Here is a 57,671-nt window from a genome sequence, read left to right as displayed (position 1 = left end):
ATTTCTACAGCATCACACTCTTTTACTAAATGATTTTTCATATTTTCCTTAGATAAACTATCTATCATAAAAATTCTTTGAACACCTATAAATCCAAGCTTTTTAGCATTTCTTAACACCTGTGGCTTTATACTTATTATCCCCTGAAACTTAGTATTTTCTTTAAGAAACTTTAAAGCAAATTCATTGCTGGAAAGTCCTTCTACTAAATCTACATGTAAAATTCCTATCTTATTGCTTTTAGATATCTTTTCACTTAAGTCTTTAATATTAAGTATATTTCCAAACAATACAAATATGACCTTTGAATCGCTTTCTAGTGCTGCTTCTAAATGTTCCTCGTTCTTAACTGCTGCTACTATTGGATTCTCTTCTAAAACTTCTCTAAAACAAATCATTAAATTCCCTACTTTCAAAGTTGCTCTGTAATCATTTACAGAATAACCTTATTCTAACATCTTTAAAAGTTATCTGTCAATTGTATCCTATCTTCTTTTTTCTACATTATTCTACCTAATTTAAAGAATTTCTTCTTATACTTTTATATACAAAAAACTCAGCTAAAAGCTGAGTTTTTTCAATAATTCTACATTTTTAATTTTTCATCGAAAAGCATTATAGCACTTTAGATAAAAAGTCCTTTGTTCTTGGATTTTTAGGATTATCAAATATTTCTTCAGGAGTTCCTTGTTCTACTATATTTCCTCCATCCATAAATAAAATCCTATCCCCAACCTCTCTTGCAAATCCCATTTCATGAGTTACAACTACCATAGTCATACCTTCCTTTGCAAGATCCTTCATAACAGTTAAAACTTCACCTACCATTTCTGGATCTAAAGCCGATGTAGGCTCATCAAATAACATAACATCTGGCTCCATAGCTAATGCTCTAGCTATAGCTATTCTTTGCTTTTGACCACCTGAAAGTGAAGATGGATAAGCATTTGCTTTATCTAAAAGACCTACTCTTTTTAATAATTCTTTTGCTTTTTCTTCTGCTTCAGCTTTTGATTTTTTCTTTACATTTACAGGTGCTATGGTTATATTATCTATAACTGTTTTATGAGGGAACAAATTAAATTGTTGGAAAACCATCCCCATCTTTTCTCTAATTTTATTTATATCAATATTTTTGTCTGTTATATTTTGCTCTTCAAATATTATTTCCCCATGAGTTGGCTCTTCTAATAAATTTAAACATCTTAAAAAAGTACTTTTTCCAGATCCTGAAGGCCCTATTACAACAACAACTTCACCTTTTTTTATATGATCATTAACGCCCTTTAAAACTTCATTTTCCCCAAAATATTTGTGTAAATTATTAACGTGAATCACTAGCCTTCATTCTCCTTTCTATATAATTCATAATTCTTCCTAAGGTAAATGTAATAACAAAATAAAATACTGCTGCTACCATCAAAGGTTCAAATGCTCTAAAAGTTTTTCCTGTAATAACTTTTGCACTATACATAATTTCTCCAACACCTATTACAGATGCCATTGAAGATTCTTTTATTACTGTAACGAACTCATTTCCTATAGCTGGCAAAATATTTTTAGTTGCTTGAGGTATTATTATAAGCTTCATAGCCATAAATTGACTCATTCCTAGACTTCTTGCAGCCTCATATTGACCTTTATCTACAGCATCTATCCCTGCTCTTATAATTTCAGAAACATAGGCTGCTGAATTTAAGGAAACTGCTATTATACCAGCTGGTAAAGGATCCATATTTATATTTAATAATTGATCAAATCCATAGTAAACCAACATTATTTGTAATAACATTGGAGTTCCTCTGATTATTTCTATATAAGCTGTTGCTAAAGCATTTAAAGGATTTATCTTTCCAATTTTAAATTTTGATCTTTTCATAAGTGTTAATAAAGCTCCAAATATAACTCCAAATAAAACACTTAAAAAAGATATTAATATCGTCCACTTTATACCAGTATAAAAATACTGCATATTTCCAGCTAATACACTAAAATCTAATGACAAAGCTTACACTCTCCTTACTAATTTTGTTTTTCTGCTAATTCATTTGCTTCTATTATAAATTTATCTAATAACTTTTCTTCTTTAATTCTCTTAATTGTAGAATTAACTTGTTCTAATAAAGCTTGTTGTTCTTTTTGAATTCCAACTGCTGATCCACCTTCAGTATCAGTAACTTTTTCTTCTGCTATCTTAAGTTCTGGATTGTTTTTAACTATCATTTCAGCAACTGGTAATTCTACTACTAAAGCTTCAATTTTTTTACCTTTTAAAGCAAGAACTAAATCATTAACATTTGAAAGTAATTGAAGATCTCCTTCTGGTACTTTTTCTTCTGCTATTTGAGCTTGAATTGCACCCATTTGAGCTCCAACTTTTTGTCCTTTTAAATCTTCAAATGTCTTATACTTATCTTTATCTTCAGCTCTTACTAAAATTCCATGTTGAGCCGTATAATAAATATCTGAAAAATCTATAGATTTTTTTCTTTCTTCATCTGGTGTCATTCCTGAAATAGCTAAGTCAATTTTACCTGAAGAAACTCCAGCTACTAAATTTTCAAAATTCATGTCTTTTATTTCTAATTCAACACCCATATCCTTTGCTATTTCTTTTGCTATATCAACATCAAAACCAACTATTTGGTCTTGTCCATTTTCATCTAATATGTGAAATTCGTATGGTGCATAGTCAGCACTTAATCCTACTACTAATTTGCCTGAATCTTTTATTGTAGATAGCTTATCCTTTTTTGATCCACAACTTACTAATCCAAATCCCATAACCCCAACAATAGTTATAGCTAATATTTTCTTTAACATTCCTTTTTTCATTTATAAATCCCCCTCTTATCTATTCCAACATCTTTTATTTACGATAGCATAATTATACACCCATTTTTTATTTTTATGCAATACTTTTTTTCAACTTTTTTATAAAAATTTTATAATTATAATTTTTTTATAGAAATATTATATAAATAAGTAGTTTTTTCTTATAATTATGAAATTTAATGATATTTTATGAACTATACATAATGAAATCTTATGCATATTTAAAAGTTGCTAGATTAAATTTATACATTTTAATTTTAATAATTTAGGTTCAATTTATAAGATAGTACATATATTATTATTGGAACTTTATTACAGAACGTTAGGAGTGATGATTTTGACATATAACAAGGAAAGACATCTATTTCTTGGTGGTAATACTTACAAAGGCTTCCATTCTTTTTTTAACTATATAATAAGAAAAGAAGATGCTAATAGAGTCCTTTGTATAAAAGGAGGTCCTGGTACTGGTAAATCTTATTTAATGAAAAAGGTTGCTTCACATTTTTTAGATAAAGGCTATTCTGTAGAATATAATCATTGTTCCTCTGATGATAAGTCATTAGATGGAATTGTTATTCCTGAACTTAAAATAGCTATGTTAGATGGAACCTCTCCACATATGGTAGACCCAATTTTCCCAGGGGCAGTTGATGAAATCATAAATATGGGAATTGCTCTAAATAATGATGCTCTTTCTTTAAGAAAAAAGGAATTAATAAATGTTTATAAAGAAATAAGCACTAATTTTCAAAGAGCTTACAAATTTCTTGCAGCAGCAAAACCTATTCATGAAGATTGGAGTAGATTAAATGCTGAAGCTTTAGATTATAGTAAGATTGTAACTATAACTGAAAGCTTAAAGGAAGAAGTTTTTAATAAGCAAAAATCTGGATTTGGTGATGAAAGACATGTATTTGCAACGGCCTTTACACCTAATGGTATTATCACCTTTGCTGAAGATTTAGTTACTGATTATAAACAAAAATTTATTTTAAAAGGTGGACCTGGATTTAGCAAGAGTAAAATCCTAATTGAACTAGGAAAGCTTGCTCAAAAGAAAGGTTACTTCGTAGAGTATCTTCATGATCCTTTTGATTCTGAAAGAATAGAGCATGTTTTAATTCCAGAAATATCTACTGCTATAGTTACTGAAAATGAAATTAGTCAATGCTCTTTTATGGGAAAAACTTATACTATTGAGGACTTCTGTAATTCCTCAATTATTTCTAAAAACCAAAATGAAATTAATTATGATAAAGAAAAATTTTATGAGTTAACTGATAAGGCACTTTTCTTAATATCTGAAGCTCATAGAATTCATGATGACTTAGAAGCTTATTATATAAAATCTTTAGACTTTAGTATATTAGATAAAATTTATAATGAAGTAATTGCTAAATTTGAAAAGTACCTATAACAAAGAGCTATATATAAGTTTCTTACTCCATCCCTTAACTGCAAGTCATCATAAAATTAATAGTATCACTTCAAAAGTAAAGAAAAAGGGGCTGTCTGTAAGACAACCTCTTAATATTTTTTTATTTAACAAACTTTATTATAAAAAATAATGATATAACAGATATAGTTATGCATATTATAGAATAAATATATTTCTCTTTTCCAAACCTATTCATTGAAAATCTTATAGCCCATAAAACCATAGTTATACATATACCAACTTGTAATGGAAGATAAGAATTAAATATAGGCATACTATTAATGAAATGATATGTTGTTAAAAAAGTAAGGACAATAATTACACTGGTTACAATTGCAGCAACTGTGCATATAAGTGTAAATATATCTTTAACACCAAATTTCTTCATTTCCTTTACTCCTTTATTAAATCTTCAAACTCCTCTTCCTTTAATACCTTTATCCCAAGTTCAATAGCTTTGTTTAGCTTAGAACCAGCTTCTTCACCTGCTATTACAAAGTCTGTTTTCTTACTAACACTTCCTGACACCTTAGCCCCTAATATTTCTAACTTAGCTTTTATCTCTCCTCTTGAATAATTATTTAATGTTCCAGTAACTACTACTGTTTTACCTTCAAAAGGACTTTCTATTATTACTTTTTCTTCATACCTTGGATTAACACCAAGTTCTAACAATTCATTAATAGTTTTTATAGCCTTTTCTTCCTTAAAGAATTCCATAACTCCATTAGCTACTATATCTCCAACATCTTGAACAGAAACTAATTCTTCAAAGGTAGCATTCTTTAAACCTTCTATAGATTTAAACTTATTAACTAAATCTTTTGCAGTTTTAACACCTACATTTGGAATTCCCAGGGAATATATAAATCTATACAGTTCACAATCCTTACTTTTTTCAATTGCATCTAAAAGATTTTGTGCTTTCTTCGGTCCAAATTTATCTAATTGTAATAACTCCTCTTTTTGAAGCTTATATAAATCTGCCATTGATTTTATATCTAGCTTTTCAAATAGTTGCTCTGCAGTTTTTTCTGAAAAACCCTCAATGTTCATAGCATCTCTAGAAGCAAAATGAACTATACTTTTTACCATTTGTGGTTTACAGGATAAAGTATTTTCACAGAAATAATGAACACCATTTTGAACTAAATGTGCTCCACAAGCTGGACAATTATCTGGTACATTTATTTCTTCAGTTCCTTCTAAAGATTCTTGAACTACTCCCATAATCTCTGGAATAACATCATTAGATCTTCTTACAAATACCTCTGCACCAATTCTTACACCTTTTCTTCTTATATCATCAATATTATTTAAAGTTGCTCTCTTTACAGTTACACCTGCAAGTTCTATTGCCTCTAATATAGCTGTTGGCCCAACTCTTCCACTTCTTCCAACATTCCATTCAACATCTAAAAGTTTTGTGGTAGCTTCTTGAGCTTCAAATTTGTAAGCTATAGCCCATTTTGGAAACTTAACTGTATAGCCCATAAGTTCTCTAGTTCTTATATCATCAATAGCAATAACTACTCCATCAATATCATAATTTAAATCGAATCTTATGCTATTAATATACTCTATTTCTTTTTCTATTTCTTCAATAGTTGTACAGTATCTAACATAATCATCCATTGGAAAGCCCTTTTCTTTTATAAAGCTTAACATTTCCTCATAAGTTTTAAATGGCTCTCCTTCCTTATATCCTACGTCATAGAAAAAGGCTGATAAATTTCTCTTTGCAGTTTCTTTTAAATTTAAGTTTCTTAAAGCTCCTGCTGCTCCATTTCTTAAATTCTTAAGTGGTACTACAGCATTTTTATTATAATTATCAAAGGCTTCAGTAGTCATTATAGCCTCTCCATGTATTTCAAATAAATCATTATTATTTATTTTTAATGGAATAGACTTTATAGTCTTAACCTGAGCTGAAATTTCTTCACCGACTTCTCCATTACCTCTTGTAGCTGCTGCCACTAATATTCCATTTTCATCGTAAGTTAAATTTACTGTAAGTCCATCAAACTTCTTTGTCAAAACATATCTAGGCTTAGGTAAATTTTCCCCTCTAGCATTCATTTCATTAATAAATTTAAGATTTCTATTATGCCAATCTTTAAGTTCTTCAAGACTTTGAGCCTTATCTAAACTCCAAAGTCTAGCCTTATGAGTATATTTACTAAAGCCTTCTAATACTCTATCACCAACTCTTAATGTTGGAGAGTAAGGAAGAACATAATTAGTTTCTTCCTCTAAAGCCTTTAACTCATAATACTTTTCATCATATTCCTTATCTGTAACAGAAGGATTATCCAAAGAATAATACTCATAAGCATATCTATTTAATTCTTCTACCAACTCTTCTATTCTTTTCTTTTTATCCAAATAAAACACCTCTTTAAATGAAAAATTAAGAATTAAAAATGAAGAATTGCAGAAGTAATTTTTTCAAAATTACTAAAAAATAAATTTCTAAACTCCGTAGGAGTTTATTCCAAAATTCTACATTCTTCATTCTACATTCTACATTAATTCCAGGTTTGCTAATGATAGCATAAGTATCTTTATGCCTTGGTTATCAAAGGCTATAGTTAGCTTTTTATCGCTTCCTGTATCTGCTATTGAAACTACCGTTCCAACTCCAAATTTACTATGCTTAACCTTTCTTCCTATACTAATATCGGTTGATGATACTGTTGATGTTGGTTTTGGAGCTTGTGGTTTTGACATAGTCATGGAGCTTCCTCTTAGGCTATGAGGATTATTATACCTATTATCACTTGGAAACATTGACTTTCTAGACTCTTGTGCTCCTCCAGTAGCTGAAACATATTCTTTTAAATCTGCTTTAATTTCTGCTATAAAGTCTGATTGAGGATAAGCTACAGTTCTTCCAAACTGTCTTCTAACTTCTGCTGAAGTCATAAATAATTGTTCCTTTGCCCTTGTTATTCCAACGTAGCATAACCTTCTTGATTCTTCCATTTCAGATTCACTATCAAATGATGCAACTCCTGGGAAAATTCCATTTTCCATTCCAACCATAAATACTACAGGGAACTCTAACCCCTTAGCACTATGAACAGTCATTAAAACTATTGTATCATCTTCTTCCTCAAGCTTATCTGTATCTTGAACTAACGAAACTTTCTCAAGATATGCAGATAAACTTTTATCTTCACTACTCTTTTCAAAATCCACAGCATCTGATACTAATTCCTTTAAGTTTTCTATTCTACTCTTATCTTCTATTTCATTTGACTTTTCTAATTCTGATATATAACCTGTTTCCTTTAGTATAGTCTCAATTAAAACCGACACAGGTAAAACTTCACTCATGTCAATAAATCTATTCATCATTTCCATGAAGTTCTCTATTCCCCCACAGTTTCTTGCAGTAAGAGTTGGAATATTTCTAACTGTACTTAATGCATCCCATAAAGGTATTTCATAGTCATCAGCAAAATCTGCAACTTTATTAACAGTTGCATCACCTATTCCCCTCTTTGGAACATTTATTATTCTTTTTAAACTTATGCTATCAGTTGGATTTACTAACACCTTTAAATATGAAAGCATATCTTTAATTTCTTTTCTGTCATAGAATCTTGTTCCACCTAATATCTTATAAGGAATATCATTTCTTCTTAAACTTTCTTCGAATATACGTGATTGAGCATTAGTTCTATAAAGAATTGCAAAATCTTTATAACTTAAATTTTGTTCATTTTTTATTTTGTTTATTTGAGTTGCTACAAAGTTACCTTCATCAGAATCTGAATAAGCTCTATAAACCTTTATCTTATTTCCACTTTCTTGTTCAGTTCTTAAAACTTTGCTTTTTCTATTAGCATTATTAACTATAACTACATTAGCTGCATCTAATATATTTCCCTTTGAACGATAATTTTGTTCAAGCTTTATTACCTTTGCATTAGGATAATCTTTCTCAAAATCTAAAATATTTCTAATATCTGCGCCTCTCCATTGGTAAATACAATTGTGGACAACTACATCATTAGCTATATAATTTCTTGCATAATCTATATTTAAGTCATATATACTTCCCGTATAATCTTCAAATTCTATGAATACTATTTTATCTTCAATTATTTTATTGCCTTCTAAGATAGCTAAGGCCATACCTTCTTTTAAACTTCCCATAGGCATAAACTTAAAGATGTTATCCGAAGTCAATTTAGCCTTTTTAACTATTTCAAATTCATCATTAGTTTCTGAAAGTTTTCTTGAAAAATCTTCTGCATCATCATATAACGCTCTTTCTGTTTCTACTCTAAAGGTTTTTCTTTGCCCATCTCTTACATTAAAGCCTGCATTTATAAATTTATTTTTATCTTCTTCACCGGAAGAATTTAATCCTATTCTATGTGAATAAATTCCTCTTTCTTCAGATTTACGTCCACCAAAAAAGCTTAAATTAATTAGCTTTCTTACACTTTCTCCTCTAATAACTGCAGAACTTAAATGATGAGGATAATCTTTATATAAAAACTCTTCACCCATTAACCTATCTGCCGCATCAAAAGTATTTATTTCTTTAAATAAATTATTTATTTGCTCTTGGCTTAAGGTTATATTTCTTCCTCTAGAATTAAATACTACCTTAGGAATACCGTATTTAACAGAATAAAATTCTTCATAATAAGTTGCCTCACTCTTAGATGAACAAACCTTAATTACCCACATTTTATCTGCTTGCTCTCCATTTAATCTAACTGCAAGGCCACTAGCCTTTCTATTTTCTCTACTTCTAATTGAAGAAGTTTGACCTATTCTATATCCATATCCTTTTTTATACATAAGGTATACATAATATTTTCCTTCTTCTATTAATACCCTTGTAAAAGTTAAATGATTAGGCGTCGATTTAATTACTTTTCCACTTTCAGTAGTTACTTTTACTATTTTACCTTCATATTCTCTCTTAGAAATATTCTTAACTTCAAGTAAATTAGTTTCACCATTACCAACTGCAACTCTTACTTTGGAACCTTCTTTTAAATCCTCAATAGCTACTTTTCCTTTTTCAGATTCAACTAAAGTTCCTTCAACTAAACATTGGTCATCATCGCCTACTACGCATATATTCTTATGACTTTCCGCAAGTAATCTAATTAATTCATATTGAACCTTATTTGTATCTTGGTACTCATCTACCATAATATATTGAAATTTTCTTTGATAAAATTCTAATGTTTCCTTATTACTTTTAAATAATTCAACAGTTTTAAAAATTAAATCATCAAAGTCTAAGGCATTATTTTCCTTAAGCCTTTTTTGATACATTTCATAAACTTCTGCAATTTTCTTTTCTCTAAAATTACTTTCATTTTCTCTCATAAAGCTAGCTGGACTTTGCATATTGTCCTTTGCTTTACCAATTTTACTCATAATTTCTCTATCAGTTATATCTTTATCATTAATATTTAAAGCTTGCATACATTCCTTTACAAGGGTTTTTTGATCTGAGGTATCGTAAATTGTAAAGTTTTTCTTGTATCCAATCTTCTCTATTTCTCTTCTAAGTATTCTTACACAAGTAGAGTGGAATGTTGATATCCACATATCTTCTGCTCTTTCCCCTATTAAAGCCTTTACTCTATCCTTCATTTCCTTAGCTGCTTTATTAGTGAAAGTTATGGCCAAAATTTTATATGGTAAAATTCCTAAATCATCTATCATATGAGCCATTCTATATGTCAAAACTCTAGTTTTTCCTGAACCTGCTCCTGCTAGTATTAATACTTGACCTTCTACAGTAGTAGCTCCTTCATATTGTTCTTTGTTAAGTAATGACTTTAAATCCATCAATCCAGACTCCTTTCCTATTACTAACATATTATATCATACATATCTTTTATATTGTTGCCTAAAAGCTTTAATTAGATTATGAATTTATAAAAAAAGTGCGCTATATAAACTTGCTTATTCAGTGGAATTTACTCCAAATCATTGCATACTTATATAACACACTTTAAAACTCAAATAAGAAAAATATAAACATCTATACAAACTTCTTATTTAATTATATATCACCAGTATTTTGCTGCTTAAACAGAACTATTTATCATATTTAAATTTGTCTTTTTTTCTTTATTTAATTTATTAAACCACCAAATTGCATAAATTAACCCAAAGGCTAAATTAAAAGCTCCAATTATAGGTAAAATACTTTCATTTCTCCATGCTTCTGAACCCATTATAGGTCCAAATATATCTCCAAAGGTTGCTCTTATAAATATATGTATTGCTAAGGTATAAACTCTAGCATGCAACCATAAATCTGACCTTTTTCTAATTAAAGAGTATATTTCTGGGACAATTAATATACATATTGAACTTGCAAAATATCCAGTATTTTCAGCATAAACAAATCCTGCATTCCAAGTTGTATAGAATAAACACCACATTAATGGTATATCACATATTAATTCTGCCCATCCTTCCTTAGATCCAAACTTCCAATTCTTTGGTGGAAGTGGGATAGTTATTCCACATATCATTCCTGCTGCAAAATTCATATAATTTCCTAAAGTAAGATCCTTTAAAGATGCTTCTAGTATATTTAGAAAAAGAACTCCATATAATACCCAAAAAACCCAATTTTGTCTTAATACTTTAAAACCTTTTTCCTTATATTTATAGCTCATTCTACAAATATTTACGAAACAAGTTGGAATAACTACTGATAATACCTTAGCTAATCTAAACCAATTATCTCCGAAGGTTTTAAACCATATTGGAAAAGCAAATACGGCTAAAATGCCTATTACAGTAGTTGATTTTAAGTATTTTCTAGCCAATTCTACTAACAAATATAAAATGGCAATATAAGCTGACATTGAAAGCAAGTACTGCCACCATTCTATATTCCTCATAAATAATCCCCCTAACCTTTTGTTATGTTTTTCCTGTTTAATTTTACACTCTTATACTTTAATAGTCAATGCTTCTAATTATTAACTATTGATTGATTTTCATTCATTATTTTCTTCGCGAGATTTTTTTCTTGCATAACTTTTCTTATTTATCTTTGTATATGAAATATTGTAAAATTTTGAATTTATTTTTATATAATACTATATATATTGTCGTTATTGCACTAAAATTGTTAACCCTAAATGAAATTGTTTTCTTTTGCGATTTTATTAAATTTTCACTATAAGTAAAGGTTTAAATTTATTTTTATGCAACAAAAAACGCAACCCTTGGGGCTAGGTTGCGCTTTAGCAATAAGCAATAAATAAAAAGGGGGCTATTTATTCCTTTTATTTATCCTTGCAATGATATTATATTGTATATATTTTAAAAATGCAAGAGATTTTGAAAGATTGTTGTAAAATTTTTAGAATTATGAATTATTTTAATTCATTTTTATAAAACATTCGTTAAAAACCTTTTAAAATACTTACTTCCTCTTCAGTTAGCTCTCTATATTCGCCTTCCTCTAGCTCTTCATCTAGCTTTAAGGTTCCAAATTCAACTCTTTTTAGGTACACTACACTCTTATTTACAGCTTCAAACATTCTCTTAACTTGATGGAACTTTCCTTCTTGAATTGTTACCATTACCTCAGAGCCTTCCTCTGTAGCACTTAATATTTCAAGTTTAGCTTCCTTACATAGATATCCATCATCTAAAGTTATACCTTTTTTAAACTTCTTAACATCATCTTCTGTAACTTTCTTATCTATTTTTGCATAATAAATTTTATCAACCTTCCACTTAGGTGATATTAATCTATGGTTTAATTCACCATCATTAGTTAATAATAAAAGTCCAACTGTATCCTTATCTAATCTCCCAACTGGGAATGGATTAAATACTTGATGCTCAATTTCTAATAAATCCACCACAGTTTCATCTCTATTATCAAAAGTAGCTGATACTACCCCATCAGGTTTATTCATCATTAAATAAATATATTTTCTATAAAAAATTTCTTCACCATTAACAATTATCTTATCTCTTTCAGGATCTACTTGCATTCCATTATCTTTTACCAAATCTCCATTAACTTCAATAAGACCTTTTTTTATAGCTTGCTTTATTTCTTTTCTGCTCCCATACCCTAAATTAGATAAAACCTTATCTAGTCTTTCCATAAAGGCACCTTCTTTCTTATTTTATTTTGAACTACTATGAATTATTTTATTACTTTATATTGATTTTAGCAAATAAGTAATTAATAAAGCTTTATAACAATTTACTAAATAAAAAACTCAGACCACAGTCCGAGTTTTTTAGTTTATTGTTTATTATATTAATTTAATTTTATGCTAGTTGTGCCATAATTCTTGGTACATAATTTTGAGTTTCTTGTGGCATTTTATATAAATCACTTGGAGATTTAACTCCTCTTTTTTCAATAGTACCTGGCCCCGCATTATAAGCCATTAATGCCATCTCAACATTTCCACCATACATATTTAAATAGGATTTAATATGCTTAACACCAGCTTCAATATTTTCATCAATATCAAAAGGATTATTTACACCATAGGCATCTAAATTAAAGTCCATTATTTGCATAAGCCCCTTTGCTCCTGCTGATGAAACTGCATTAGGATTAAAATTTGACTCTTGCTTAATTATAGCTAATACTAAATTTTTATCTACCCCATATTTATTTGCATATTTATCAACAGCACTATAGATATCCTCCATATTAACAGAATCATCTTCTGAAGAATAATTTCTTAAGTTATTATTTGTATTACTGACAGCATTAGCAACTGTATTATTAGTTATACTTTCTAATAATAATTCTCCAGTTTGTATTGGCTCTTTTCTTATTTTTAATGGAATATCATCAAGTCTTTGTCCAGAACCTTTACTTATAAAAATACTACTCTCTTCATTATTTTCAATATCATTATTTGATTTCATATTTTCCATTTGATTATTTAACATGGTTTCATATACTAAGTCAAATTCTGGTCCATCACCTATTGCCTTTTTTAATACATCCTTACTTATTGTTAAGCCTAGAAAATCTTCTACCTTAGGAATATTCACAAGCTTTCCCTCACTCTCACTTATATAACTATTAGAAATTTCGAATGGGAAAGGTTTTTCTTAAGTCCCAACTTTAAATTCTAAATCTGCATAATCCTCATAATTAACTTTTTTATAGTAACTTTTACTTAAAACTAGAATTCTATAATTCCCACTTGTAAAGGGAAGGAATGTATAGTAGTTTTTTCTACTATAAGCTTGAACTCTAACCCAGTTTCCTTTTTCCATTATATAAAATTCATAACAAACTTCTTTTCCACCTTCACTTGTAGCTTCAAAAGTTACTTCTTTTCCTTCAATTATTTTATCAATATCCATCTTTATTTTAGTATTTGTTACCGGGGTTGCTTCATTTACATAAATAGAAACTTCCTTCTTTATATCATACTCTTCTTTACATAATATATTTTTCGCATAAATTTCAAAGGTATATTTCCCTGGACATTTAGGCTTTGCCTTTATATATTTGCTTTTAACAAATCCTGTATCTTCAACTTCATGTCCATTAATTTTAGTTACATATCTTAATAATATATTTTTTGTATTTTGTGCAATTATTTCAAACTCTATAGTGTCTCCTACTAAATAAAACTCTTTCCCCTGTAATAATACATAATCTACTTCTGCTTCTTGATAATCCTTAACCTTAAAGAAGATATACTCATGAGCATCATATTCTCTAGAAGAATATTTATCAATTATTCTTACTTCTACTTGATACTCACCACTATCTTCTGGAGTAAAGTTCACCCAGTTAGTTACCCCATAGTTGCTTCTTTCTTTTTCAACACTATCTTTATAAACAATAAATGAATACTTAAGCTCTGTACCACCTTCAGCTTTAACCTTTAAATTAATTGGTTCTCCCTTTATACAGCCTCTAGTTTTACTTGCATTAATCCCCAATATTTTTACAGGCTTTTCTCCCTTTTTATCTATTTTAAAATTTAACTCTTTTATATCTTCATATTCTCCATGATAGGATATGTCCTTAACCTTTAATATAACCTTATATTCTCCCTCTGTCTTAGTCTCCCAATTAAAAATTCCAGATCTGATATATCCAGTATCCTCAGCCAAAGGTCCTTCAACTATATACCTATATAAAACTTCCTTTCCCCCCATTACTGAAGATTTAAAGGTTACTGTATTTCCAGATAATTGAGGCGAACTTAACTCTGAAGAAAAGCTCCTTATTTTAATCTTCTCATATGGTTTAACAAAGTACACCATTGCCGCTCTATCATCATAGGCTTTATTAGAAAATATATCTCTAACATAACATAATAATTTATATTTTCCTTTTTCTCTTTCACATATAGAAACTATATTCTTAGTAGAATAATCTTGAACACAGGTTATTCTTCCATTTAAATCTACTTTTAAAAACTTATATAATATAGTCCTACTTTTTTCATAATTAACTCCAACTTTAAAAACAAGCTCTTCACCTACTAAAAGACTTTCTGTTAAACAATTAAATGAGTTAATCTGAATAACTGGTTGTTCTTTAACCTTAAATTTTACAGTAGTAAAATCATCTACATGATTAGATGAAGATGGTCTTTTACACTCAATTAATATTTCCCCTTCTCCAATCTTAGTAGTTGTATAAGTTAACTTATTTTCTGTACTGTAATCCTTTAGTGGTTCCCAGCCTTGATTTCCACTAATCCAAAATCTATACAGTAAAACTTCTTCATCTTCTGGAGAAAGTACATCTAAGTTTATTTTTTCTCCAAGAATTAAGCTTGTCTTATCTATTGCAACATCTTGTATTAGTTTATAATTTGAATTTTTAGATTGAATGATATCCTTTTCTTCTATATCCTTAATTTCATAGCTTGACCTTACATTTTGTACACTTCCTGTATCTTTATCTATTACATTAACCATTATCATATATTCACCAGGCTCTTTAGGTTGCCATAAACATTCACCCTCACTAGAGAAATCTTTAATTTGCTTCCAAACTAAATTTCTTTCTCCTGGAGTTCCTTGAAAAAATTTATACTCCAAATTCCCTTGATTTTCTGAAATAGCTTTTATACTAATAGTTTCCTCCACTCTTGATGGACTTTGTTTATCAAAAGTTAAAATTATTTCCTTCATAATCTCACACCCTATTTTTCTCATTATTCCCTAATATTATTATACCTTCAATATAAAGAAATATAAAACGAAATTTGTCACCTATATAAAGAAATAAGAATAAACCGTATTTTATATTTCTACAGCTTATTCTCTTATATTACATTCTATTAACTTTTTTAAGTTTTTTTCTAGCCTTAAGTCGTCTTCATTTGTCCTTTTTTTAGGGTTATTAGTTCTTCCACCTGCACGTCTTATTTTTTGAGATATATGTCTTTCTTCTAATAATCTATCAATATTTTCTTCATTATAATAATATCCTTTTGGATTTATAACAAAGGCTTTCTTTCCTAATGCAATAGCTGCAACCCCATAATCTTGGCTTACAACTATATCTTTTTCCTTGCATATATTAACTACATACATATCCACACTTTGAAAACCACTATCTACAACTTTAACTTCTCCATAATCTAATCTTATATAATGGTGGATATCACAAAATACAATTAATTCAAGCCCATATTTTTTTGATATATTTTCAATAATGGAGATACCTGGACAGGCATCTCCATCTACTATAATTCTCATTATTATTTTAACTTAGCTTCTAACTCAGCTTTTAAATCTTCAAAGCCTGGTTTTCCAAGTAAAGCAAACATATTTTTCTTGTATGCTTCAACTCCTGGTTGGTCAAATGGATTTACTCCTAATAAGTATCCACTTATACCACAAGCTTTTTCAAAGAAGTAAACCATATATCCAAAGTAATATGGGCTAAGCTCTGGAATATTTAATACCATGTTAGGAACTCCACCATCATTGTGAGCTAATAAAGTTCCATTGAATGCTTGCTTGTTAACAAAATCTATAGTTTTTCCAGCTAAGAAGTTTAATCCATCTAAGTTTCCTTCAACTTCTTCTATTGAAACTTCTCTTTTTGCTTTTTCTACATTAAGAACTGTTTCAAACATTATTCTGCTACCCTCTTGGATAAATTGTCCCATTGAGTGTAAATCTGTTGAGAAATCAACTGCTGCTGGAAAAATACCTTTTTGATCTTTTCCTTCTGATTCTCCATATAATTGTTTCCACCATTCATTGAAGTAGTGTAAACCTGGTTCGTAGTTAACTAATATTTCTACATTTTTACCTTTATTATATAGGATATTTCTCATTGCTGCATATTTGTAACAGTCATTATTTTTAAAATCATCAGTTGCATATGCTTCTCTTGCATCAGCAGCCCCTTGCATCATTTCATCTATGCTAATTCCAGCTACAGCTATTGGTAATAATCCAACTGCAGTTAACACTGAGAATCTTCCTCCAACATCATCAGGAATAACAAATGTTTCATATCCCATTTCATCAGCTAATGATTTTAATGCTCCTTTGCTCTTATCAGTAGTTGCAAAAATTCTTTCCTTAGCTCCATCTACACCATATTTCTTTTCCATATAGTCTTTGAATACTCTAAATGCTATAGCAGGTTCTGTAGTAGTACCTGATTTAGATATAACATTTACGCTTATGTCTAAACCTTCTATTGCATCTAAAAGATCAGCTAAGTATGTTGAACTAATATTATTTCCAACAAAGAATACTTGTGGAGTATCTCTTTGATCCTTTTTTAAAACATTATAGAAATTGCTATTTAACATTTCTATCGCAGCTCTTGGTCCTAAATATGATCCACCTATACCTATAACTATTAAAGCATCTGAATTTTTCTTTATTTTTTCTGCTGCATTTTTTATTCTTTCAAATTCATCTTTATCATAGTTTACAGGTAAGTCTAACCATCCTAAAAAGTCATTACCAGCACCTGTACCATTTGTAAGAGTGTTATGAGCACACTTTACCATTGCTTCCATATTGCTAAGTTCTTGTTCTATCTTAACATATGGTTCTACCTTAGATAAATCTAATCTTAAACCTTTATTCATCATTTCAACCTCCGAATCTTTCTTGGAATTTTGCCGTTTATTTCTAAGCCTATAAATTCTACTATATTATAACATAATTTAAATTATATAATAAAATTTTTTTCATTAAATATAGCTTTTTGTATATTTGTATAAATTACCTATTAATTTTTACTCTTTTATATTATGCTCTTTTTTTAAATTTAAAAACCAAAAAATTAGGATACAAATAAATGTATCCTAAAATAACAATCTTATTTTTCTTTTTTAGCTCTTAATGCTTCATCCATAAACCTTTTACTTCTAACTGGATCTATAGGATTCTTCATATCTCCATTCTTTATCCAAGTAGCAACTGAAACTCCATCGTAATATTTTAATAAATCATAAATATTATCTCCAGTTGCTCCTCCTCCTAATAAAATAGGCGTATTAGGAAGCTTTTTTCTTACCTTTTGTATCATATCTATGCTTTCTTCCTTTGTTTTTCCTGACATAAATAGTCCATCAGCAAAAGCTTCATTAACAGCTTCCCAAGCAGCATCTTCAATAGGCTTTCTTCCTAATGGAATTCCATGGACCTCATATATATCTGCATAAACTGGGACTTTACTTCTTGTTCTTTTTCTTAACTGTGCAATTTCAACACATTGAGCCTCTAATATTCCTGCACTAGTTACATTTGCTCCAGTAAATAAATGTTCTACTCTAACGAAGTCTGCTCCTACAGCATCAGCAACTGATAACCCTGCAACTCCATCCCAATTCATCAATATTCCTAATACTAAATCAGGAAATTCTTTTCTTATTTCATAAGCTATTCTTGTCATATAGGCTATAGCTTCTGGATTTGCAATTTGTTTTATGGGCATATCATTCATATTTTGAACTATTACACCATCAAATCCATTCTTTTGAACCATTTCAGTTTCTTTTAAAGCTCTATAAACTATATCATCAATAGTTTGTGTGTCATGTCTATAGCTTCCTGGTAATGGATCTGGCTGAATCATTGAAAGTACAGTACAATTTGGTATAAATTTTTTATCCATTACTCTAAACCTTCTTTCATACTTTTACTATAATCTAAACTAATATTATAAAGTTGCTTACTTGGTATAACTCCAAACTCTGTTATAAATGCTCTTATATGTTCTGGACTTACTCCAATTAATTCAGGAGTAACAAAATCTATCTTATCAACATTTATATCTTTACTCCAGCTACTAGATAACTTCTTTTTCAAATCATTAAATACAATATTCTTTCTTCCACCATAAATAGGTCTTGTATCTAATTTTATCATAGGAGTTAAGAAATATAGAGGTATATTGTAAGTATGACATACTAATCCTACAATATCCGATCCAGTTGTATTAAATCCAGTTCCATCAGCAAAGAAGGTTTCTGCTCCCATAAATGCTGCATCACATTTAACTAAATTATACATTATTGCTGAATCTGGAATAAATTTTATATCATGTCCTGATTCTTCACATGCCTTTACAAAAGGATATCCCCCATCAATTACTCTACTCTCTGCAATATAAATAGTATATTTTTTATTATTTCTTACTAAAGCCCTTAAGAACTTTTCAACTGTACTTGAATAATCATATACAAATATATTTCCCATATCTTTAGCTACTTTTACTGAATATTCAACTACTTTATCTATATCTTCTTTAGATTTTTTATTATAATTATCTTTTTTCTCTATTATTTTACTAACTACATAATCAATATCATCAGTGCTGCTATAATTATTTATACCTTCTATCATTATATAAATAGCATTGCTTATAGCTTGGCTTGCTTCTCCTCTTGTAGCAATAAAATACTTTGTTACTTCTTTTATTTTATCAACTATAGTCATTACATCTTCTGATTTTTCTTTTCCTTCTAATGCTATAGCTTCAATCATATCTCCTATCATTCTAATATGATTACTAGCTCCAAGTACAACTTGATTAACTATATCATCAAAGCTTTTTTTCACCTTATCAGGTAATAGGTTTCTTATGACTTCTGGATTATGTACCATATTATCCTATACCACCCTTCTATCTTAAAGTTAGTCTATAAATTTAATATTTTCTTAGCATTCTCACTAAAAATACTCTTTACTTCCTCTTTTTCTAACTTAAACATATCAAATATATCTATTGAACACTTAGTAAATCTATCTGGAAATGAACTTCCAAAAACAATTTTTGATTTATCTAAATTATTAAAAGCTTTTTTTAGTATTTGCATTTCATATTGGTTAGATGTTTCAACATAAATATTATCATTTCTTTTTGCAATATCTATACAGTTATATCCATAATCAAAACATCCCATATGAAGAAATATAAACTTAACTTTTGGGAATTTCTTAGCTATTGTTTCCCATTGATGTGGCATTGATCTAGCTCCAATTCCAGTAAAAGTCTTTACAATAATATTGTTTTTTTCTATAACTTCTAAAACCTTCTCTAGATTTTTACAATTATCAGGATAGTATCCATGCTCAAAGGAATTAAATTCTACCATTTTTATATTACCTAATGAAATTGCATGATTTATATCGTCTATTGCTGAATCTAATTTAGGATTAATAACTGCACACCCTATAAGTTTATTGCTATTTTTTTCAACTAAATTTGATATATAAGTATTGGCTTCTTTTATAGAGGTTCCTTCCATAGTTGAAACTACCCTTAAGTCAACATTATTTTTCTCCATATCTTCAAAAAGCTCTGAATCTTTATATATATTGTTTTCTCTATTAACATGAGCATGAATGTCAATAATCATTACTTTCAACTCCTTTTTAACTTAGCCTAATATTCCTAAATATACTCCTATAATAGCTACTATCATTGTTATAAATATTAATTTAACTGCTGATATTTTTTTCTTAGTTATTAAGTAGTACATTATTCCTGTATAAGCTAGTCCTAAAACTCCTGGCATAAGTCCGTCTAATGTTTGTTGAATGCTTATTACAGTATCACCAGATGAAATTTCTATTGGTATTTTCATATAAATTAAAGCTGGTATAAAACCTCCAACAATTGTGTATGCAGCAATACCTGCTATATCTGTTATCTTTGAAATTAATCCACTTGATTGAATCTTATCAACTAATTTAACACCTTGCTTATATCCTTGGAATACACCCAAATATCTTATTCCAATTGAAATAACACTCATACCAATTACAAATAATATTGGTCCTAACCAACCTGTACCTGCATTTACTAATGAAATTGCTAAACTTGCAAGTATTGGTCTTGCTGTACCATTTAAAAGCGAGTCTCCAAGCCCAGCTAAAGGTCCCATTAAAGCTGTTTTCACTGCATTTATAGAACTTGGATCTACCTCTTCAGGATCCTCTGCATGCTTTTCTTCCATTGCTATACTTATTCCAACTGGTATAGATGAAACCATATCTTGTGTAAGAAAATACTCCATATGTCTGTTATATGCTTCTTTCTTATCTTCAGGATCATCATATATTTTTTCTATTACAGGCATTAAGGCTTGAGTAAATCCTGCATTTTGTTGTCTTTCATAATTGTTTGCACAACGTATTGTCATTTGGTTCCAGAAAACTTTCCATAGGTCTTTTTTAGTTATCTTTTTTTCCATGATATACCCTCCTTAATTCTTAGCAAGTTTAAAGTAATAATATAAAGCTGAGAATACTACTGCTAGTAAAGCTATTCCTATCATATTTATATTTAAATATGCTGCAAAGAAAAATCCCAAGAATAGGAATGGCCACATGCTCTTAGTTTTAATAGAGCTTAATAGTAAAGCAAATCCTACTGCTCCTACCATTCCCCCACCAACTGATAATCCAGTGATTATTTTATCTGGAATAGCACTTATAATTTTTGCAACATAATCTGCTCCAAAATATACAGCTAAGAATGTAGGTACTCCGTATAATACAGCATTCATTAACATTGGAAATATAGTATTATTTAAAACTATTCCTTTTGTATTTAGCTTATCTACAGCATCATCTACTCTGTGCATAAAATAAACATTAATAATTGAGTTTTGAACTGTTTCTGCTATTTGTCCAATAAAAGATACTGGTAACGCTGTTGCTACTGCTAACTCAGTTCCACCACCACCAAGTATAGCAACTGCAGTTGCTATGGCTGTACTTATTGTTGGATTCGGTGGCACAGCTGTACCAACAAATATAACTGCTAAGAACATTAATTCAACAGTTACACCTACTGTTAAACCTGTTTGAAAATCTCCCATAATTAAACCAACAACTGGTCCTACAAATATAGGCCTAAAAATATGTGTTTGAAAAGTGTGCGAATCAATAAATGCAATTGTAACAAATAATGCTACTAAAAAGGCTTGTAAAAAAAGACTCATTTTCTCTTCCCCCTATAAATTTTAATATTAAGTTATATTAATTTTTCTTTTTTAAGTAGTTCAATAACATCTTGACTTCTTTCTGTAGGCACAGCTCTAACTTCTAGATTAATACCTCTACTCTTTAATGCTACAAAAGCATCAACTTCTTCATTGTTAACCCATAGGTTTCCTAACACCTTTGTTTTTCCCTTTTTCATATTTAAATTTCCTACATTTATATTACTTATTTCATCAGAAGAATCTAATATTTCTAATGCTTCTTTAGGTCCCTTAGCTAAGAATAATGTTTTAGTGTTATCCTCATCATTTTTTATAGCTTCCTTTGCTTCACTTAAAGTCATAATCTTTAATTGTACATTATCTGGAGTTGCCATTTTTAATAATGTTTGTTGAAATGAATCTTTCGCTGCTTTATCATCAGCTACAACTATTTGTTTTGCATCAGCATAAGCTAACCAAGCTGTTATTATTTGTCCATGTATAAGTCTGTCATCGATTCTAAATACTGTAATATTCATATTTACCACTCCTCTTTTATCTTATATAGCACTTAAGCCAATAGTATCTTTGTTTATTTTTAATAGTTCTTCAACAACTTCTTTTAAATTTTTATCTTTACTATGCATTATAGCTTCAATTAATAAAGGAAGATTAATACCATAAAACACAGCTACATTTGGATTTTCAAAGGAAAATTTACTTGCTACATTAAAAGGAGAACCGCCTATAATATCGCATAATATTAAGTATTGTTTTTCCTCAGATATATCGAAAACCTTTTCCTCAAATACATCATTTAACTGATCTATTCCCATTTCCTCATGAAATGATATATAGTCAACATTTTCAAAATCTCCAATTAACATCTTTGCAGAGTTAACTAATCCAGCTGCTAATTGACCATGTGTTGCTAATAATACTTTTACCATTACTTATCCATCCTCCATAAATATCTTGCATTTTTATTAAATATCCATTCTAAATCTTCTTCTGCTAATCCTAGTTCCTTAAATTTTTCAATTTCTATATTTACTGGTTTATATGGCCAATCAGTTCCAAAACATATGCGCTTTGGTCCTAATACTTCTATAGCCTTCCTTAAAACATTTACATCCATTTGTCCAGAAGTTTCAACCCATACATTTTTTAAATCCTTTATTGCTTCTATAGTAGAGAAACCAAATTCGTAATATCCTATATGAGTGAATAAAAAATCTATATTAGGAAATTTTCTAGCATATTCAGCCCAAGTATATGGAGTACTAAATGGTGCAGTGCCTACATGAGTTTGAACATGTACACCATAAGATTCAATCTTCCTAAAAATTTCATCTAAAGCTGGTGTATTATCTGGATAGTAACCATGTTTCCAAGAATGAAATTTAACTCCATTCATTTTATATTCTCCCAAACATCTATCAATTTCTTCTAATGCATCTGGAGCTTTAGGATTAATAAACGCATATCCTTGTATAAAGTCTGGATGAGCTTTCATTGCTTTATAAATATAGTCATTTTGTTCTCTTGTTGATATTCCTGAAAGACAGCTTATACCAACTTTTGAAATTCCATAAGTCTTTAGCTCATTTACTATTTGATCTGGTGAATTTTCTTCTCCAGAGCTAGTTTTTCCTAAATGAGAGTGAATATCAAAAATTTCCATACTATACCTCCTATTTACTTATCTTTATTCAAATCTAGAAGTACTGAATACTCATACATATCAGCGTTATAGTACATTTCAACATATTCTACTGGTCTATTATTAGAATCATAGGTCAATCTTTCTTTGTAAAATATTGGAATGATATTATCTACTTTTAGTATTTTATTCAATTCTTCATTTGAAATTTTTGCTTCTAATTTTTCTTCAGCATGATCTATTTTTATACCCTTATCTTTTAGTAATTTATATAAAGAAGTATCTTCTTTAAAATCATCTTCTTTCAAAGTCAAATTGTTTAATTTTTTTATATAAGCTTTATGTAAACCAATTACAGTATCTCCACTAAGTCTAATACGTTCAATGTAAAAAATTTTCTCAGAAGAATTTAAATTTAATAAGTCAGATATTCTTTGATCTGCAATTAACTCTTGAAACTTTACTAATATTGAACTAGCCTTTTCACCATACTTTTCATTGTCTTCACTAAAGCTACTTAGCATTCTTAAATTGAAGTTTTTCTTTGGCTTGCATACAACAGTTCCTATACCCCTATACTTAGCTGCATAACCTTCTCTTTGTAAATCTTCCATAGCTCTTCTTACAGTTATTCTACTTACTCCATACATATCTTGTAATTCTTTTTCTGATGGAAGTTTATCGTTTACTTTGTATTCTTTATTCTTTATTTTTTCTAAAATATCTGTATAAATTTGATAATGTAATGGTATTTGTGACTCCTTATCTATCATATACATTCTCCTTAATCATCTTATAAGTTATAACGTTATAACGTTATAACTTATGCTTAAATTATATTCCTAACATTTACCTCTGTCAACGTTTTCTTTAAAATTATTTTAAATTTTCTTAAAATTTTTATTTGTTATTCAAATCTAGTGTATTTATCTAAAGATAAATGTAGAAAATTATATAAAAAGGTGCTGTAATATTTTACAGCACCTTTTTATAATAAATATTACGCTAGCACTAGATCCTTTAAATAAACCCAACTAGCTATTTCTTTTAATAAAGCCTTAGTATCACTTATTTGACTTACTGTATAGGTGTTTTGCTTAACCCAATCTGGTATAATTTCACCAGTTGCATAATTAGTACCTATTACCTTAACCTTTGATCCTACTGTTATAGTCAAGGGATATAACTTGATTCCTTTGCTATCAAATACACTATATCCAGGATTAGCATCTGCACAAGCTTTAGCATTTTCAAAAACACTAAAAGCCCCAATTTGTGATGCTGCATCTTCCCAGGTTTTTCTTACCCTATAGATTTCTGTAGTATTGTTAATATTATCAAGTTCTCCTTGAATCATATTTAAGAATCTTTGCCATCCTAAATCCAAAGTTCTATGCGGACAATACTTTCCACTAAAATCCTGATGTTTTTTAACATTACTTATTGTCCATCCATATTGCTTTAGTAAAGCTGCAACTTCTTTTGAGGCTCTCTTTTCTGCATTAGTAAATTTATCGCCTCCTGATTTTGAATAACAAATTTCTACACCTATATAATATCTGTTACCTTCACCACTTCCTCCATCTCCTGCATGCCAAGCATTTCTATTAAGTGGTATTCCAAGAATTGCCTCATTATCATCTACAGCAATATGAAATGATGTTGAATTAGTATTTGTCTGCATATAAGATATTTCATTTGATGCTGTTGCATCATTTGCAGTGTTGTGAATACACACCCCCTTCGGTGTCATTGAATAAGGGCACTTTAAACTATACTTGTCTGATGAAATAAGTTTTTGAATTAAAGCCATTAAAATCCTCTCCTTTTACTTTAATCTTTAAGGAATCTTTCTTCCTCATTTAGTAAATACGTTGTATGAAAGGATTTTTTAAAATTTATAGAAAAAATTTCTAAATATATAATTTATGTTAAAATCAAATTATATATTTATTGGAGGTACAAACTATGAATTTAAAAATTCAAACTAATTGCATAAATATTAATTGGAGTGAAGTTCAAAATATATTAAAAACTGTAGGTATGTCTTATGTAGATGTAGATACTCATAAACTCTCCTTTGAAAATAGCTACACTGTTATATTTGTTTTTGATAATAATAAATTAGTTGGCTTTGGAAGAGCTATTTCAGATGGGGTACGTAACTCAGCCATATATGATATAGCAACTCTTCCAGCGTATCAAGGAAAAGGTATAGGTAGATTAATTGTAGAAAATATAATTAAAAGTACTCCAAATTGTAACTTTATACTTTATGCCTCTCCAGGAAAAGAAGGATTTTATGAAAGCTTAGGCTTTTATAAATTAAAAACTGGCATGGGATATTTCTTTGATTTAGAGAAGGCTAAAAAGAAAGGATTCATTAAATAATCTATCTAATTTATTTGTAACAATTATATTACGGGCAACATATTATAGACTATGTGCATTATATTTTATAATGTTCAAATAAATTTATAACTAATGAGGATGGGTTTAATATGTCAAATAATTCAAATAATAATTGGTATATTATCTTTGATAATGATTCTTTTAATGAAAAACCTTTAAAAAAAGAAAATAAATGTTATTGCGATTATTATAAGGAACCTCATAAAGAATATGAAGATGATTCTTATGATATGTGTTGCAATAACCATGAGAACAAAAAACATCATGGACATTGCGAGAAGAACAAAGATAGAGACTACGATAGGTGCTGCAAATATGATGAAGATAAAAGAGAGAAAGAGTGCTATGAAAAGTATTGCAAATGTTTGAGCAAAAAGGATGAAGAAAATCATCATAAAAACCATTGTGACGAAAAAAAAGATGATAATTCTTATGAAAAACACTGTAATTGCTATAAAAAAGAAGAAGAAAACCATCACGACCATAGAGATCACTGTGAAGATAAGAAGAAAAAAGAGTATTATGAATATTACTGCAAATGTTGGGTAAAAAAGGGCGATGAAAATCATCATAAGGATGAAGATTATTGTGATAATAAAGAAGATTCCTATGAAGATCACTTCAGAAGATGTAAATATGCTTATGAGTCTTCTAAAAATCGTAAATAGTCTTATCTTATATTGAAGAATATTTATTATTTTAACTAATTAATTTAAAAGATAAATTGGCTATATCTAAGTGATGTAAAAATTACTTTGATATAGCTCTTTTTGCATTTCTATATAATAAGTAAACTAAAATCAAAAGATAGCAAATACATCAATTATATGAAAATGATCATTGAAGAAATCTGTTCTCGTTAATATTCTGTGAATATGGCTTCCTTTACAAGGTACTGCTTCTCCAGTAATACCAGCAAAACGACGATTATGAACGTCATCACTATTAAGTTCAGCCAATTTTACACTTCCAACAAATTCATGAACGTGTTTTTGCTATGATTCGTAATAATTCATAGCTTAACCCCTTTCTCTTTTGTTACATAATATATAATATTTTAAACTATAATAATTTGTTACTATATTTTAATTGATTTATATTTTCCTCACAAATTATCTATATTGGTATAAAATTCAATATAAAATTTGTAATTTTATCGTATAATAATGTTAGTAAATTTTTAGTTAGAGGAGTTTTATCATTAGATATGGATACAAAATTAAGATATATACTTAATACATTTATTTCTGCGTATAATAAATTAGATAAAGATATAGTCATTCATTGTAAAGAGGTTGCTTTTCTAACTTTATCAATATGTGATGCTTTATCACTTGATAAAGATACCAAAAAAGATCTTATAGTTTCAGCTTACTTACATGATATCTCAGCTTCTAAGACAAATTTTTTAGATACTTTAAGAAAATTTGATACTGTTGAATATCATGAACACTGTTTATATGGATATGTATTTTTCGATACATTAGTACCTTCTAATACTTTTTGTAAGTACATATTATATCATCATGAACCCTATAACTCTAATAATGTAGTTAATAATATGGAAATTCCATTAGAAAGTAATATTTTAAAATTAGCTGATGATATTTCTATTTTTAAACTTCTTAATAATAATATTGCTATTGATAAAATCCGTGAATTTTTAAATTCAAGAAAAAATTTATATAATCCAATATATTTAAATGCACTGCTATCACCAAAAGGAAGTGAAGCTTTAAAAAAATTATTAGATAACTCTTATTTAGAAACCCTGGACAATTATGGAGATGAAATTTCCGTTAGAAATATTGATTTCATTAAGTTTGTTGAGGCAATGGCATTTATATTAGACTTTAAATGTGAAATAACTAATATACATTCACAAACAGTATCTTTATTTAGTGTATTACTTGCCAAAGAATTTAACTTGCCTGATATTTTTGAAATTCGTATTGGTAGCTTATTACATGATATAGGTAAAATGGGAGTACCTGATTCAATTTTAAAGAAGCCTAGTTATCTAACTCCTGAAGAATTTGATATTATGAAAAAACACGTTGAATATACATATGAAATTTTATCTAATTTAAAAAATGAAAAAATAGTAAAAATAGCTTCAAATCATCACGAAAAACTTAATGGGAAAGGTTATCCAAGGGGTATTTCTGATTTATCATTTTCTGAAAAGTTAGTTGCTGTAGCTGATATTTTCGCTGCGCTAATTCAAAAAAGAAGTTATAAAAATCAATATTCAAAGGAAAAAACAATAGAAATATTGCTTAATTGTGTACATAACGATGAAATAGATAGTACCATAGTTAATAAAATAATAGAAAATTATGATTATTTTATTGATATGAATTTGAAATTGAATGAAGAATTTCATAATAAGCTTAATTTATTAAAAAATAAATATGAACTATTATTTTCCTCTTTATAATCTTTTATATATAATTTTTATGATTAGTAGATTTTTCTGGTTATCCATAATATAATAATATATAATCTATTTGCACTGCATTTAAATCTACAGTACAAACTGATCAGGCCATTAAACATCATGTTTATGGAGCCGGGCCATATCTTTGGCAACAGGATTCTATATACCTGTGGGACAGTATATTGTTCTACAGGTATTTTTTATTTATCTATAGAACAATAACTGAAATCAGATCTTTATTGCATTGCCATAGAGCTATCAAACAAAAATTCTTAGAGTTTCTAAGAAAAAAATGGAGGTAACTTTTATGACAAACTCAACAATCTCAACAAATTCTAACCAATTTCTAGGTCTAACTAATGAAGAAGTAAAAATAGCTCAAGAAAAACACGGAAAAAACTTATTAATATCCGAAAAGAAAGAGAATTTTCTTTTTAAAATTTTAGATGTACTAAAGGAACCAATGTTTTTGCTTTTACTTTTTGCAGCATCTATATATTTCATTTTAGGAGAGCCTCGTGATGGAACAATAATGCTTATTTTTGTTATAGGTGTAATTGGAATTGATGTAATTCAAGAGTGGAAAACAGATAAAACATTAAAAGCACTGAAAGATTTATCAGCTCCACATATAAAGGTTATAAGAAATGGATCTGAAATTACTATAAAGAGCGAGGATTTAGTTCCTGGAGATTTAATGATAATAAATGAAGGTGTAAAAATTCCAGCTGATGGTGAAATAATAAAATGTAATGATCTCTGTGTAGATGAATCTTCATTAACTGGTGAATCTCAAGGTGTTTGGAAAAATACTAATGCTATTATTGATGGGTATTGGAGAAATGATTATTGTTATGCCGGAACTCTAGTAATTCAGGGTAATGCCCTAGTAAGAATAGCTAATATAGGTAGTAAAACTGAATATGGTAAAATAGGCATTAATGTTTCCAAGGCTCCTAAAAATATTACTCCATTACAAAAACAAACAAAAAAACTTGTTAAGATTTGTGCATATATTTCAACTATTCTTTTTATATTTGTTTGTTTATTAAATTATATAAATTTATCGCATATTCAATTTAAATATAGATTAATTCAAAGTATATTATCTGGAATAACCTTAGCTATGGCTATGATACCTGAAGAATTTCCTGTTATACTAACTGTTTTCTTATCTATGGGTGCTTGGAGACTTGCTAAAAAGAATTCATTAGTAAAAAATTTGAATTCTGTTGAAACCCTAGGTTCTGTATCAGTATTATGTGTTGATAAAACAGGTACTATAACTATGAATAAAATGTCTGTAACAGATATATGGTCAATTAAGGATGATGAAAAAGAGTTAATAAAAATTATGGGGATGGCCTGTGAAACTGAAGCCTATGATCCCATGGAAAAAGCTATGCTACAATATTGCCAGGAGCATAATATATGTGAAGAAAATTTATTTTCCGGAGAATTAGTAAAAGAATACTCTTTTACTAATGAAAGAAAAATGATGGGTCATATCTGGAAACTAAATAATAAGATTTTGCTAACTTCAAAAGGGTCTCCTGAAAAAATATTATCTATTTCTAAACTAGATGAAAATCAAAAACAGTATATTGAATCTAAAATTAATGAAATGTCATCAAGAGGTTTAAGGGTTATAGCTATAGCTAAAATGAAAATAGAAGATGAAACTTCAATTCCTTCCACTCTAGAAGAATGTACCTTAGAATTTCTAGGATTAATAGGACTTCAAGACCCTCCAAGAAAATCTGTAAAAACAGATATTTCACATTGTATAAAAGCGGGTATAAGAGTTGTTATGATTACTGGAGATAATGGTATTACAGCTAGTGCTATTGCAAAAGAAGTTGGAATACCTAATAGCAATGAAATTATAACTGGAGATATGCTTGATGTAATAGATGATAATGAATTAAAAGAAAAAATTAAAAGTGCTAGTATCTTCTCTAGAGTTATACCTGCCCACAAAATGAGAATAGTAAAAGCCTTTAAAGAAAATGGTGAGATAGTTGCAATGACTGGGGATGGAGTAAATGATGCACCAGCACTTAAATATGCTGATATAGGTATAGCCATGGGACATAGAGGTTCTGAAGTTTCAAGAGAAGCAGCTGATTTAGTACTTTTAGATGATAATTTCTCAACTATCGTTGATACTATAGAAAATGGTAGAAGAATTTATGATAATATAAGAAAAGCTATAGGATATGTATTTACTATCCATATTCCAATTGCACTTTCGTCACTAATTGCTCCAATTTTAGGAATTACTTCTTCTTCATTATTTTTATTACCACTACATGTAGTTCTTTTAGAACTTATAATTGATCCAACTTGTTCAGTTGTTCTTGAAAGACAACCTGCCGAGAAAAATATTATGAATAGAAAACCTCGTAATTTTGAAGAAAACATTTTATCTAAAGGCACTCTTATTAAAAGTATAATTCAAGGGTTAGTGCTATTTGCTACCTCATTTGGAGCCTATTATATTTATTTAAACAATACAAGCCCTGAGGTTGCTCGTTCAATAGGACTATCTATAATAATGCTTTCTAACTTACTACTCGTATATGTAAATAGTTCAAATACAGATTGTGCATATAAGTCATTTTTAAAACTTTTTAAGGATAAAGTAATGTGGTTAGTTTCTTTAATTACCTTATTTGGAATAGGAATAATATTATATACTCCTTTATCTAAAGTATTAAGCCTATCTCCATTGAGCTTTAAACAATTAGCATTAGTAATATTAATTTCAATAGTTACTACATTATGGTATGACTTAATAAAATTAATAAACAAAAAATAGTAAAAAAGAGAGAAATAGTATATTTCTCTCTTTTACTTATTAACTTTAACTTATTCTTTATAAAATAGATTTTTTATTCAAATTCTATAGTTGCTGGTGGTTTTCCTGTGCAGTCATATAGTACACGGTTAACCCCTTTAACTTCATTTACTATTCTAGTTGTTACCTTTCCAAGTACTTCCCATGGAAGATCAGCTGATTCTGCTGTCATGAAGTCACTTGTAGTTACTGCACGAAGTGCTATAGCATAGTCATAAGTTCTTTCATCTCCCATAACCCCTACTGATCTCATGTTTGTAAGAGCTGCAAAGTATTGACCTATTTCCTTGTCGATACCAGCCTTTGCAATTTCTTCTCTATAAATTGCATCTGCTTCTTGAACTATTTTAACTTTTTCAGCTGTTACTTCACCTATTATACGAATTCCAAGTCCTGGTCCTGGGAATGGTTGTCTGTAAACTAATTTTTCAGGTATTCCAAGCTCTAAACCAGCTTTACGAACTTCATCTTTAAATAATAATCTTAATGGCTCTATTATTTCTTTAAAATCAACATAGTCTGGAAGTCCTCCAACATTGTGGTGTGACTTTATAACTGCTGATTTTCCAAGTCCACTTTCAATTACGTCTGGATAAATAGTTCCTTGTACTAAGAAATCTACAGTTCCAATTTTCTTAGCTTCTTCTTCGAATACTCTAATAAATTCTTCACCTATTATTTTTCTCTTAGTTTCTGGATCTTCTACTCCCTTTAATTTTTCGTAGAATCTTTCTTGAGCATTTACTCTGATAAAGTTTAAGTCATATTGTCCATTTGGTCCAAATACTTCCTCAACTTCATCACCTTCATTTTTACGTAGTAAACCATGATCAACAAATACACATGTTAATTGGTTTCCAACAGCTTTTGAAAGTAATACTGCTGCTACTGATGAATCAACTCCACCTGATAATGCACATAATACTTTACCATTTCCAACTTTTTCACGGATTTCAGTGATTGTCTTTTCAACAAATGAGTCCATTTTCCAGTCACCAGCACATTTACAAACATTATATAAGAAGTTTGATATCATCTTAGTTCCTTCTTGTGTATGCATAACTTCTGGATGGAATTGTACTGCATATAAATTCTTTTCTTCACATTCCATAGCAGCTACTGGACATACAGGAGTATTAGCTACTACCTTAAATCCTTCTGGTGCTTTTTCTATGTAATCTGTATGACTCATCCAACAAATAGTAGATGGTGATACACCTTCAAAAATCTTAGAATCTACATTCACATCAACTTTTGTCTTTCCGTATTCACTTACAGGTGCAGTTGCAACTTTACCACCAAGCATATGTGACATTAATTGTGAACCATAACATATTCCAAGTATTGGAATACCAGCTTCAAATAATGCTTTTTCACATAAAGGAGAATCTTCTCCATATACACTATTTGGTCCTCCTGTAAAGATTATTCCCTTTGGATTCATTTCTTTTATTTCATCCACACTTAAAGTATATGGATGAACTTCACAATAAACTCCACATTCCCTAACTCTTCTAGCTATTAATTGATTATACTGACCCCCAAAGTCAATTACTAAAACTAACTCTTTATTCATAGGTTACCTCCAACCTTATTTTGTTTACAAAATAATTTTATCTTATTATTTTTTTATTGTCTATTAACATAAAGGATAAATATTTCAAAGAAATTATGCATTATCCATTATTATAGTAAGTAACCCTAGTTACTTACTATAATTAGGTGACTCTTTAGTTATTTGAACATCATGTGGATGACTTTCTCTTATTCCTGATGATGTTTGAACTACAAACTTAGCATTTTCATATAAGCTTTCTAGATTTTCTGCACCTAAATATCCCATTCCCGATCTAATTCCACCTAATAGTTGGTATATTGTGTCTGCTACATGACCTTTATATGCAACTCTTCCTTCAATACCTTCTGGTACAAACTTTTTAGTTCCATTTTGGAAATATCTATCACTTGATCCCTTTTCCATAGCTCCAAGGGAACCCATTCCTCTATATACTTTGTAGCTTCTTCCTTGATACACTTCCATAGCACCTGGTGCTTCTTCACAGCCAGCAAACATAGATCCCATCATAGCTACTGATGCTCCACCAGCTAATGCTTTAACTATATCTCCTGAATATTTTAATCCACCGTCAGCAATTACAGGAACTCCATGTTTTCTTCCTTCTTCTGCACAATCCATAACAGCAGTTAATTGAGGTACTCCCACACCAGCAACTATTCTAGTTGTACAAATTGATCCTGGTCCAATACCTACCTTAACGCAGTCAGCTCCCGCTTCAATTAAATCTCTAGTTGCTTCAGCAGTTGCCACATTACCAGCTATAATTTGAAGATCTGGATATTTATCTTTTATTTTTCTTACTGCATCCATAACACCTTTGGAATGTCCATGAGCTGTATCTAATGTAATAACATCAACACTTGCTTTAACTAAGGCATCTACTCTTTCCATCATATCCTTAGTAATACCCACTGATGCTCCACATAATAATCTTCCTCTAGCATCCTTTGCAGCATTTGGAAATGCCTTTACCTTTTCTATATCTTTAATAGTTATTAATCCTTTTAAGTTATTTTCACTATCTACTAATGGCAACTTTTCAATTTTATGTTTTTTTAATATTTCAAGGGCCTCTTCTAAAGTTGTTCCTTCATGTGATGTTATAAGAGGACTCTTAGTCATAACTTCTGAAATTAATCTATCATAGTTTGTTTCAAATACTATATCTCTATTAGTTATTATTCCAACCAATTGCGTTCCTCTAGTTATTGGAACTCCTGATATTCTATATTGAGCCATAAGTTCTTGCGCTTCTCTTACTGTATGTTCTTCAGATAAGAATATAGGATCTGTAATTACTCCATTTTCTTGTCTCTTAACTCTATCTACTTCTTTTGCTTGCTCTTCTATAGTCATATTCTTATGTATGATACCAATACCACCTTCTCTAGCCATGGCAATAGCCATTTTAGATTCTGTTACTGTATCCATACTTGCACTCATTAAAGGAATGTTTAAAGAAATCTTTCTAGTTAATTTAGTTTTTAAACTAACTTCGTTAGGTAAAACCTCTGATTTATTTGGTACTAATAATACATCGTCAAAAGTATAAGCGGTTTTAATAATTGTTGCCATTGTTCTTCCCCCTTAAAATGATTATTTTCTTTCATATTTTTATAAAAATGAATTATATCATTCATTTTTATATCTATTTTTGTGTATAAAAAAAGACATACTAATCTTCTAAGTGAAGTTAATATGCCTAACTCTACATAATAATATATATAGGTATAGTATATCAAAATCACCCATAGTCGGAAATTTAAGGTTTCCGGTAGATACTCTCTGCCATATTCAAAGGATATACGAGTTATTTATATCAATCTATTTTTAATTTATAGATATTATATAACTAGCCTATACTGTTGTCAATGATTTTGCAATTTATAATTCAATTATTTTATTAATTTGATATGTCTATTCATAAATACCCTTTCTGTTTAATTTATTATAAAATTTCAAATACTACATATTATTGATTTTCTTCATTATTATATGTATATTATTTATTATTAGATATTTATTATTAATTAACAGCTTAACTGGAGGATAAAATGAATTATAAAGAGATAGCAAATAATATTCTATTAAACTTAGGTAGTAAGGATAATATTAAAGAATTAACTCATTGTATGACAAGACTTAGATTTAAAATCAAAGATATGTCTAAAGTAAATATGGATAATTTAAAGAAAATAGAAGGTGTAATAACAGTTGTTGAAAGCATGGGCCAACTTCAAGTAGTTATTGGTAATAAGGTAACTAAAGTTTATGATGAATTAATAAAACTAGTTCCTAGTATGTCTGTGGATAATAACAACAACCATAAACCAGTAAAAGAAAATATATTTAACTTAATATTATCTACTATTGCTGGAATCTTCACTCCAATTATACCTGCTATAGCTGGCTCTGGTATGATTAAAGGAATTCTATCAGTAGTAGCTATGTATTACTTAAACAAACATAATATTGATATTAAAACAACTCAAAGTTATATTATTTTAAACTCAATGGCAGATGCAATATTCTATTTCATGCCTATTATTTTAGGATATACTTCTGCGAAAGTTTTTAAAGCTAATAAAATAATCTCTATGGTTATTGGGGCTACTCTTTGTTATCCAGCATTTACTGCTCTTATGACTGGTACTGATCCTGTTAACTTTTTAGGTCTTTCAGTAACTAAAGCTGGTTATACATCATCAGTAATTCCTATAATTTTAACTATTTGGGTTTTATCTTATGTAGAAAGATTTCTTGAAAAATATATTCCTGAAGTAATTAAAATAATAATGATACCTACTTTATCATTAATTATAATGCTACCTGCAACATTATTTTTATTTGGGCCAATTGGAATTTATATAGGTAATACTATAAGCTTTGCATATAAATTTATTTATGAATTAAGCCCTACTCTTTGCGGAGCCTTTATTGGTGGATTATGGTGTGTGTTAGTTATATTTGGAGCTCATAGAGCTTTACTTCCTATAGGTATAAATGATGTAGCTCAAATGGGAAAACAAAACTTACTTGCTTTTGCAGGAGCTGCTAATTTTTCACAGGCTGGTGCTGCTTTAGGAGTATTTTTTAAAACTAAAAATGATAATTTAAAAACAATTTCTTTATCTGCATCTATAACAGCATTATTTGGTATAACAGAGCCTGCTATTTATGGTGCAAACCTTAGATTAAAGAAACCAATGATTTGTGCTGTAATTTGTGGAGCAATTGGTGGTGGCGTTATGGGATTTGGAGGTGCCTTTGGAAATGCCTTTGCAAACCAAGGAATTTTAACTATCCCTGTATATGCCACAGCTGGAGCAAAAGGATTTATTAGTTATTTAATTGGTTGCGCTATTGCTTTTTTTGGATCAGCTTTATTAACATATATAATTGGTTTTGAGGATATAAAAAATTAATAACAATGAAATGAAAGGATTGACATTTTTATGAATACAACTTTTCCAAAGGATTTTATGTGGGGTGCTTCATCTTCTGCCTTTCAAATTGAAGGAGCTTGGGATGAAGATGGCAAAAAACTAACTGTTGCAGATTATAACTCCTTTAAAAAATCTCATATGCAAGCAGATACTAAAGTAGCATCTGACTTTTATCATAATTACGAAGAAGATATAAAGCTTATGAAGGAACTTGGAATGAAAACTTATAGATTTTCACTTTCTTGGGCTAGAATAATTCCTGATGGTGATGGAGAAATAAATCAAAAAGGAATAGACTTTTATCATAAAGTTATAGATAAGTTAATTGAATATAATATTGAACCATTTGTTACCTTATATCATTTTGATTTACCTTTTGCACTAGTAGAAAAATATAATGGGTGGGAATCTAGAGAAACAGTATATGCTTTTGAAAGATATGCTAAGCTTTGTTTTAAGGAATACGGAAACAAGGTTAAATATTGGCAACCTCATAATGAACATAATTTAATTGTTAGAGTTGAAGAAAGAATTAATATTTATGACGAAACAGATAAATGGAAAGTAGATAAAATGCGTGCTCAAATGGATTATAACTTGTGTTTAGCTCATGCCTTAGCTGTTAACGCTTGTCATGAAATGATTCCTGATGCAAAAATAGGTCCTGCCGTTTCTTCATCAGTAACATATCCATTAACCACTAATCCAGAAGATGTATTTGCTGCTAGGATGAATGATAACTTTAAAGTNTCTCTGCCATATTCAAAGGATATACGAGTTATTTATATCAATCTATTTTTAATTTATAGATATTATATAACTAGCCTATACTGTTGTCAATGATTTTGCAATTTATAATTCAATTATTTTATTAATTTGATATGTCTATTCATAAATACCCTTTCTGTTTAATTTATTATAAAATTTCAAATACTACATATTATTGATTTTCTTCATTATTATATGTATATTATTTATTATTAGATATTTATTATTAATTAACAGCTTAACTGGAGGATAAAATGAATTATAAAGAGATAGCAAATAATATTCTATTAAACTTAGGTAGTAAGGATAATATTAAAGAATTAACTCATTGTATGACAAGACTTAGATTTAAAATCAAAGATATGTCTAAAGTAAATATGGATAATTTAAAGAAAATAGAAGGTGTAATAACAGTTGTTGAAAGCATGGGCCAACTTCAAGTAGTTATTGGTAATAAGGTAACTAAAGTTTATGATGAATTAATAAAACTAGTTCCTAGTATGTCTGTGGATAATAACAACAACCATAAACCAGTAAAAGAAAATATATTTAACTTAATATTATCTACTATTGCTGGAATCTTCACTCCAATTATACCTGCTATAGCTGGCTCTGGTATGATTAAAGGAATTCTATCAGTAGTAGCTATGTATTACTTAAACAAACATAATATTGATATTAAAACAACTCAAAGTTATATTATTTTAAACTCAATGGCAGATGCAATATTCTATTTCATGCCTATTATTTTAGGATATACTTCTGCGAAAGTTTTTAAAGCTAATAAAATAATCTCTATGGTTATTGGGGCTACTCTTTGTTATCCAGCATTTACTGCTCTTATGACTGGTACTGATCCTGTTAACTTTTTAGGTCTTTCAGTAACTAAAGCTGGTTATACATCATCAGTAATTCCTATAATTTTAACTATTTGGGTTTTATCTTATGTAGAAAGATTTCTTGAAAAATATATTCCTGAAGTAATTAAAATAATAATGATACCTACTTTATCATTAATTATAATGCTACCTGCAACATTATTTTTATTTGGGCCAATTGGAATTTATATAGGTAATACTATAAGCTTTGCATATAAATTTATTTATGAATTAAGCCCTACTCTTTGCGGAGCCTTTATTGGTGGATTATGGTGTGTGTTAGTTATATTTGGAGCTCATAGAGCTTTACTTCCTATAGGTATAAATGATGTAGCTCAAATGGGAAAACAAAACTTACTTGCTTTTGCAGGAGCTGCTAATTTTTCACAGGCTGGTGCTGCTTTAGGAGTATTTTTTAAAACTAAAAATGATAATTTAAAAACAATTTCTTTATCTGCATCTATAACAGCATTATTTGGTATAACAGAGCCTGCTATTTATGGTGCAAACCTTAGATTAAAGAAACCAATGATTTGTGCTGTAATTTGTGGAGCAATTGGTGGTGGCGTTATGGGATTTGGAGGTGCCTTTGGAAATGCCTTTGCAAACCAAGGAATTTTAACTATCCCTGTATATGCCACAGCTGGAGCAAAAGGATTTATTAGTTATTTAATTGGTTGCGCTATTGCTTTTTTTGGATCAGCTTTATTAACATATATAATTGGTTTTGAGGATATAAAAAATTAATAACAATGAAATGAAAGGATTGACATTTTTATGAATACAACTTTTCCAAAGGATTTTATGTGGGGTGCTTCATCTTCTGCCTTTCAAATTGAAGGAGCTTGGGATGAAGATGGCAAAAAACTAACTGTTGCAGATTATAACTCCTTTAAAAAATCTCATATGCAAGCAGATACTAAAGTAGCATCTGACTTTTATCATAATTACGAAGAAGATATAAAGCTTATGAAGGAACTTGGAATGAAAACTTATAGATTTTCACTTTCTTGGGCTAGAATAATTCCTGATGGTGATGGAGAAATAAATCAAAAAGGAATAGACTTTTATCATAAAGTTATAGATAAGTTAATTGAATATAATATTGAACCATTTGTTACCTTATATCATTTTGATTTACCTTTTGCACTAGTAGAAAAATATAATGGGTGGGAATCTAGAGAAACAGTATATGCTTTTGAAAGATATGCTAAGCTTTGTTTTAAGGAATACGGAAACAAGGTTAAATATTGGCAACCTCATAATGAACATAATTTAATTGTTAGAGTTGAAGAAAGAATTAATATTTATGACGAAACAGATAAATGGAAAGTAGATAAAATGCGTGCTCAAATGGATTATAACTTGTGTTTAGCTCATGCCTTAGCTGTTAACGCTTGTCATGAAATGATTCCTGATGCAAAAATAGGTCCTGCCGTTTCTTCATCAGTAACATATCCATTAACCACTAATCCAGAAGATGTATTTGCTGCTAGGATGAATGATAACTTTAAAGTTTACTATATGTTAGATATGCATTATTACGGAGAATATCCAGGATATTATATGGAATACCTAAAGAAAAGAAATATAATGCCTTATACCGAAGAAAAAGATAAAGAAATATTAAAAAAAGCAAAAATAGATTTTATAGCTATTAATTATTATAGAACTAACTGTGCTTCCTTCTTACCTTGTGATGAAAATAATCCTTTTGGTCTTAGAGAAGGTACAGTTGACTTTAATATTTACGGACTATTTAAAATGTCTATGAATCCTAACTTAAAAGCAACAGAATACGGGGCAGCTATAGACCCTTCTGGCCTTAGAGTAGCCTTAAATGAATATTGGCAAAGATACCATCTTCCATTAATAATAACTGAAAATGGACTTGGAACTCCAGATGTATTAGAAAATGGAAAAGTTCACGATGCTTATAGAATAGAATATTTAAGAGAACATTTAAAAGCTTGTGAATTAGCTATTAAGGATGGAGTTAACCTTATGGGATACTGTCCATGGTCTTTTATGGATCTTTTAAGTTCTGCCCAAGGCTTTAGAAAAAGATATGGGTTAGTTTATGTAAATAGAACTGATGATGACCTTTTAGATTTAAAAAGAGTTAAAAAGGATAGTTTTTATTGGTACAAAAAAGTTATAGAAACTAACGGTGAATTAGATCATTAATTTATTTAAATAGAGCTGCCTTTTGACAGCTCTATTTTTAACCTAAATCAATTTTATAAATTCCACTATTATCTAATGATATTCTTTTTAGGTTGTTTTCAGCCGGGATATAAGTTGAATCAAATGCTAATGCTGCTCTATAATAATTTTGAGCTAACTTTTTATTATTTAAAAGTTCTTCAATTACCCCTAATAAATTTTCTATTTCAGCATTGCTACTATCTAAAAACAAAGCTTCCTTTAATAGTAATTTTGCCTTAGAATATTCCTTTTTCATTATAGCTTCTCTAGATTTTTTTATATACTCATTTAAATCTTTATTATTTTTTAAAACTTTTATATTTGAACTATTAATTATCCCCATATTAATCACCTTTACTAATCTTGTATTCTTACAAGCCTGTATCCAACTCCTATATGTGTTTGAATATATGTGTTTTTCTCACAATTCTTTTCTATTTTTTTTCTTAAAGTCGCCATAAAAACCCTAAGAGATGGTATGTCACTTTCATAAGCCACTCCCCATATTTCTTTTAATATATATGTGTGAGTTAAAACCTTACCTACATTTTTTGCTAATAAGCATATTAATTTATATTCTATTGGAGTTAAGTGAGTTTCTTCTTCTCCAATAAAAACACATCCTGATGCATAATCTATTCTTAAATTTCCATTAATAAATTCAGTGCTTTCTTCTTTTTTTGAATTATCATAATTCATTTTACGAATAGCAACCCTTATTCTTGCAAGTAGTTCATCTACACTAAAGGGCTTAGTTAAATAATCATCTGCACCTGAATCTAAAGCTTCAATTTTATCCCTATCTTCACTTCTAGCACTAACTACTATTATAGGACAATTAGACCATGTTCTAATCTTTTTTATTATATCAACTCCATCTATATCTGGAAGCCCTAAATCTAATAAAATAATATCAGGCTTATGAGATGTAGCAAGAGTTATTCCTTGTGTTCCATTTTCTGCTGTAATGCAGTTATATGAATTAATTTCTAAAGTTGCTGACATAAAATTTCTTATTGCTTTTTCATCTTCAATTACCAAAATCGATTCTTTCATTTTTAACCTCCACCTTTAATAGTGTAAATCCTATTACTGTTCCATGAGGATAATTATTCCTAACATATATTTCTCCTCCATGAGCATTTATTATTGATTTACATAATGCAAGACCTAACCCTAACCCTCTTCTACTATCACCTTTATTACCGCTTACGGTAAAAAACATATCAAATATACATTCTTGGTCCTGTTTGCTTATTCCTACTCCATTATCTATAACTTCAACGATTACCTTATTACCCTTAGTAAATACATCTATTCTTATTTTTGTTCCTGCTTCAGTATATTTAATTGCATTATCTACTATATTAATTATTACTTGCACTATTAACCTTACATCAACATCCACCATAAGTAAGTCATCTTTAAGATTTATCTTAACCTTATACTCAGAAATTCTACGATTTACATGTTGAAGTGCTTCATTTATTATTTCTTCTATTAATTGAGGCTCTGTATTTAACTTGACATTTCCATTATCTATCCTAGATACAGATAGTAAATTTTCCACTAAATTTATTAGCCACATAGAATCATCATATATATCTGATGTTAATCTTCTTTTTGTTTCTTCATCAAAATTATTATTAAGTATAGAGCTTGCACTTCCTGAAATACTTGTAAGTGGTGTTCTTAAATCATGAGAAACTGCCCTTAATAAATTTGCTCTAAACCTTTCATTTTCAGCCTGCATTAAAGCCTTCTTCTTAGACTCACTTAAATTATACTTTTCTATAGCAAAGGATATTTGACTTAGTATAGCTTCTAGTAATGATTTTTCACTGCTATCAATCCTATCATCTTCTCTCATTACTATACCTATTACAGCCATAACTTCACTTTGACCAATAAGAGGAATATACATAGCCTTTGCCCCTGGAATTGTATCTGTATTTGCTCCTGCTCTTTTTTTATTTTTTATTGCCCAGGTAACTACACCTTTTTCTTCTTCTCCTGTGTATTTACTATCTATTTCACTACCATCATCATACTTATAATTATAAATACTTTTTATTTTTTCATCTTTTACTTCATAAATTATAATAGGTTTCCTTAAAAATTTATATAACTGTCTTTGAGCTGTTACTATAATATCTTCTAAATTATCGCTTCTTTCTAAATCTCTACTTGCATCTAATAATATATTAGTTCTACTAGCAATTAAGGCAGATACATTTGCCTGATATTTAACCTTATTAGTTAATGTGCTTGTTACTAGTGCAGATGTAAGCATTATTAAAAATGTAACTAAATATCCAGGATCATAAAAATTAAGTGAAAACCTTGGTACTGTAAAGAAAAAATTAAATAATAATACACTAAAAAGAGAAGCAAAACCGCCATATATATATCCATTTGTTTTATTTGATATTAATAAAACTCCTAAAATAAATACTGTAATTATATTAGCTTCACTAAATCCTAAATTATATAATATTAATCCTATTATAATAACTCCAACAAGTATTCCTAATGTTTTCATAACATCTGAAAAAGATAATTTCATATTTTTTAGTATATATCTTTTTTTATAAAAACTATCTTCACTATCTGGTATAACATAAAGGTCTATATCAGGGGCTAATTCAATTATTCTATCTACATACCCAAGCTTAGATATAAAAAATCTTTTTCTTCTTTTAGTTCTTCCTATTATAATCTTAGAAACTCCACTTAACTTAGCATATTCTGCTACTTGATAAGGTACATCGTCACCATATACAGTTTCAATTTTTGCTCCTAGTTCTTCAGCTAGCTTTAAATTTTCTCTTAGTTTTTTAATATTTTTATCATTTAACTCCTTAGACACTACAGTTTCTACAAATAAAGCTGTAAAATCTGCATTAAAAGCTTCTGCCATTCTTGCAGCTGCTCTTATTACTTTTGCATTTGATGGAGAAGAGCTTAAACACACTAATATATGCTCATTTGTATGGTATATATTTTTACTATAATTCTTGTTTATATTTACTTCTTTATTTACTCTATCTGCTGTTTCTCTTAATGATATTTCCCGTAAAGCAACTAGATTTTCTCTAATAAAGAAGTTGTCTAAAGCTCTTTTAGCTTGGTCATTTTTGTATATCTTTCCTGCATTTAATCTTTCTATTAAATCAGAAGGCTCTATATCTATTAGTTCTACTTGAAATGCATCATTAAAAAATCTATCAGGAACTCTTTCTTTAACTACTACATTAGTAATTGAAGCAACAATATCATTTAAACTTTCTATATGCTGAACATTAACTGTAGTGTAAACATCTATTCCTGCATTTAGCAACTCTTCTATATCACAATATCTTTTTTTATGCCTTAACCCTTCAACATTAGTGTGGGCAAGTTCATCTACTAATATTAACTGAGGTTTTCTTTTTAATGCTTGATCTAAATCAAATTCCTTTAGTATTATTCCTCTATATTCTACTTCTAGTTTTGGTAAAACCTCTAATCCTTCTAATAAAGCTAGTGTTTCCGGTCTTGTATGTGGCTCTATATATCCTACTACAACATCTATACCTGCTTTTTTAGCTGCATGAGCAGCATCTAACATGGCATAGGTTTTACCTACACCAGCTGCATAACCAAAGAATATTTTTAATTTACCCTTTTTATTTTTCTCTTCATTTTCTTTTATCTTTCTTAATAACTCATCAGGATTAGGACGGTTTTCCATAAACTAGCACCCCATTTTAATTGATATTTTATAATGCATAATTAATAATTAAGGAAGTTATTCATCTAACGCTGAATAACTATAAATTAAATTTTGAAAACTTCTGTAGAATTTTTCTACTAAATTCTCTATTGTTAACTGTCAACTATCTATTACTCCAACTTTCCATCTAGGGCAAGGTTAACTTTTAGTACATTAACTGTTTCTTCTCCAAACACCCCAAAAGTTCTTCCCTTTGTGTACTTTTTAATAATTTTATTAACTTCTTCATTGCTTATATTTCTACTTTTAGCTATTCTATCTACTTGATATTCTGCTGCTTCTATGGATATATGTGGATCTAATCCACTACCTGAAGCAGTAACTAAGTCTACCGGAATAGCTTCATCTTTCATTTCAGGATTTGCTTCCTTTATTTTATTAACTCTCTCCTTTATTAGCTTTTCATATTCATCACTAGCTGGACTTAAATTTGATGGAGTTCCATACATTAATACTTCTCCACTTTCATTCTTATAAGTAGTAGTATCTAAATTCATAATACGTCCCCACATATACTCATCACCAGTAAACTCTTGAGCTAATAAAGTACTTCCATAAACCTTCCCATTTATTTCTATAATACTACCATTTGCCTTATCTTTAAATAAAATTTGTGAAATACCTGTTATAAAAACTGGATATATTAAACCACAAATTATAGTAAATATTAAAATAAACTTAAATGCCTTTTTAATACTTTTCATAACTTTTCCCCCTATACTAATCCAATAGCAGTTATTATGATATCTATTATTTTTATCGCTATAAATGGAGCTACTATTCCACCTAGTCCATATACTAATAAATTTCTCGATAATAATTTATTTGCTGGAACTTCTCTATATTTTACTCCCTTTAGTGCTAATGGTATTAAAGCAATTATAATTAACGCATTATAAATAACTGCTGAAAATATTGCACTTTCCGGACTATTTAAATTCATTATATTTAACTTTTGTAGCTCTGGATAAAGTCCAATAAATAAAGGTGGTATTATAGCAAAATACTTAGCTAAGTCATTTGCTATACTAAAAGTAGTTAAAGCACCTCTTGTCATTAATAGTTGTTTTCCTATCCTAACAATTTCTATAAGTTTTGTAGGTGAAGAATCTAAATCCACCATATTTCCAGCTTCTTTAGCAGCTTGAGTTCCTGTATTCATAGCAACTGCAACATCTGCCTGTGCTAAAGCTGGTGCATCATTTGTTCCATCTCCTGTCATAGCAACTAAATGACCCTTCTTTTGAAAGTTCTTTATCATATTTAACTTTCCTTCTGGAGTTGCCTCTGCTAAAAAGTCATCTACTCCTGCTTCTGCTGCTATAGCTGCTGCTGTTAAAGGATTATCACCTGTTATCATTATAGTTTTTATACCCATTTTTCTAAGATCTGAAAATTTTTCTTTCACGCCATTTTTTACAATGTCTTTTAGATGTATTATACCTAAGACTTTATTATTTTTACAAACTACTAAAGGAGTACCACCTACTCTTGCAATTTTCTCTACTTTCTCCTCACACTCTTTTGAAAAGTAACCCCCATTTTCTATTACATATCTCTTTACAGCATCTGCTGCTCCCTTTCTTATTTCATTTCCATTAAAATCAATTCCACTCATTCTTGTTTTAGCTGTAAACTCAATAAATTCAGCATTTAAACTTCCTATATCTCTTCCTCTAATTCCAAATTGATTTTTAGCTAAAATCACTATACTTCTTCCTTCTGGAGTTTCATCAGCAATTGAAGATAATTGAGCTGCATCTGCTAATTCTTTTATATCTACTCCATTTACTGGTATAAATTCTGTAGCTTGTCTATTTCCAAGAGTTATAGTTCCTGTTTTATCTAACATTAATATATCTACATCTCCTGCTGCTTCAATAGCTCTACCACTCATAGCTAAAACATTGGCTTCATTTAATCTGCTCATACCAGCAATTCCAATAGCTGATAATAAAGCTCCTATTGTAGTTGGGGCTAAACACACTAATAAAGCTATTAATGAAGTTATTGAAGTAGTATTTATATTTCCTGCCTCATTTGAAATAAACTCTGAATAAGTGTATAGAGAAACTGTAACTATAAGGAATATTATTGTAAGAGAAACTAAAAGTATCTCTAATGCTTTTTCATTTGGAGTTTTCTTTCTTGCAGCTCCTTCTACCATAGCTATCATTTTATCCATGAAGCTTTCTCCTGGATCATTACTAACTTTAATAATTAACCAATCAGATATTACAGTAGTTCCACCTGTAACTGCACTTCTATCTCCACCACTTTCGCGAATAACCGGAGCAGATTCCCCTGTAATTGCACTTTCATCTACTGAAGCTGCTCCATCAATAACATCTCCATCTGCTGGAATTTGTTCTCCTGCAAAAACAATAATTATATCGCCTTTTCTAAGTTCAGTTGAATTTACTTTTTGTATATTTTCTCTTTCTTCTAAAGATGGAATTTTACTTGCTAATACATCTTTTTTAGAAGATCTTAATGCATCAGCTTGAGCCTTACCTCTACCTTCAGCTATTGCTTCTGCAAAGTTTGCAAATAAAACTGTAAACCAAAGTAATATTGATATTCCTAAAATAAAGCTTGGTGTATTATCTTTAATTCCTAATAGAGATAGAAAATATAAAATTGTAGTTAATATTGATGCTATATATACGATAAACATTACTGGATTTTCTTTTTGAATTTTTGGATTTAACTTTATAAAGGAATCCTTAATTGCTCTTTTTAATATTTTCTTATCAGATAGAAAACCCTTATTTTCTTTCATTTTAATTTCCTCCTTCTATCCTATTGATTGAAAAAATTCTGCAATTGGTCCTAAAGCAAGAGCTGGGAAAAAGCTTAGTGCACCTACTAAAAGGACAATAAATATTAATAAACCAATAAATAAAGTATTATGAGTTGGTAATGTTCCTACTCCAACTGCAACCTTTTTCTTTCTAACTAATGAACCTGCAATTGCAAGGGTTCCTAGCATTGGTACAAATCTCACAAACAACATTATTAATCCTAAACTTATATTTATAAAAACTGTATTAGCTTGAAATCCTGCAAAGGCTGATCCATTATTACCTCCTGCTGATGAATAAGCATAAAGTAATTCCGAAAAACCATGTGCTCCAGTATTAGTAAGGCTATTTGCCACACTTGGTACTAATGATGCTATTCCACTTCCTATTAATGTTGCAATAGGCGTTGCAAGGCAAACTAACATAGCCATTTTCATTTCATAAGGTTCTATTTTCTTTCCTAAATATTCAGGAGTTCTACCAACCATAAGTCCAGCAATAAATACTGCTATTATAGCAAAAGCTAGCATTCCATATAGACCACAACCAACTCCTCCAAAAATAACTTCTCCTAATTGCATTAATAACATAGTTACCATTCCTCCTAAAGGTGTATAACTATCATGCATAGAATTTACTGAACCATTGGATGCTGCTGTTGTAAAGGCTGCCCAAGTTGATGAGGACGCTATACCAAACCTTGCTTCCTTCCCTTCCATATTTCCTCCAGCTTGATTTATTGAGGAGATGTTTACAGTTCCATTTTGGGCTAATTGTGGAGTAGCTTTTGCTTCATTTACTGCTATTACAGCAAGAGCCATTATTAACATTATGAACATAGCTATAAATATAGCTCTTCCCTGTCTTTTATCTTTAATATTTCTTCCGAAAGTAAAGCATAAGGCAGCTGGTATTAATAGTATTGATATCATTTCTACCACATTACTAAATGGTGTTGGATTTTCAAAAGGATGAGCAGAGTTTACTCCAAAAAATCCTCCTCCATTAGTCCCTAGTTGTTTAATTGCAATTTGGCTAGCAGCTGGCCCCTGTGGAACCACTTGCTTTGTTACTATAGTTCCATCTTCTAGTGTTATTGGTTGTAATAAATCTACTTCTTTATAAGCTGAAAAGTTTTGTACAACTCCCTGTGAAGCTATTAGTAAAGAAACAACTATTGATAACGGCATTAGTACATGAACTATACTTCTTGTTGTATCCACCCAAAAGTTTCCTATTGTTTTTTCTTTTACCCTAGTAAATCCTCTTATAAGTGCAAACAAAACAGCTATACCTGTTGCTGCAGATACAAAGTTTTGAACTGTTAACCCAAGAGTTTGAGTCAAATAACTTAATTGACTTTCTCCTGAATAAGCCTGCCAATTTGTATTACTTACAAAGCTTGATGCAGTATTAAAGCTTAAATCAAAACTAAGCCCCTTAATTTTTTCTGGATTTAATGGAAGTACACCTTGTAAAACCTGTAATAAAAACAATATTACAAATCCTAGTAAACTAAATATTAATACTGACTTTGCGTATTTCTTCCAATCCATCTCTTCATTCTTATCTATTCCAACAATCTTGTATATAAAATTTTCTATTGGATTTAATATCCTACTTAGAAATGTTTTCTCTCCATTCATTACTTTTCCAATATAATTTCCTAATGGAATAGCTAGTACAACTAAAATTCCTAAATATAATGAGTACTGTATTATTGAGCTAATCATTCCTCTTCACCTCTTAATAAAATATAACTTAAATAAATAAACAATGATAAAGCTACTATGCCTATTAAAGTAATAATTGCTGACACTTTTATTCCCCCTTTCATAGAAATTATATAAAATCTCGCATAAAGATAGTGTTAGGATTGCTAATGATAACATTAAGATTTCATAAAGATTTTATTTAGTAATATAATACTGATAATACTACTGTCGGTTCCGTCGCTCCGCTCCAAGTCACCTTTGCGCATATTATCTTCAGCATTATATTAGTTTATTAGAGCACCCTTTAAGGAATAAAAAAATAAAGGAGATTTCAAAGAAACCTCCTTTATTTTTTATAAATCTTCATCAAATATTATTTTGTTTTCATCATTTCCGTATAAATATGATGTTCTTAAATAAATATTTTTAGCTATAATGTTGCCTACAATATATATGCTTCTTGCTTCTATTTTTATATTCCCATTTGGAGCATATATACTTCCTACTATTGCTATTCCATCATCGCTTTTAATATAAATACTACTATCATATGAAGATAAATTAGTTGGGGTATTAGTTATTTTTTTAGAAGCTATTGCAATAGGCTTTTTATTTATTAAGTCTTGCTTTTCCTTATCTCCTAATATTCCCTTGGCATTAGATAAACTAATATTAATTTTATCGTCTGCTACTATATAATTATTTAACTCTGTTAAACTTCCTGAAACCATTCCATTTGTCACTATAATTGAATTTTTATTTAAATCCTCATTACTTATAACTTTATTTCCATTATATGTGACAGCATTATTCTTAGCTACATTCTCTATATCAGGCATCAAGTCTATCATTTTCTTTTTCTCTGAAATTATATTAGCTTTTCCTTCTATATCCAATTTCGTATAACTATTAAACCATAAATTATTGATATAATCATTATTTTTCTTAATATCATTACTACTCCACGTATTACCTTTTATTTTAAAAGTTGTTCCGTAAAAAGTTAAATTATCATTAGCCCATACATCTCCTTTTAACACAACATCAGAACCTTCTATACGAATATTTTCACTAGCAAAGAGAACATAATCTAAAGGTGTTTTATTAGCTTCATTATTACCTTCTGCTAATACATTAAAGGAAACTATACTCACAATCACTATAGCTAAAGCTACTATAATTAAGTTTTTCTTTTTTTTCATTCTAAAACCTCCCCACCTTATATTTAGAATAAATCTGGAAGTCTTGGTCCATCATTAGAGGTTTTTGTAGACATATCAACATCCTTTGATATATTACTTATAGTTATCGTATTTTTCATATCTGATTTTTCCATCTCACCTACAGTACCTCTATAGACTATTAATATATTCTTATCTATTTCTGTAGACTCTTCAAAACCTAGGATTGATATTTCATATTTGTTGCTTCCTTTATTGCTTATAGTGACTTTCTTAACTTCTTCAAGCTTATTATTAATTAATATATAGACTTTAATTTCTTCATCATTAATCCTTAAATTATTATCAACATTTAAAATTAAATCTATATTATTCCCCTTTAAGATAAAGTTTGAACCAAAGGTCACTGTAGAATTTGGAGTTACATCAAATGATTGTCCATTATTTTCTTGGATTATTATTTCTCCATTACTATTTAATCCATTATATAAACCATGATTTACATATTCTACTTGGGGCTTAACAAATATTGTAGGTGTTTTTACATTGAATTTTAGATCCCTATTACTTAAACTTTTATAGAAAATATAATTATCTCCTTCACTTCCGAAATTATAACTTCCAGAAGGTAAATTATTTGCTTTTAACTTTACTTCTACTATTTTGCTTTCTGCCCTATATAAATTATTACCAATATGCTTATATGTTATTGTAGGTACATCTACTTCTCCTATATTATTTATTCCTGATATAGGAATAAAATCATTACTAATATTCAATTTTATTTTAGTATTAAAATCATAATTTTTAGGAGTTGAAAGTGAAATTAACTTTTTCCTTGCTAAGTCCATTGTATTATTGTTAACTCCATTATCAACATTATTGTTATAAACTATATTATCATTATTTTTTCCGCATATTTGTTCCATTATATAATATAGATCACTATCCTTCTTTTCACTTTCTAAGGATAGAGAAACTAAATTAATTCCACTATTCTTTATATCATTAAATAATGATTGGTACTCATTATTAAATTTATGATAATTACAATCATTGTTTGATATTAAAAGTATATTTTTACTAGCATTCTTTCTTGAATTATTAATTAATTCATTATAAGCTTCTTTTAATCCAGTATATGTTGCTTTAGAATTTGAATTTGTGTACTTACCATTTTCTATATTTTTTATTTCTTGCTCTATTTGTAAGTAATACTTACTATCATAAGGATACTTATTTAAAGAAAACTTTTTATCTGCATTCTTATTATCAAACATAATTAATGAATATTTTACATTATATTCATCCTTCATCATATTTATCAATTTATTCCAAAGAGCATTTTTTATATCTATCATTGTATTTTGTACTTTATACCCATCTTCAAGAACTATAACAACATCCATATTTCCACTGCTATTAAAATCATAATAAGTAAACTCTTCTGGAATAACCTCATATTTTAATGTTATTTCATCATTGCTATTAATTTGAATATTTTTATCACTTATAAGATTAGCCGATATATGTGGTAAATCATCTTCTATTATATCTACTCTTAAATCCACAGTATGACTTTCTTTAATCTTATTATTTTCAAATAGGAAATTAATATCTATTTGCTTTAAAATTTGCTGATTATCTCCTACCTTGGTGCCCCTAGCAATAAAACTAAATTCTATAGGATCAGCATGATATATTATTTTCCCTGTTTTCTTAACTTCCTCATCAGTAGATTTCCTTTTATAATCTATATCCTTAACCTTAATAACATTACCATTAAAATTAAATTCAACCATTTTTGCATTTAAATCTAGCTCTGACTCTTGAAGTAAGTAATTTTCAATAATTTTATCTCCAACTTTATTAAATATTTGCTCTATAGATCCATCACTTTTAGAATAAAACCCGTTTTCTACACTACTTTGCTCTGGTGTTAATCCTGACATAACGGAATGAATTTCCTTAAATTTCTTTAACCCTTCATCTTGTAATCCATACCCTATTGTAAACACTTTAAACTTACTTAAGTTTATTAGTTTACCTATTTCTTTAGCATAATTTAAATCATATCCATATACATCATTAGAGCCACTTCCACTGTTCCATGTTGTACCTCCAAGTTCCTTTGTTGTATCTAGATAATAACTAATAGGCTCTTTAGAAGCTACAGTACAGTAGGTTGGTAAAGCATCTGACATTAAAATTACTGTCTTATCTGCATCCTTGTTGCTTTCAGAAGAATTATTTAATAAGTATATAGCTTGTCTTAACCCTTCTCCTATATTCGTTCCTCCAGATGGAGTAATATTATTTATAACTGTTTTTATATTTTCAATATTATCCTTATTTACAGGTATTAAAGAAGTGTTTGCTCCAACTATATTTATCTTATTTATTTTAGCTGTACTTCCATAAGTTATTATACTTATTTTTAAGTTATTAGCCTCTTTCATTTTATCTACAAATTCTATTGCTGATTTTTTTACCTCTTCAATTTTACTTGTTTCTACACCATTTACACTTATCTTATCCTTCATACTTTTAGAAGTATCTAAAACTAAAACTATCTCTTTAGGTTTAATTTTTTTTTCAAAATCCTGAGGAACTAGTTCTCCAGATACAAGAATATCTTCTCCAACTCTAGCTCTATTAGGGTTAGCAGTTAAATTGCTAATTTTAAAAGTTGGCTTTGTTAATTCCTCATTTGCTTTTACACTAAAATTTTTTAGGGATATTAAAGACATTACAACTAAGAAAGAAATTATAATGCTTATTAATTTTTTCTGCTTATTTTTAACCATCTTATCCCCTCTTTTCCTTACTTATTTCTAAATTTAACTATTACACTAGCTGGAATAGTTACATCTGAATACCCTCTTTTTACATTTAAAATATATGATATTTCTACTCCATTAGCATCATATAATTTACCATCTGGCTTCATCCTATAGTCTAATGGTCTTATTTGAAACTCCTTAACATTCTGCGATAATTCAACTATCCCCTCAAGATTTTTTCTTAAAGTTAATATTCTAGTTGAGCTATTAAAAGAAAATGTATATTTATCTCCTTCAATCTGGAAGGTTATTTCATTAATAGCGAGTTTATCACTGTCCTTAAAAACATCACTATATTCCATATTATTTGATTTTACTTCAATTCCATTAAGACTATATATACTATTAGCTTCAGTACCACATTCTAACAACTGATTTTGTATTTTCTGCGATTCAGTTTGTAGGTCTGTATTAATTTCAGTAGTTATTATGGTTTTACTATTACTTAAGAAAAAAGTATATATTGTTCCAAGTACAACTACAGTTATACTTAAGGTTATTATAAGCTCAAGTAAGGTAAAGGCTTTTTTCTTTTTTCTCATATCCTTCTCCTATCTTTCTATCTTCCATAAAGATTGCTTTAAAAATTTTTCTACATTATACATTTCAGAAGATGAACTTATTTTAACTTCCTTACCTTTTGAAGATGTTTTCTTGAAAATATTCTTAACAAGATCATAATTATCTGCTATAACGCCCCTTACTACTTCTGCATCATATTTTATTTCCTTCTTTTCGCTACCCTCAAATGTAATATTACCTGAAGTGATTATAGTTCCTGTAAAATTAAAGCTCCCTTTTATTTTTATATCTCCATTACTTATAATTAAAGCTTTTTCAATATTTTTTCCTTTTAACTTGTTATCTTCTATGATAATTTCTGAAGCTTCTCCATTTAATATTAAAGTTCCATTTCTAGATTCTATTATTTGAAAATTCCCTATACTAGAAAAATCTATTTCTTTTCCTACTGTCCTTAATACAGTTTGATTTTCATATATATTTTCACCTAGATTTGTAGTATCTCCCATGGCAAATACATTTCTAGCAAATTCTTCTCTTTCATTGTTAATAATTTTCCAATCTTCATCCTTTATTAATGTTTTTTGAATCTTTCCGTCACTACCTTTAACACTAGCACCAGCTGAAACAACCTTTCCTTGAAGATCTACTCCTCCAACTTTATATTCATATTTTTTATTTTCCTTAGAGTAATAATCTATAAAATAATTTGCCTTTGTATCAGCATCACTACTTCCATTTATGCTTTCTAGAAGCTGTAATGGACTATAGTATCTTAGAGTTACATCATTAACTCCATCTAAAACATCTTTTACATCTGTATAAGCCAAATAATTTCCCTTAATTGCTACTGACTCTCCTGTTTGATATTTGTTTCCTTTAGAATCTGTAGCATTTAAATAAGCTACCCCTGAAATATAGGAATTTTTCTTTACTATTAAATTTGATCCTTGGGATTCATTTATTATAATACTACTTGAAGTTAATGCCTTATTTGCAGTTGAAATTTCACTTGTTTTATCATTAATTCCATAAAAATTATTTTCAATAGTTATGGTACTACCTGTTGTATTCATTGCTAAATCATTATTTACAATTACATCTTTTTTAAATGTAATATTATTGTTACTCGATATTGTAGAATATAAATCTTTTCCTATATAAATATTTTTAGCATAAATATTTCCATTAACTTCCGAATCTTTTTTCACCTCATTACTTAGGATAAAAGTATTGGCAGTATAGATATTTCCTTCAATATTAAATTTAGTGTTATTAAGTTTAATACCATCTTTATATTTATCAAAAGTAAAGTTAGGATTATTTTCTAAATCAGTATCTCCACCCTTAACCCAAATATCTCCTGATATTGAAAGTTCACCACTTGTCCCACCATTAACGATCATATTCTTATCTATAGTAATTGCTTTCCCGTCAAAAACTGGATAAATATCCACAACACTTATTATGGATTCATAGTCTGGTGCTTTTATTTCAAAGTTAGTAGATACAGTTCTTTTATTCTTAATATCTTCATTTACAGTTTCAAAGGTAGATTTAACATCTAAAGTAATACTTTCAATATCTCCCTTTATATCTTTATTAATTTTATAATCACCATCTTCTATTTCAATAATATAATTTTTATCTTCTGATACACTTTTTAAGGTTGATATATCTATACTTCCATCATTATTAACAGAAGTTATAATTTTCTTCTTTAAAATTAAGTATTGTAAAATCTCTACTTGCTTCCCATTTAATTCTTTCTTATTTAAAGATAAAAATTCATAAAACTTCTCTTTAAAAATCTTATTTATTTCTTCCCTATTTTTACTTTCTTCCTTGGTGAATTCTTTTTTCACTTCTTTATCTGCATATTTTATAGCTTCTTGGGATGTTTTTATAATTATATTTTCAACTACATCTAAACCTGAGTCTGCTTCATATAAATTTTGTAGCCTTTTACTTTCATTAATTCTCATTTTATAATTACTGGCTGTTAAAGCTAATACTGTTGTACCTGTTGTAAATATAATTGCCATAACTATCACTACCACTACAAAGGTAGAGCCCCTCTTCTTCTTTTTCAAATGAATTCACCACCTTACTTAATAATAATATTGCTACTTGACGAGCCCTTAAATAAAACTTTATCACTAATATCCTTCACTACTACTTCATAGTTGTACATATTTGCTATATTGTTTAAATCATCTTTATTAAATTCTGACAACAATATATTTCCCTTATAAGAATTAATCTTTATATTATTTAATGACTTTTCCTTAATTAAATTTATCTCTAATAATTCCTTACTATTATTACTTAAGTTAATATTAGTTGCCTTATCATATGTATCTTTTACATCAATAAGTAAAATATTTTCTTTATCATCAAGGGCTGAAGTATATATTTTAATCTTATCATCTGACTTATTATAAATTTCTAGGCCTTCATTATTAACATTAAAAACTAATTCATCACTTACAATTAGCTCCTGAGGAATATCACTTTCTATTCTTACCGTATATCCTATTCCCTTGTTTTCAAAAACAATTTTATACTTAGCCTTATCTTCATCTATATTATTAGTATTATTAAAATTAAAACTTGAATTTCTCTTCATTGTAACTTCTACCTTAAACTTTGTTTCCTTTGGCCTATTTGTTTCATCAATAGCTCCAAATATAGTTCTTTCAAAATTTCCAACAAAGTTATTTTCTGATATCTCTTTTATCTTATCCCCATCTAATAATTCATAATATCTATCACTACCATCTGTATTGTCTGACTTTAAAGTGATTTTATCATAGGCTTTTAATTCTTCAATGACTTTTTGTCCTATATAACTTGCTTTTTGCTTATACTCTCCATCTTTACTATTTTTCAAGCTTGAAATTACAACTGTTGATAAAGGTACTAATAATATGGATAAAAGGGTAACACTAATTATTACCTCAATTAATGTCATCCCTTTTTTGATCTTAAACTTATTCATTTTCATATAATCACCTACTTTTTAGTGATATTTACAGTATTACCTTTACTATTTACAGAAACTCTAGGATTTGTATTATCATCATCTTTAATTACTATCTCAACCTTTTTAGATGTATTATTTATAACCTTTAAATTTATTCCTGAATTATCAGAACTACCATTTCTTTTTTCGCTTAATATTTCAACTACTATATCACTTGCTTTTGGTGTAAATTCTTTTCCTTGAGATGTATTTTCCCTTGGATAATAAGAATTAGATGTTTTATACTTAAAATAAGTTTTTCCATCAACTTCATCAAAGGTTATCTCTACATCTTCAACTTTTTCATTATCAGAATAAATATAGCTTTCTGTTAAATCATCCTTTGCTTTTCCAATAGTCAATGTAGGTAATTCTGATAATGAAGATTTAACCATCATTACAAAATCTTTAGCATCTGCTTCTACACTTTGATCTTCTATTGTATTTGAGTAGGCACCACTAGCTGAACCATTACTAAACAATATATCTTTTCCATATACATTATTTAAAGTCCACTTTAAATATGCCTCATCTTCTCCAGATAATTTTGGTACTGCATGGAACTCTAAACTCATTATACCTGTTAAATCTTCTTGAGACTTAGCAGTTATACTTATACTAGTAATAACTATTTTTCTTTCATAATTTTCTATTGAGGATATAAAGTTTTTTAAGCTTGTATAAGATCCACTAAAGTTTATTGCTACCTTTAATTGTTCTGATGTAGCTTTATCACTTTCAACTTCTGTATTTACTTCTCCTTGAGACTCCTTATTATTATTTGTAACTTCTGAAGTATTTTCACTATTATTCTCCGATCCCTCTAAGGAATTGCCTTCATATTCATTAATTAATTCCTTTAAAGAACTTTCAGCCTTAATTATTTCTTCTGTCTTAAGTTCTTCTACCTCTGCTGCCTCTATAGGACTAAAAGCAATATTTCCATATAATCCACTATCATTTAAAAGTTTATCTATTTCAATAATGATTTTTTCTTGCATTATTATTGGATATAATTTTTTTGATTTTTCCGTTACACTTATCTTTAAAGACTTTACTTGATTTTCTTTTTCTCCTAGGCTTTCTATTTCCTTCATTACTGTATTATATTTTTCTTCTATAACAGACTTTTCATCTCTCTTAGTATTTAACTTCTTAACTTGTTTCACATAAATAAACTGATAATAAACAAACACTATAATCAAAGTTCCTAATATACCTAATAAAAATTTTTCTCTCTTACTTATCTTCATATCAATTAACATCCTTTAACGAACATTTTATATCAAAGGTGAATATTTCCGTTCCTGTTATTCCACCTATATATATATCTTGTATATTATTTAAATTCTTTAAATTATGCTCTATTTCTCCAATTGCAACTCTACTGGTAGATACAGCTTGAATGTCTATTTCTTTATTATTTATGTTTATACTATTAAAGGTTACTTCTGAAGGTAAACTTGAACTTAGCTTGTTTAATAACTCTGTAGTAACTACTTCTCTTGTTTTTAACCCCCCAATAATTTCATTTAATCCATTATCGTATTTAGCTAATATATTGCTTTTCCTACTTATATCCTCCCATATAGCTAGCTTTTCCTTAACTTCAGCTGATTCTAGTTTTGAGTTATATTCCTTAATCTTATTATTTAATAAGATTATATTTGTAGTATTCCAAACAAAGCTTCCAATAACAGCTACTGATAAAAATCCTACTAGGGAGTAAACATAAATACTCTTGTTTTTTTCTTCCTTTTTCTGACCTTGATAGGGTGCAAAAAAATTCATATCAGTCATCATAATAATGTTTCCTCCTTATAACCTAATTATTGATCCTAGAGCAT

48 protein-coding genes, 1 pseudogene and 2 riboswitches (2 of these 51 only partly in view) are annotated in these 57,671 nt (G+C 28.8%); of the genes and pseudogenes, 9 read left to right on the top strand and 40 right to left on the bottom strand.

What is annotated here, in order from left to right; translation table 11 throughout:
• The 4 genes from BN6774_RS03945 to BN6774_RS03930 form a co-directional block, all read right to left on the bottom strand.
• Window positions 1-398: the 5' portion of a glycerol-3-phosphate responsive antiterminator gene (locus BN6774_RS03945; RefSeq protein ID WP_066890248.1), read on the bottom strand. 163 nt of this gene lie to the left of the window's left edge; the window shows 398 of its 561 coding nt (coding positions 1-398); its start codon is at window positions 396-398; the stop codon falls past the left edge of the window.
• A 217-nt stretch (window positions 399-615) separates the two neighbouring features.
• The gene (locus BN6774_RS03940) at window positions 616-1,338 is read right to left on the bottom strand and encodes an amino acid ABC transporter ATP-binding protein (protein WP_066890246.1); all 723 of its coding nucleotides are present in this window, start codon (window positions 1,336-1,338) and stop codon (window positions 616-618) included.
• Window positions 1,325-1,972, bottom strand: a complete 648-nt coding sequence (locus BN6774_RS03935) for an amino acid ABC transporter permease (protein WP_066896409.1) — start codon at window positions 1,970-1,972, stop codon at window positions 1,325-1,327. The genes BN6774_RS03940 and BN6774_RS03935 overlap by 14 nt, the downstream gene beginning before the upstream one ends.
• Before the next feature lie 50 nt (window positions 1,973-2,022).
• Window positions 2,023-2,835 carry a transporter substrate-binding domain-containing protein gene (locus tag BN6774_RS03930; RefSeq protein WP_066890244.1) on the bottom strand — a complete coding sequence of 271 codons (813 nt, stop codon included), beginning with the start codon at window positions 2,833-2,835 and terminating at the stop codon, window positions 2,023-2,025.
• 331 nt (window positions 2,836-3,166) lie between these two features.
• On the opposite strand from BN6774_RS03930, the gene BN6774_RS03925 reads away from it, so the two are divergent.
• Window positions 3,167-4,255 carry a P-loop domain-containing protein gene (locus BN6774_RS03925; protein WP_066890242.1) on the top strand — a complete coding sequence of 363 codons (1,089 nt, stop codon included), beginning with the start codon at window positions 3,167-3,169 and terminating at the stop codon, window positions 4,253-4,255.
• A 121-nt stretch (window positions 4,256-4,376) separates the two neighbouring features.
• Here BN6774_RS03925 and BN6774_RS03920 read toward each other — a convergent pair whose 3' ends face one another.
• The 19 genes from BN6774_RS03920 to BN6774_RS03830 form a co-directional block, all read right to left on the bottom strand.
• Window positions 4,377-4,664 carry a hypothetical protein gene (locus tag BN6774_RS03920; RefSeq protein WP_066890240.1) on the bottom strand — a complete coding sequence of 96 codons (288 nt, stop codon included), beginning with the start codon at window positions 4,662-4,664 and terminating at the stop codon, window positions 4,377-4,379.
• A gap of 5 nt (window positions 4,665-4,669) precedes the next feature.
• Complete coding sequence (gene ligA / locus BN6774_RS03915; RefSeq protein WP_066890238.1) at window positions 4,670-6,661, bottom strand: NAD-dependent DNA ligase LigA; 1,992 nt, start codon at window positions 6,659-6,661, stop codon at window positions 4,670-4,672.
• Window positions 6,662-6,799: 138 nt separating this feature from the next.
• A complete protein-coding gene (locus BN6774_RS03910) occupies window positions 6,800-10,105 on the bottom strand; it encodes a UvrD-helicase domain-containing protein (protein WP_066890236.1) in 3,306 nt (1,101 codons plus the stop codon).
• A gap of 242 nt (window positions 10,106-10,347) precedes the next feature.
• Window positions 10,348-11,175, bottom strand: coding sequence for a hypothetical protein (locus tag BN6774_RS03905; protein WP_066890234.1), 828 nt, complete (start codon window positions 11,173-11,175; stop codon window positions 10,348-10,350).
• A 510-nt stretch (window positions 11,176-11,685) separates the two neighbouring features.
• A complete protein-coding gene (locus tag BN6774_RS03900) occupies window positions 11,686-12,402 on the bottom strand; it encodes a pseudouridine synthase (RefSeq protein WP_066890232.1) in 717 nt (238 codons plus the stop codon).
• A 169-nt stretch (window positions 12,403-12,571) separates the two neighbouring features.
• Window positions 12,572-13,315, bottom strand: a complete 744-nt coding sequence (locus tag BN6774_RS03895; protein ID WP_066890230.1) for a lytic transglycosylase domain-containing protein — start codon at window positions 13,313-13,315, stop codon at window positions 12,572-12,574.
• Between the two features lie 60 nt (window positions 13,316-13,375).
• Complete coding sequence (locus BN6774_RS03890; protein WP_066890228.1) at window positions 13,376-15,427, bottom strand: triple tyrosine motif-containing protein; 2,052 nt, start codon at window positions 15,425-15,427, stop codon at window positions 13,376-13,378.
• 126 nt (window positions 15,428-15,553) lie between these two features.
• Window positions 15,554-15,997: a YaiI/YqxD family protein gene (locus BN6774_RS03885; protein ID WP_066890226.1), complete on the bottom strand. Its 444-nt coding sequence runs from the start codon at window positions 15,995-15,997 to the stop codon at window positions 15,554-15,556.
• Between the two features lie 2 nt (window positions 15,998-15,999).
• Window positions 16,000-17,355 (bottom strand): glucose-6-phosphate isomerase, encoded by a 1,356-nt coding sequence (locus BN6774_RS03880; RefSeq protein WP_066890224.1) that lies wholly within the window; start codon window positions 17,353-17,355, stop codon window positions 16,000-16,002.
• Window positions 17,356-17,588: 233 nt separating this feature from the next.
• Window positions 17,589-18,386 carry a BtpA/SgcQ family protein gene (locus BN6774_RS03875; protein WP_066890222.1) on the bottom strand — a complete coding sequence of 266 codons (798 nt, stop codon included), beginning with the start codon at window positions 18,384-18,386 and terminating at the stop codon, window positions 17,589-17,591.
• The gene (locus BN6774_RS03870; RefSeq protein ID WP_066890220.1) at window positions 18,386-19,378 is read right to left on the bottom strand and encodes an IF-2B domain-containing protein; all 993 of its coding nucleotides are present in this window, start codon (window positions 19,376-19,378) and stop codon (window positions 18,386-18,388) included. The genes BN6774_RS03875 and BN6774_RS03870 overlap by 1 nt, the downstream gene beginning before the upstream one ends.
• A 35-nt stretch (window positions 19,379-19,413) precedes the next feature.
• On the bottom strand, window positions 19,414-20,133 hold the full coding sequence (locus BN6774_RS03865) for an amidohydrolase family protein (protein WP_084766859.1): 720 nt from the start codon (window positions 20,131-20,133) through the stop codon (window positions 19,414-19,416).
• 21 nt (window positions 20,134-20,154) lie between these two features.
• On the bottom strand, window positions 20,155-20,970 hold the full coding sequence (locus tag BN6774_RS03860; protein ID WP_066890218.1) for a PTS system mannose/fructose/sorbose family transporter subunit IID: 816 nt from the start codon (window positions 20,968-20,970) through the stop codon (window positions 20,155-20,157).
• Between the two features lie 12 nt (window positions 20,971-20,982).
• Window positions 20,983-21,723 carry a PTS mannose/fructose/sorbose/N-acetylgalactosamine transporter subunit IIC gene (locus tag BN6774_RS03855; protein ID WP_066890216.1) on the bottom strand — a complete coding sequence of 247 codons (741 nt, stop codon included), beginning with the start codon at window positions 21,721-21,723 and terminating at the stop codon, window positions 20,983-20,985.
• A gap of 32 nt (window positions 21,724-21,755) precedes the next feature.
• A complete protein-coding gene (locus BN6774_RS03850; RefSeq protein WP_066890214.1) occupies window positions 21,756-22,244 on the bottom strand; it encodes a PTS sugar transporter subunit IIB in 489 nt (162 codons plus the stop codon).
• A 21-nt stretch (window positions 22,245-22,265) separates the two neighbouring features.
• Window positions 22,266-22,655 (bottom strand): PTS sugar transporter subunit IIA, encoded by a 390-nt coding sequence (locus BN6774_RS03845; RefSeq protein WP_066890212.1) that lies wholly within the window; start codon window positions 22,653-22,655, stop codon window positions 22,266-22,268.
• The gene (locus BN6774_RS03840; RefSeq protein WP_066890210.1) at window positions 22,655-23,389 is read right to left on the bottom strand and encodes an amidohydrolase family protein; all 735 of its coding nucleotides are present in this window, start codon (window positions 23,387-23,389) and stop codon (window positions 22,655-22,657) included. The genes BN6774_RS03845 and BN6774_RS03840 overlap by 1 nt, the downstream gene beginning before the upstream one ends.
• Window positions 23,390-23,403: 14 nt before the next feature.
• Window positions 23,404-24,141, bottom strand: coding sequence for a GntR family transcriptional regulator (locus BN6774_RS03835; RefSeq protein ID WP_066890207.1), 738 nt, complete (start codon window positions 24,139-24,141; stop codon window positions 23,404-23,406).
• A gap of 227 nt (window positions 24,142-24,368) precedes the next feature.
• Complete coding sequence (locus BN6774_RS03830; protein WP_066890205.1) at window positions 24,369-25,181, bottom strand: peptidoglycan recognition protein family protein; 813 nt, start codon at window positions 25,179-25,181, stop codon at window positions 24,369-24,371.
• 155 nt (window positions 25,182-25,336) lie between these two features.
• Here BN6774_RS03830 and BN6774_RS03825 point away from each other — a divergent pair, with 155 nt between their 5' ends.
• Together BN6774_RS03825 and BN6774_RS03820 are read left to right on the top strand one after the other, a co-directional pair.
• The gene (locus tag BN6774_RS03825) at window positions 25,337-25,759 is read left to right on the top strand and encodes a GNAT family N-acetyltransferase (RefSeq protein WP_066890203.1); all 423 of its coding nucleotides are present in this window, start codon (window positions 25,337-25,339) and stop codon (window positions 25,757-25,759) included.
• 110 nt (window positions 25,760-25,869) lie between these two features.
• Window positions 25,870-26,448: a hypothetical protein gene (locus tag BN6774_RS03820; RefSeq protein ID WP_066890201.1), complete on the top strand. Its 579-nt coding sequence runs from the start codon at window positions 25,870-25,872 to the stop codon at window positions 26,446-26,448.
• A gap of 132 nt (window positions 26,449-26,580) precedes the next feature.
• Here BN6774_RS03820 and BN6774_RS18070 read toward each other — a convergent pair.
• Window positions 26,581-26,763: pseudogene (locus BN6774_RS18070) on the bottom strand (YmaF family protein); the annotation flags it as partial.
• Window positions 26,764-26,987: 224 nt separating this feature from the next.
• Between BN6774_RS18070 and BN6774_RS03815 the strand changes: the two are divergent.
• Both BN6774_RS03815 and BN6774_RS03810 read left to right on the top strand, forming a co-directional pair.
• Window positions 26,988-28,220, top strand: coding sequence for an HD domain-containing phosphohydrolase (locus tag BN6774_RS03815; protein WP_066890199.1), 1,233 nt, complete (start codon window positions 26,988-26,990; stop codon window positions 28,218-28,220).
• An 89-nt stretch (window positions 28,221-28,309) separates the two neighbouring features.
• A riboswitch (NiCo riboswitch) is annotated at window positions 28,310-28,400 on the top strand.
• A gap of 127 nt (window positions 28,401-28,527) precedes the next feature.
• The gene (locus BN6774_RS03810; protein WP_066890197.1) at window positions 28,528-31,041 is read left to right on the top strand and encodes a cation-translocating P-type ATPase; all 2,514 of its coding nucleotides are present in this window, start codon (window positions 28,528-28,530) and stop codon (window positions 31,039-31,041) included.
• A 73-nt stretch (window positions 31,042-31,114) separates the two neighbouring features.
• On the opposite strand, the gene guaA is transcribed toward BN6774_RS03810, so the two are convergent.
• Together guaA and guaB are read right to left on the bottom strand one after the other, a co-directional pair.
• On the bottom strand, window positions 31,115-32,656 hold the full coding sequence (guaA, locus tag BN6774_RS03805; protein ID WP_066890195.1) for a glutamine-hydrolyzing GMP synthase: 1,542 nt from the start codon (window positions 32,654-32,656) through the stop codon (window positions 31,115-31,117).
• A 129-nt stretch (window positions 32,657-32,785) separates the two neighbouring features.
• On the bottom strand, window positions 32,786-34,234 hold the full coding sequence (gene guaB, locus BN6774_RS03800) for an IMP dehydrogenase (protein WP_066890194.1): 1,449 nt from the start codon (window positions 34,232-34,234) through the stop codon (window positions 32,786-32,788).
• A 156-nt stretch (window positions 34,235-34,390) separates the two neighbouring features.
• Window positions 34,391-34,488: riboswitch (purine riboswitch) on the bottom strand.
• A 225-nt stretch (window positions 34,489-34,713) separates the two neighbouring features.
• Between guaB and BN6774_RS03795 the strand changes: the two genes are divergently transcribed.
• The 4 genes from BN6774_RS03795 to BN6774_RS03780 all read left to right on the top strand — a co-directional run bounded on the left by BN6774_RS03795 (window position 34,714) and on the right by BN6774_RS03780 (window position 39,938).
• On the top strand, window positions 34,714-36,084 hold the full coding sequence (locus BN6774_RS03795) for a PTS transporter subunit EIIC (RefSeq protein ID WP_084766855.1): 1,371 nt from the start codon (window positions 34,714-34,716) through the stop codon (window positions 36,082-36,084).
• A gap of 30 nt (window positions 36,085-36,114) precedes the next feature.
• Window positions 36,115-36,948 carry a glycoside hydrolase family 1 protein gene (locus BN6774_RS03790; RefSeq protein ID WP_407922086.1) on the top strand — a complete coding sequence of 278 codons (834 nt, stop codon included), beginning with the start codon at window positions 36,115-36,117 and terminating at the stop codon, window positions 36,946-36,948.
• Between the two features lie 179 nt (window positions 36,949-37,127).
• Window positions 37,128-38,498, top strand: a complete 1,371-nt coding sequence (locus BN6774_RS03785) for a PTS transporter subunit EIIC (protein WP_084766855.1) — start codon at window positions 37,128-37,130, stop codon at window positions 38,496-38,498.
• A gap of 30 nt (window positions 38,499-38,528) precedes the next feature.
• A complete protein-coding gene (locus tag BN6774_RS03780; protein WP_066890192.1) occupies window positions 38,529-39,938 on the top strand; it encodes a glycoside hydrolase family 1 protein in 1,410 nt (469 codons plus the stop codon).
• A 37-nt stretch (window positions 39,939-39,975) separates the two neighbouring features.
• Here BN6774_RS03780 and BN6774_RS03775 read toward each other — a convergent pair whose 3' ends face one another.
• The 14 genes from BN6774_RS03775 to pilM all read right to left on the bottom strand — a co-directional run.
• Complete coding sequence (locus BN6774_RS03775) at window positions 39,976-40,302, bottom strand: hypothetical protein (protein ID WP_066890190.1); 327 nt, start codon at window positions 40,300-40,302, stop codon at window positions 39,976-39,978.
• A 14-nt stretch (window positions 40,303-40,316) separates the two neighbouring features.
• Window positions 40,317-41,015, bottom strand: coding sequence for a response regulator (locus BN6774_RS03770; protein ID WP_066890188.1), 699 nt, complete (start codon window positions 41,013-41,015; stop codon window positions 40,317-40,319).
• Window positions 40,990-43,692 carry a sensor histidine kinase gene (locus BN6774_RS03765; protein ID WP_066890186.1) on the bottom strand — a complete coding sequence of 901 codons (2,703 nt, stop codon included), beginning with the start codon at window positions 43,690-43,692 and terminating at the stop codon, window positions 40,990-40,992. The genes BN6774_RS03770 and BN6774_RS03765 overlap by 26 nt, the downstream gene beginning before the upstream one ends.
• 152 nt (window positions 43,693-43,844) lie before the next feature.
• A complete protein-coding gene (gene kdpC / locus BN6774_RS03760; protein ID WP_066890184.1) occupies window positions 43,845-44,438 on the bottom strand; it encodes a potassium-transporting ATPase subunit KdpC in 594 nt (197 codons plus the stop codon).
• 11 nt (window positions 44,439-44,449) lie between these two features.
• Window positions 44,450-46,516, bottom strand: coding sequence for a potassium-transporting ATPase subunit KdpB (kdpB, locus tag BN6774_RS03755; RefSeq protein WP_066890182.1), 2,067 nt, complete (start codon window positions 46,514-46,516; stop codon window positions 44,450-44,452).
• Between the two features lie 15 nt (window positions 46,517-46,531).
• On the bottom strand, window positions 46,532-48,271 hold the full coding sequence (kdpA, locus tag BN6774_RS03750; protein ID WP_066890180.1) for a potassium-transporting ATPase subunit KdpA: 1,740 nt from the start codon (window positions 48,269-48,271) through the stop codon (window positions 46,532-46,534).
• 335 nt (window positions 48,272-48,606) lie between these two features.
• Window positions 48,607-49,455, bottom strand: coding sequence for a hypothetical protein (locus BN6774_RS03745; protein WP_066890178.1), 849 nt, complete (start codon window positions 49,453-49,455; stop codon window positions 48,607-48,609).
• Between the two features lie 23 nt (window positions 49,456-49,478).
• Entirely contained in the window at window positions 49,479-52,241 is a 2,763-nt protein-coding gene (locus BN6774_RS03740; protein ID WP_066890175.1) for a VWA domain-containing protein, read from the bottom strand.
• A gap of 17 nt (window positions 52,242-52,258) precedes the next feature.
• Window positions 52,259-52,819, bottom strand: a complete 561-nt coding sequence (locus BN6774_RS03735) for a type II secretion system protein (protein ID WP_066890174.1) — start codon at window positions 52,817-52,819, stop codon at window positions 52,259-52,261.
• A gap of 9 nt (window positions 52,820-52,828) precedes the next feature.
• Complete coding sequence (locus BN6774_RS03730; RefSeq protein WP_235829577.1) at window positions 52,829-54,892, bottom strand: hypothetical protein; 2,064 nt, start codon at window positions 54,890-54,892, stop codon at window positions 52,829-52,831.
• A gap of 14 nt (window positions 54,893-54,906) precedes the next feature.
• Complete coding sequence (locus BN6774_RS03725) at window positions 54,907-55,800, bottom strand: type IV pilus modification PilV family protein (protein ID WP_207644562.1); 894 nt, start codon at window positions 55,798-55,800, stop codon at window positions 54,907-54,909.
• A 14-nt stretch (window positions 55,801-55,814) separates the two neighbouring features.
• A complete protein-coding gene (locus BN6774_RS03720) occupies window positions 55,815-57,077 on the bottom strand; it encodes a hypothetical protein (RefSeq protein ID WP_066890166.1) in 1,263 nt (420 codons plus the stop codon).
• Window position 57,078: 1 nt separating this feature from the next.
• On the bottom strand, window positions 57,079-57,627 hold the full coding sequence (locus BN6774_RS03715; protein ID WP_066890164.1) for a PilN domain-containing protein: 549 nt from the start codon (window positions 57,625-57,627) through the stop codon (window positions 57,079-57,081).
• Window positions 57,628-57,642: 15 nt separating this feature from the next.
• Window positions 57,643-57,671, bottom strand: the 3' end of a protein-coding gene (gene pilM / locus BN6774_RS03710) for a type IV pilus assembly protein PilM (protein ID WP_066890162.1). 1,162 nt of this gene lie beyond the right edge of the window; only the last 29 of its 1,191 coding nucleotides appear in the window; its start codon lies off the right edge, out of view; its stop codon occupies window positions 57,643-57,645.

Source organism: Clostridium nigeriense (genome assembly GCF_900086595.1).
In the GTDB taxonomy this organism is placed as follows: Bacteria; Bacillota; Clostridia; order Clostridiales; family Clostridiaceae; genus Clostridium; species Clostridium nigeriense.
This window is presented reverse-complemented; position numbering and strand designations above follow the sequence as displayed.

Coding starts and splice junctions, on each gene's coding strand:
- BN6774_RS03925 (WP_066890242.1), top strand. CDS start 3,167: ATGATTTTGACATATAACAAGGAAAGACATCTATTTCTTGGTGGTAAT.
- BN6774_RS03735 (WP_066890174.1), bottom strand. CDS start 52,819: ATGAGAAAAAAGAAAAAAGCCTTTACCTTACTTGAGCTTATAATAACC.
- BN6774_RS03840 (WP_066890210.1), bottom strand. CDS start 23,389: ATGGAAATTTTTGATATTCACTCTCATTTAGGAAAAACTAGCTCTGGA.
- BN6774_RS03910 (WP_066890236.1), bottom strand. CDS start 10,105: ATGGATTTAAAGTCATTACTTAACAAAGAACAATATGAAGGAGCTACT.
- BN6774_RS03890 (WP_066890228.1), bottom strand. CDS start 15,427: ATGAAGGAAATAATTTTAACTTTTGATAAACAAAGTCCATCAAGAGTG.
- BN6774_RS03835 (WP_066890207.1), bottom strand. CDS start 24,141: ATGATAGATAAGGAGTCACAAATACCATTACATTATCAAATTTATACA.
- BN6774_RS03795 (WP_084766855.1), top strand. CDS start 34,714: ATGAATTATAAAGAGATAGCAAATAATATTCTATTAAACTTAGGTAGT.
- BN6774_RS03880 (WP_066890224.1), bottom strand. CDS start 17,355: ATGAATAAAGGTTTAAGATTAGATTTATCTAAGGTAGAACCATATGTT.
- BN6774_RS03765 (WP_066890186.1), bottom strand. CDS start 43,692: ATGGAAAACCGTCCTAATCCTGATGAGTTATTAAGAAAGATAAAAGAA.
- BN6774_RS03815 (WP_066890199.1), top strand. CDS start 26,988: ATGGATACAAAATTAAGATATATACTTAATACATTTATTTCTGCGTAT.
- BN6774_RS03860 (WP_066890218.1), bottom strand. CDS start 20,970: ATGGAAAAAAAGATAACTAAAAAAGACCTATGGAAAGTTTTCTGGAAC.
- BN6774_RS03930 (WP_066890244.1), bottom strand. CDS start 2,835: ATGAAAAAAGGAATGTTAAAGAAAATATTAGCTATAACTATTGTTGGG.
- BN6774_RS03845 (WP_066890212.1), bottom strand. CDS start 22,655: ATGGTAAAAGTATTATTAGCAACACATGGTCAATTAGCAGCTGGATTA.
- BN6774_RS03855 (WP_066890216.1), bottom strand. CDS start 21,723: ATGAGTCTTTTTTTACAAGCCTTTTTAGTAGCATTATTTGTTACAATT.
- BN6774_RS03830 (WP_066890205.1), bottom strand. CDS start 25,181: ATGGCTTTAATTCAAAAACTTATTTCATCAGACAAGTATAGTTTAAAG.
- BN6774_RS03865 (WP_084766859.1), bottom strand. CDS start 20,133: ATGATTATTGACATTCATGCTCATGTTAATAGAGAAAACAATATATAT.
- BN6774_RS03900 (WP_066890232.1), bottom strand. CDS start 12,402: ATGGAAAGACTAGATAAGGTTTTATCTAATTTAGGGTATGGGAGCAGA.
- BN6774_RS03770 (WP_066890188.1), bottom strand. CDS start 41,015: ATGAAAGAATCGATTTTGGTAATTGAAGATGAAAAAGCAATAAGAAAT.
- guaB (WP_066890194.1), bottom strand. CDS start 34,234: ATGGCAACAATTATTAAAACCGCTTATACTTTTGACGATGTATTATTA.
- BN6774_RS03935 (WP_066896409.1), bottom strand. CDS start 1,972: ATGCAGTATTTTTATACTGGTATAAAGTGGACGATATTAATATCTTTT.
- BN6774_RS03875 (WP_066890222.1), bottom strand. CDS start 18,386: ATGGATAAAAAATTTATACCAAATTGTACTGTACTTTCAATGATTCAG.
- BN6774_RS03775 (WP_066890190.1), bottom strand. CDS start 40,302: ATGGGGATAATTAATAGTTCAAATATAAAAGTTTTAAAAAATAATAAA.
- BN6774_RS03885 (WP_066890226.1), bottom strand. CDS start 15,997: ATGAGAATTATAGTAGATGGAGATGCCTGTCCAGGTATCTCCATTATT.
- BN6774_RS03820 (WP_066890201.1), top strand. CDS start 25,870: ATGTCAAATAATTCAAATAATAATTGGTATATTATCTTTGATAATGAT.
- kdpC (WP_066890184.1), bottom strand. CDS start 44,438: ATGAAAAGTATTAAAAAGGCATTTAAGTTTATTTTAATATTTACTATA.
- BN6774_RS03785 (WP_084766855.1), top strand. CDS start 37,128: ATGAATTATAAAGAGATAGCAAATAATATTCTATTAAACTTAGGTAGT.
- kdpB (WP_066890182.1), bottom strand. CDS start 46,516: ATGAAAGAAAATAAGGGTTTTCTATCTGATAAGAAAATATTAAAAAGA.
- BN6774_RS03745 (WP_066890178.1), bottom strand. CDS start 49,455: ATGAAAAAAAAGAAAAACTTAATTATAGTAGCTTTAGCTATAGTGATT.
- BN6774_RS03780 (WP_066890192.1), top strand. CDS start 38,529: ATGAATACAACTTTTCCAAAGGATTTTATGTGGGGTGCTTCATCTTCT.
- BN6774_RS03715 (WP_066890164.1), bottom strand. CDS start 57,627: ATGATGACTGATATGAATTTTTTTGCACCCTATCAAGGTCAGAAAAAG.
- BN6774_RS03810 (WP_066890197.1), top strand. CDS start 28,528: ATGACAAACTCAACAATCTCAACAAATTCTAACCAATTTCTAGGTCTA.
- BN6774_RS03740 (WP_066890175.1), bottom strand. CDS start 52,241: ATGGTTAAAAATAAGCAGAAAAAATTAATAAGCATTATAATTTCTTTC.
- BN6774_RS03825 (WP_066890203.1), top strand. CDS start 25,337: ATGAATTTAAAAATTCAAACTAATTGCATAAATATTAATTGGAGTGAA.
- BN6774_RS03725 (WP_207644562.1), bottom strand. CDS start 55,800: ATGAATAAGTTTAAGATCAAAAAAGGGATGACATTAATTGAGGTAATA.
- BN6774_RS03720 (WP_066890166.1), bottom strand. CDS start 57,077: ATGAAGATAAGTAAGAGAGAAAAATTTTTATTAGGTATATTAGGAACT.
- BN6774_RS03920 (WP_066890240.1), bottom strand. CDS start 4,664: ATGAAGAAATTTGGTGTTAAAGATATATTTACACTTATATGCACAGTT.
- kdpA (WP_066890180.1), bottom strand. CDS start 48,271: ATGATTAGCTCAATAATACAGTACTCATTATATTTAGGAATTTTAGTT.
- guaA (WP_066890195.1), bottom strand. CDS start 32,656: ATGAATAAAGAGTTAGTTTTAGTAATTGACTTTGGGGGTCAGTATAAT.
- BN6774_RS03850 (WP_066890214.1), bottom strand. CDS start 22,244: ATGAATATTACAGTATTTAGAATCGATGACAGACTTATACATGGACAA.
- BN6774_RS03870 (WP_066890220.1), bottom strand. CDS start 19,378: ATGGTACATAATCCAGAAGTCATAAGAAACCTATTACCTGATAAGGTG.
- BN6774_RS03905 (WP_066890234.1), bottom strand. CDS start 11,175: ATGAGGAATATAGAATGGTGGCAGTACTTGCTTTCAATGTCAGCTTAT.